Origin of the sequence: Streptococcus sp. cx1, assembly GCF_052384325.1 — a bacterium.
Lineage (GTDB): Bacteria > Bacillota > Bacilli > Lactobacillales > Streptococcaceae > Streptococcus > Streptococcus salivarius_G.
The window spans coordinates 230687-288357 of sequence record NZ_JBQSUN010000001.1 but is presented as its reverse complement, the minus strand read 5'-3'; the positions used below and the strand labels follow the sequence as shown (position 1 = coordinate 288357).

The window sequence follows — 57671 nt, the reverse complement described above, 5'->3', positions numbered from 1 at the left end:
CCAACTTCTTGAAAAAATCGCTGAAAACGACGTCTTTAAGATCGGCGTACCTGCTGAGTTTGATGGCCTAGGTGGTGGTCCTACTCAAGTTGTTGATGTGCTTAATGAATTGGCACAACATTCTTTGACGGCTTCCTTTATTTCTTGGGGACACCGTACTTTCATCGAGTATATCCTAGCTAGCGACAATGCTTACCCTCGTGAAACATGGTTGAAAGAATTGTATACTGGTGAGCGTGCTGGTGGAACTGGCTTGTCTAATGCAGTCAAATTCTTGTCTGATATTGAAGAATTGAATGTTACTATCAGCCAAGAAGGTGATGACTACTATCTCGATGGTCGTTTGCCTTGGGTGACTAACCTTCGTTCTGATAAATTCGCTGCTCTCTTTGCTGCTGACTTTAAAGACGGTAGCCAACCTTGGATTATCACCATTCCATCTGAAGCTGAGGGCCTCAGCCGTTCTGAAGATTTGGAATTTGTTTCCCTTCAAGGTGCTAACACTGCCTCTCTTACTTTTGATCACGTTAAGTTAGATCCTAATTGGGTCCTTTCAAAAGAGGGTACAGACTATATTGCCAAAACACGTCCGAACTTCCTTGGCTTCCAGTTTGGTCTCGCCTTTGGTTTGGCACAACGTTCTCTTGATGAGGTTGAAGCTAGTCTAAACAGTAACCGTAGCGTTCTTCGTGAGGAATTTGAAGCAACACGTAGAAATCTTCTTGCTATTCAAGACCAACTCTTTGCGGGTCTTAATGATGCTAATTATTTCATTGAAAAACCACGTGAACTTTTCCAATTGCGTATCGATATTGTCGACGTCGTAGCCAACAGCCTACTCCTAGAACTTCAGGCTAGTGGTGGTCGTGGCTATTTGAAAGAATCAGAGTCAAGCTTTATCCGTCGTTGGAATGAAGGCGTCTTCCTTCCAATTGTATCTCCGAGTGCGGTACAGCTTCGTCACATTCTTGCAGCTAGCTAGAAAGGCCGGTAGACCAATGAAGGTATTTTTTAAGAAAATTCCCTTGGCCCTATCTAGTCTGGTTCTTGCCCTCTTTAGTTTATCCAATCAAATAAGCCACTATACCCTGATTGCTCAGGGTATTTGGTGTTTAGCCAGTATAGGTTTTATACTTATACTGGGACGCTTGATTCTTGGCTTTGAACAAGTAAGGGAAGATTTGCACAATCCAGTCATTGCTTCGGCCTTTGCTAGCTACTTTATGGCTGCCTTTCTCTTTGCCAGCCGCCTTCCACTAGCTCAAATAGGTTTAAGTGTGACTTGGGTTGGGATCCTTGGACTTTATATTACCTATATTATTTTTTTCAGTCTGCGTTTTATGCGCCCACTATCTTTGAACCAAGTCTTTCCAAGCTGGTTCGTGATCTACGTTGGACCTGCTATCAGTCTTGTGACAGTACCAGCTAGTGTTCCAACTAGCATCAAGGGACTTATTCTGGGAGTAACGGCATTAGCGACTCTAGCCCTCTTTCCACTTGTTTTGTGGAGAATGAGACAGATAGTCATCCCTCACCTCTATCGACCTATACTTGCTATTTTAGCAGCACCTCTGGCCCTTCTCATCACCAGCTCAATCAAGAGTAATCAAAGACCCGCAACTATTATTTTACTTGCCCTACTTCTATTCTCACAAGCATTCTTTTTCTACGCTCTTAATCTCTTTGTAAAACTGGTTAGAAAAGGCTTTATGCCACTTTTTGCAGCTTTTAGCTTTCCCTTGGTCAATAGTGTCAATGCTTTTAAGGCAGCTACCACCAGTCTGGGTTTAGTCAATCCAGCTACCCAATTGATTTATAAGGTAGAGTTCGTCATTATTCTTCTTATCATGACCTATTTGCTCTATCATTTTCTAAAACTCTTATACATGGCGCTTATACAAGCTCTTCATACCAAAAAAGAAGCAGGTTCAGTGTGAATCTGCTTCTTTTCTTATCTAAATCCTAGTTCCTTTAATTTATCCTGATAAGTGTCAAAATCAATTTCAATTCCTTGACCGCCATACAAATCATAGCTGTCAATCCAATCACCATCCGAAGGAATGGTTTGCGAATTGATACCTTTTTTGAAACTACCGGCATTTGAAAGCCCCAAGTCCAACATGTCCGTCATACTCATATTGGTTGAGGTCAGTGAGTAAACCTTCCCCAAAGCCTCAGGCCCTTTGAAAAGGCTAAGTGGATTCTTAAGCTGCTTCATGACAGCCTGCATCACTTGTTGCTGGCGCTTGGTACGGCCATAGTCACCCTCGTCATCCTTACGAAAACGGGCATAATTCAGAAGGGTGCGGCCATCCATATCTTGCTTACCAACTTTAATGGTTTGATTTGGCACGTGACCGTTCTTGTCCATCTTCAAATCATCTGGAACTTGGACCGAAGACACTTTTTTACCATCAATGGTCGCAAACTTCGCATTGATTTCTACACCATTTGGGAAGAGGGTATCAACCCCTGTCGCAAAGGTTTCAAAGTCAACCATGGCATAGTACTTGATATCAATATCAAAATTTCGTTTGAGCGTCTCCCGCATGAGCTCTGCCCCTTGATGATTATTTTGCTCACCAATATTGAAGGCCGTATTGAGTTTCAAGTCCTGAGAATAGTCGGTTTCTGAAGCCCCCTTGATATTGACCAAGGTGTCTCGCATAAAGCTAACCATCTTAACCTTACCTTCTTTATTGCCCACATTGACCACCATAATGGAGTCTGTTCTGGCATCGGTAGATTCTTGGCTAACGCGTTGGTCAGAACCTAGAATAAGGATATTGACCCCATCCTTGGTATCCTTGCCATTAAAGGTCTCAACTATGGCAGGCTGGTAGGATTTACCATTATTACCCGCAGCAGAAAGGTCTGTTCCCTTGTAAAATTGATAAGCCATGGCTATCACTAGGAACACAACTCCAAGGCTTAAGCAACTAAGTACTAGCTTGACAACTTTCTTGAGCCTTCTCTTTTTCTTTGGCCGCTTCTTCTGGGCTACTTGCGACTTGGACTTTGGAGCCGACGTTGTTGAAGGGGCTGCTTGTCTTTGAACCTTTTTTCGTTTAGGTTTACTTTGAGCAACTTCCTCTCGATAGATGGGAAGCCCTTCCTCTGTCAGCTGATTGGCAGCCTCATAATCACGCTCTTGATAGTAGTCATAACGATTGTCATAAGGCTGGCGCCATGCTGCTTGATAGTCCTCTCTTTGCGCTTGATACCTCCGCTCAGCTTCATAGGCATCTAACTTTCCTTGTAGATAATTGAATTCTGAAGCCTGCTGTCCATTCAGGTGAGCAAGATTTTTTAAAAGATAGCTGTAACGTAACCGTTCATGATGCGTAAACGGCCCATTGTTAGATTTGGTCATAAGATTTCCCTTTAAATTTCATAGACTTGGTAAGCACCCAAGATTTTATATCCAATTCCAACTGCAGTTAGCTCTTCAAGAGCGAACTGAGCCAACTTTTCCTTTGTATAATCACAATCAATAATGAAGAAATACTCGCCAAGCACCGTCTTCAACGGACGGCTTTCAATCTTGGTCAAGTCAATGCCTCGCCAGGCAAAGGTCGATAGGGCCTTGTAAAGTGCCCCTGGCATATTATCAGGCAGGGTCAAGGCCAGCGTTAATTTACAATCAATCTGATTGAGCGGAATCTCAGGAACAGTGTTTCCTAGCACCCAAAAGCGGGTATAATTCTTTTCAATCTCTTGGATATCCTTAGCCAATATTTGAAGACTGTATTCCTTAGCCGCTGCATGCGGAGCGATTGCCGCATAAGGCTGATCTGGATTATCAGCGACAAAACGAGCCGCAAAGGCTGTACTTGCTGTTGTCTCAATCTTGGCATGTGGAAAATGCTGTTTAATATACTTTTTCCCTTGAGCAATGGCCTGTGGGTGTGAGAAGATTTTCTCAATCTTCTCATGATGTTTAGTCGCCATCAACTGCTGCTTGATGGGCTGAACAATCTCTGCCACAGCACGAATATCGGCCTGATGGAAGAGATAGTCTAAACTCTCATGGACAGAGCCCTCAATGGAATTTTCCACCGGAATGACTGCATAATCCACACGTCCCTCTTCATAAGACTTGATAACCTCGGTAATGGTACCTAATGAAACCAATTCTGCCTCAGGAAAAGCCTTTAAGGCTGCATTATGTGTAAACGACCCACTTGGGCCCAAATAACCTACATACATTTGATAAACCTTGCTACTTCTTCTGGCGTTCGGTTATCAACTGTGACAACCAAATCTGCTAAATCTTGATAGAGTGCCATTCGACCGTCATAAATAGCCTTAAAATCCTCTTTTGAATGATTGAGAAAGAGTGGGCGTTGATTCTCGGTATCCTTCTTAATGCGATCATAGACCACATCAAAAGAAGCATGGAGCCAAACGTTATGCTTACGATTCTTGGCCAAGAGCTGACGATTACGCTCCGTTACAACGACACCACCTCCAGTAGAGATGATGACATCATCTCCCTCTTGGAGAAGTTCTTCCAAAGTCTCAGACTCAATCTGACGAAAGGCTGCCTCACCTTCTTTTGCAAAAAAATCAGCAATGGACATGCCGATTTTCTCCTCGATGACCTGATCCATATCCACGAAACGACCATCCAGGTATGGGGCGACGGAACTCTTACCAACTCCCATAAAGCCCAATAAAACTTTAGCCATTGAGCAATCCTTCCAAGTCACTAAAGAAGCTTGGATAACTTGTATTGATAGCTTCTGCACGTTGCAAGTCAACCTCACCATCTTGAACCAAGAGGGCAGCAATAGCTGTCATCATACCAATACGATGGTCACCAAAGGTATTGACCTCTGCTCCATGAAGAGCGGTCTTACCAGTGATAATCATACCATCCTCTGTTGGAACAATATCAGCCCCCATAGCATTCAAGGCATCTGCCACCACCTGAATACGGTCGGTCTCTTTGACCTTGAGTTCTTCAGCATCACGAATCACTGTCTTACCTTGGGCTTGTGTCGCCAAGAGTGTGATAATCGGAAGTTCATCAATCAAACGTGGAATGATATCGCCACCAATTTCAGTTCCTTTAAGTTCTGAAGTTTCAACCGTAATGGTCGCAGATTTGGCAACTTGGTCAATATCTGAAAGGGTAATTTTACCACCCATATCTTTGATCACATCAATGATACCCGTACGCGTCTCATTGATGCCGACATTTTCCAAGACAATCTTAGAGTTAGGCACCACGAGTCCCGCTACCAACCAAAAGGCCGCTGAAGAAATATCACCTGGAACCACGACTTCTTGAGCAGTAAAGCTTTGGCCACCAGAAATACGAATTTCCTTACCATCTACTTGAAGCTGACCACCAAACTGCTGAATCATATCTTCCGTATGATTACGTGTTTTTTCCTTTTCAATGATGACAGATTCGCCATCAGCTTGAAGCGCTGCAAAAATAAGAGCAGATTTTACCTGAGCAGAGGCCACAGGCAATTGGTAATGAATAGGTTTAAGGGACTTGCTACCGTGCATTTTCAATGGTGGCAAATCACGGTCTGTTTGACCAGAAACCTCTACACCCATCTGACGCAATGGAATGGTCACACGGTCCATTGGACGTTTTGAAAGGGAATCATCTCCAAACATCTCTACATCGAAATCTTGACCTGCAAGCACACCTGAAATCAAGCGAATAGATGTCCCAGAGTTACCCATATCCAATTTGTTTTGAGGAGCCTTGAGACCATCAAAACCAACACCGTGAATGCGTACCACATCACCATCATCCTCGATAGTCACACCCAAATCACGGAAGACCTGCATAGTTGAGAGGACATCCTCACCTCGTAAAATATCACGAACAGTTGTCACACCTTTGGCAAGACTTCCGAACATGATAGAACGGTGACTGATTGACTTGTCACCAGGGATGCGCAAGCTGCCATGAAGACCTTGAGCCTTGGTTTCTAGTTTCATAGGTTACTCCTAAAAATTTTATAGTTATTCCCATTATACCATATTTGAAAGCCTAACCATAGACTGAATTGTCAAAATATTCACTCGCTTGTATTGCCATACTTTTCTTTCAAGAAGGCAACCGCCTCTTGAACACGGTTCCGAATCAAGTTAGCAGACTCCTGCAAAAGATTTTTTTCCTCAGCCGACAAAGACAAGCGAACTAGAGCAGCCACCCCATGACGCCCTAGGATGACTGGATAGCCAAGATAGGTTTGATAGGCTTCTTGATAGCTTGATACTGCCACTTCTTCTTGAGCATCCGAAAGGATAATAGACACCAAACGAAGAGCCGCACTGGCAATGCCGTAAGACGTATAGCCCTTACCATAAAAGACTTTGTGGCCACCCTTCATGGATGCCATAAACAAATTTTGTCGCTCTTCTTCACTGGTCAATTCTGTAATGTCTTGCCCTTTAACCTTGACTTGACTCCAAGCTGTAAATTGGGAATTCCCATGTTCGCCAAGATTGTAGCCAGATACTGATTTAGGATTTACTGACAAATCATCTCCTACCGCTGCCTTCATTCTCGCCGTATCGAGTAGAGTCCCTGTCCCAATCACACGTTCTCTTGGCCAGCCTGTGAATTCCTGATAGAGGGCTGATACGGCATCTACAGGATTCGAGATAACCAAAAGTATGCCTTTAAAATCCAATTTTTTAAGTTCCTGAGAAACCTGATAAACGGCTTCTCGAGTAAATGGAAATTCAGCAAAGCGATCCTCACCAGCATTATGCTGTAACTGAATATTTCCAAGAGATGAAATAATCACATCAGCATCTTCAAGTGCTGCATAATCATTGACAACAATGTTTGCATAGCTAGGTAGATTTGCCATAGCATCCTTAAAGTCCTGGGCATCTGCCTCGGCCTTCTTCTCATTGATATCTATAAAGACATAGCTATCAGCCAAGCCTTGGGCAATTGCTCCATGAGCAACCGCAGCTCCAACATTTCCCATACCAATAATTCCAATCTTACGACTCATCATTTTCCTCCTTAATATTTCTAGCTTCTTCCTTAGACAATCTCTTTTGAATGCAGAAAAGGGCCTGTCAATTGACACACCCTCTCTGATCAACTATTCAATTCTTGCAAAGGTTTGAAGATGATACGTTCAATATCATTCAAATAAACAGACAAACCTTGTTGTGCAGCCAAGTATTCTTTCAAAAGTGCATTAGCTTCTACCTTTTGACCCAATTCTTGAACAGCTGCTTGTTCTTCTGCTGTTGGCATTGTACCAGCTTGCATTTTAGCATAGAAATCCTCTTGGAAATCAGTAAACTCTTTGAAAAGAGCGCTAGCTTCAGCATCAGCTGCAATCGCTTCTTTTTTCTCTACCAAAGTTTTGTACTCAGGAAGGGCACGAATGCCACGTTCCAACTCATTTGCTAAATCATAAATATTTGTCATTTTATTCTCCTAGGCGATCACCACATGATAATCCGTATTGGCTTCAATAACAGTCTTAGCATGTGTGCGATCTTTTTCATTTTTAAAAGTAATTTGGAGGATACCGTGAATATCCTCACGATTTTCCTCATTAATACGAAGGTTAACCAAAGACGTTCCTCGTAACAATTCCATAATGCTAAGGATAACGTCTTCTCGGTCAGGCACATCCACGAAAATATCGAAGGCACTTTCCACGCCACCTTTTTTGTGGATCTCCATCTCTTTACGTTTCTTACGACCGTTGTCAAAGAACTCCCAAATGGCATTCTCATCTTCAGCCTTAATCAAGTCGGCCACATGGTCCAAACGTTTTTTGAAATCTTCAATACGATCCAAAACAGCTGGCCCATTGGTCATGAGAATGGAAGCCCACATGCCAGGTTCACTTTCTGCAATACGGGTCATATCTCGGAAACCCCCAGCCGCAAAGTGATTGGTCATCTCGTGAGCCTGAGCATAATCAGCTGCCTGCTCCATAAGTCCAGAAGCCAAAAGATGTGGAAAATGACTGATTTGACTGGTTACACGGTCATGTTCAGCCGCATCAAGCTCCACAAATCGTGACTTAAGCCCTGACAAGATGTCCTTAAGTTCAGGGATAGTTGTCTCTCTTGTTAGACTCGTCGGTGTGAAAATATAATAAGCATTTTCGAAAAGTGTCACGTCAGCTGCAATAGCCCCTGATTTATGAGAACCAGCCATAGGGTGGGAACCAACAAACTGAACATTTTTACCTGCTAGGTAATGCTCAGCTGCCTCAACGATTTCACGTTTAGTAGAGCCAGCGTCTGTAATGATGACATTATCTTTGAGGTCCAAGTCAACCAATTCCTGCAAGTAGGCTATCGTCTGCTTGATAGGTACAGCCAAGATAATCACATCAGCAAGTGGAGCAAACTCCTTGAAATCACTCGTTGCACGGTCAACGATACCACGCTCAAGTGCAATATTTCGAGAATAGTCAGAGCGATTATATCCAAGAATCTCATAATCAGGGTGGTCCCTTTTAATCCCTAAGGCCAAGGAGCCACCAATCAAGCCCAATCCTGCGATATAAATTGTTTTCTTACTCATTACTACTCCCATCTATTGTCTGATGCTGCTTAAAAGTTTTTCACGTAGTCACGATGACGTGCTACCGCTTCTTTCAATTCTTCCATGTTATCGGAAGAGAATTTGTCCAAGATTTCATTGGCTACGACTGTAGCGACTACGGATTCCATAACGACACCCGCTGCAGGCAAGGCCGTTGGATCTGAACGCTCGACTGTTGCCTTGTATGGTTCATGTGTTTCGATATCTACTGACATCAATGGCTTGTATAGGGTTGGAATAGGTTTCATAACCCCACGGACCACAATCGGTTGCCCGTTGGTCATACCACCTTCAAAACCACCAAGGTTGTTAGTGCGACGCGTATAGCCGTCCTCTTCATTCCAGAGAATCTCGTCCATCACTTGAGAGCCCTTGAGGTAGCCATCCTTAAAACCAAGACCAAATTCTACACCCTTGAAGGCATTGATGGAAACCACTGCTTGAGCAATCTTAGCATCAAGTTTGGTATCCCATTGGACATAAGAACCAAGGCCAACAGGGACGCCGCCAACAACAGTTTCAACGACACCACCGATTGTGTCTCCCTCTTTTTTAATTTGGTCAATGTAATCTTTAATTTCTTGTTCACGTTCTTGGTTAACAACTGAAATCTCTGATTGTTGAGCCAATTCCTTGATTTGAGCTACTGTCAAATTCTCAGGCACATCAATTTCCTTACCACCAAAGACAACAACATGGTTAGCAATTTCAATATCAAGCTCAGCCAAGATACGTTTAGCGACAGCACCTACTGCCACACGCATAGTTGTCTCACGCGCACTAGAACGTTCCAAAGAGTTACGCAAATCATCGAAACGGTATTTCATTCCACCAACTAAGTCAGCATGGCCTGGACGTGGGTGAGTGATTTTACGTTTGGTTTTCAAACGGTCCTCAATATCTTCCACAGCCATGATGTCCAACCATTTTTGATGGTCCTTATTGATAACATGAAGGGTGATTGGAGCTCCTGTTGTTTTCCCATGACGAACACCAGAAGTGATTTCAACCTTATCAGACTCAATTTTCATACGGCCACCACGACCATAGCCACCTTGACGACGTTTCAAATCGCCATTGATATCTTCAGCCGTCAAGGGAAGACCTGCTGGAACACCTTCGATAATTGCTGTTAAACGTGGGCCGTGAGACTCACCTGCTGTTAAATATCTCATTTATTTCTCCAAGTACTCTTTCATTTCAACTAAAGGAATTTGATTGATAGCTGCCTTACCAATCTCTGGAACGATAACTGTCTTAATGCTATTACCACGGGCTTTTTTGTCATGTGTGAGAGCTGTATAAAGCTCCTCAACACGCCATGGCTCATAGTCTACTGGCAAGCCAAACTTAACACACATCTCAGCAATTTGACGTGTGATTCCCTTAGGCATCAGACCTTTTTCCTCAGCAACACGTGAAATCTGAACCATTCCGATAGCCACCGCTTCACCGTGCATGACTTTACCGTAACCAGCTGTTTGTTCAACGGCATGCCCAATCGTATGACCAAAGTTTAGGTACATACGGACACCACCTTCAAACTCATCTTCAACCACAATTTTACGCTTCACATTACATGAACGGTAAATAATGGTTTCTGAGTTTTCTAGGATACTGTGAACCGAACCATCAATGCTTTCAAGGAGGTGCCAAAGTTCAGGATCGTCAATCAAACCGTATTTGACAACCTCACCCATACCTTCGATCAATTCACGTTTACCAAGTGACTCAAGGACATTAGGGTCAATCAAAACCCCATCAGGCTGAGCAAAAGTTCCCACGATATTTTTAGCAAATGGTGTGTTCACACCCGTCTTACCACCAATAGATGAATCCACTTGGGCAGTGAGACTAGTTGGAACCTGAACGAAGTGAATGCCACGCATATAAGTTGAAGCAACAAAGCCTGCCAAGTCACCAACAACACCGCCACCAAGAGCAAGAATACCATCACTACGAGTCATGCCATTCTTAATCAAAAACTCATAAGCCTTGTTAACAGTTTTTAGATTTTTACTCGCTTCACCTTCTAGAAAATCAAAAACGACAACCTCAAAACCTTCGTGCTCCAAGCTAAGCTTAACTCTTTCAGCGTATAAGCCACCCACATGGTTGTCTGTAATAAGGGCAATCTTTTGTGGTTCCCAAAGTGACTTCACCCATTGACCGACAGTCTTAAGGGCTCCTTTTTCAATAATAATGTCATAAGGGTTATGTGTTAAATTTACCTCTAGTTTCATAGTCGTCCCCTCCTAGCTATTGTAAATATTTTCTAATTCCTGCCAGATGGCGTCTGTTGGCATGTCCTTGCCTGTCCACAATTTAAAGGCACCTGCTGCTTGATGAAGCAACATGCCAAGGCCGTTCACAGCCTCTATTCCCTGTTTCCTAGCCAAGGCCAAGAAAGGTGTTTCAAAAGGCTGATAAATGATATCAGCAACCAAGAGTCCCTCAGGAAATTTTGTATCTGTGGGAATAGGCAAGGATTCGCCATCCATCCCAACACTCGTCGCATTCACCAATAAATCAGCCTGGCCTAGTTCCTCTTGAAAATACTCAAGATCATTTAAAGCATGAAACTCCAAGTGGCAAGTTGCCTGTTCAAGTAAGGACTTAAAGCTCTCTTTTGCCTTATCTAATGACTGAGGGCGAACATAGACACTGACTTTTTTTGCACCATCAAGAACTGCCTGCGTCACAATAGCTTTAGCAGCACCACCAGCACCCAAAATCATCAGATGAGCGTCTCTAGGGCTAAAGTCCTTTAGACTAGCAAAGAAGCCAAAACCGTCCGTATTATGACCAATCAAATGACCATCACGATTAACAACTGTATTGACGGCACCAATCAGTTGAGCTGCAGGACTAATCTCATCCAAAAAAGGAATGACTGCTTCCTTATATGGCATCGACAAGTTGATACCGAACATGTTGTAACGTCTAATATTTTCAACTGTCTCGGCTAGGTCTGACTCTGGAATCTCCCAGGCCACATAAACACCATTAACTTGTGTCTTTTCGAAGGCCGAATTATGAATGAATGGTGAAATAGAATGCTTGATAGGATTGGCAACAACAGCCGCTAGGCGTGTGTGTCCATCAATCTGCATCCAAAACCTCCCTGATTCTACGCATATCTGCAAGACCAACTTGTCCCGGAGCACTAGCATTATCAAGACTAGCAAAGGTCCATGATGACCCCACCAAATCTCCCGCAAAACGTGACAAACGACCTAGTTTACCCATTGACATAGTTACAAACTCTTGTTCAGGATTATAGGCCTTGAAACCACGTGTGAAGTTCATAAGGTCAAGAACATCCTGCTCATGCTTAGGCATAACCGCCACCTTAACCACTCTCGGCGTTAAGTTTGTCATCTCAGACAAAAGCTCCATAAGGTTTTCAGGGGTCTCCTCAAAGTTATGATAGGACAAAACCAAGTTTGAAAATTCGAGCATTTGGTCAAAGACAGCCTTACGTGTGAAATACTCAAAATCAATATAATCTGGCGAATAGATAGCAGCTACATCCTTAATTAGTGCGATGTATTCCGCATCCGTTAACTCAAGCTTGCCACCCTCACGCGTCGTACGGATGGTAAAGACAATCTCAAAGCCTGCGAATTTCTCGAAAATAGCTGGAGCAACCGTTAAGATACTATCCTTATCTAAAAAATCTGCACGCCATTCTATAATGTCTGCCCCCTCAAAACGAGACAGTTCAAGCTCTTGTGCCTCCTCTAAACTAGTTGGCATAATCGGAACTACAATTTTCATTTATTTACCCTTATTGTGTATACTTTCAAATAATTTGATGTTGGATCATTAGGATTGACGGTAAAATCCGCTGGTAATTGTTGCAGGTTAACGAAGTCCGCTGTAACATCTCCCAAACCCTTACGCAGTTGTTTTTTAAACTGTTGCACGGTCATATTAGCAGCATTGGTACTTGCAATGATTGTCCCATGCTCTGATAAAATATCAAGACTCTGTGCAATTAACTTGTGGTAATCCTTATTTGCTGAGAAAGTGCGTTTCTTATTTCTGGCAAAGCTTGGCGGATCGATGACGATAAGGTCATAAGATAAGCCTTTTTTCTTTGCATATTTGAAATAATCAAAGACATCCATCACGACCAAGCGATGATTGTCCATACTGAAACCATTAGCTTCAAAATGAGCCGTCGATAATTCACGTGAACGCTTAGCCAAATCAACTGATGTCGTTTCAATCGCTCCACCCATAGCCGCAGCAACTGAAAAAGCTGCCGTATAGGAGAACATATTCAAAACTGATTTACCCAAAGCTAGGCCATTAACTAAACCATCACGCACTTCATGCTGATCAAGGAAAATTCCCGTCATTAGCCCATCATTGAGGAAAACTTCATAAGTGACCCCATTTTCTAAAATGGTGAAGGTATCAGCCGCCTCTTGCCCAAAAAGATGGTCTGATTCGAAATCAAGACCCTTGAAGCGGATTTTCTCATAGCCTCCCAAGACCTCAGGAAAGACCGTTTGGAAAGCCTCTACAATAACATCCTTCAAGGAATAAACAAAGGCATTGTACCATGAAAAGAGGGCATAATCCCCATATAAATCAATTGTGAGACCACCAAAATCGTCACCATCTTGGTTGAAAAGACGAAAAGCTGTCGTCAATTCATTATCATAATAGGATTGACGTTTGGCCTTAGCCCTTTCAAAAAGTCCTTGAAAATAAGTCACTGTCAATTGTTGTTTTTTAGGGGACAGAAACCATCCTATCCCCTTATTTTGACTTGACAAATAGCCCGTTCCTAAAAAATCTTTGGACTGGCTATAAAGGTAAACCAACTGATTATTTTCAGTTATATTTGGAAAATCTTCGGCTAAAAGAAGCTGTTTTCCTTGTTTGATTTTTTTCTCCGCAAAGGGACTTACCGTCAATATACTCATGTTACTATTATACCAAAAAAATGCTATTATTTCTGTTTCGTAACTAGATTTTATCAATTATATGTCAAGGAATATCACACTCAATGGCAGTAAATTTTTGAGAGTCATTATCTTATTTGGTATAATGATTAAGATAATATAGAATCAAAGGAAGTATTACTTTGAAAAAAATTACTGAAGCCTTTTGGAAAGGAGTTTCATCAAGACTTGGATTTATCCTCTTGTTACTCTTCTTTTACTGGCTAAAAACCATATTCGCTTATTACGTCAACATTAATCTTGAGTTGGAAAGCAGATATCAGGTTATGCTTTCGCTGATTAACCCTATTCCACTAGGATTAATGCTTCTAGGTTTAGGACTATACTTCAAGAAACGACGTTTCTTTTATAGCATTACCATTGCTATCTATGTCATCCTTAACCTCTTACTTATCGCTAATGTGATTTACTTTGGGGAGTTTACAGACTTCATCACTGTAAATACCATCCTAGCAAGTTCTAGTTCGGCAGCAGGACTAGGAGACTCCGCCAAGAACCTTCTTGAGCCAAGCTATCTCTTCTACCTGATTGATGTACCTTTCTTCATCTATGCTGGTTTCAGGAAAAAGCTTAAAATGGACAGCAAGCCATTTAACAAACGAGCTAGTTTTGCCGTCACTGCACTGTCGACACTCCTTCTCTCAGTTAACCTCTTCTTAGCAGAAGTTAACCGTGGCGAGTTGTTGACACGTGGTTTCTCAAATAACTATATTGTTCGTGCTATGGGGCTTCCCTTCTTCACAGCCTATTCTGGTAACTTAACTTATCAAGCTTCACAGGCTCGGTCATCTGCAACAGCTGAGGATATGAAAAAGGTTGAGGCTTACGTTAAAGAGCACTATGCGGCACCTGATCCTAAGTACTACGGAATTGCTAAAGGAAGAAACGTCATCGTTATTCACCTGGAAAGCTTCCAACAGTTCCTCATTGATTACAAGCTCAAAGTAGACGGTCAAGACTATGAGGTTACACCATTCATCAATTCCATTTATCACTCAAATGAAACTCTAGCCTTTTCAAACTTCTTCCACCAAGTTAAATCAGGGAAAACTTCTGATGCTGAAACCTTGATGGAAACATCTCTCTTTGGACTAAGTACAGGGTCATACATGGTAAACTATGGGGGTACCAATACAGCCTATGCGGCGCCATCTATCCTAGCTCAAACAGGCGACTATACGTCAGCTGTTTTCCACGGAAACACTGGATCCTTCTGGAATCGTAATAATACCTATAAACAATGGGGTTATAATTACTTCTTTGACTCATCAGCCTTCACTGAAAAAACTGATGAAAACTCCTTCCAGTATGGTCTAAATGACAAGTACATGTTCCCAGATTCCATCAAATATCTGGAACAAATGCAACAACCTTTCTACGTTAAATACCTTACAGTATCTAACCACTACCCATACACTTCACTCTCAGGCGATGAAAAGGAACAAGGTTTCCCACTTGCCGAAACAAAAGACGAAACAGTCAACGGATATTTTGCAACAGCTAACTATCTTGACTCAGCAATCAAAGACTTCTTTGATTACCTCAAGGAAACCGGTCTTTACGATAACTCGATTATTGTCATGTACGGTGACCACTATGGTATCTCTGATACACGAAGCAGCAATCTTGCTGAACTTCTCGGTAAGAACCCTGAAACTTGGTCAAACTATGATAAAGCCATGCTTCAACGTGTTCCTTACATGATTCATATTCCAGGCTATACTGGTGGTGGTATCTCTAACACCTTTGGTGGTGAGGTTGATGCCCTTCCAACACTCCTTCACGTTCTTGGCGTTGATACTAGCTCTTATATCCAGATGGGACAAGACCTCCTATCTCCTGATAATAAGCAAACCGTCGCATTTAGAACCTCAGGTCAATATGTTACTCCTCAATACACCAGCTACTCTGGTCGACTTTATAACACTCAAACAGGGGAAGAAATTACCAACCCTGATGAGACAACTAAAAAAGATAACGAAGCTATTCGTAAGGCAGTAGCAACTCAGCTTTCGATGAGTGACGCTGTTCAAACAGGTGACCTTCTTCGTTTCTATACGCCAAACGGTTTGAAGCATGTTGATTCTAGCAAGATTTCCTACACTAAACAGATGGATCAACTAAAAGAAATCAATAAAAAGCTGAAAGATAAATCAACCAGCCTCTACAAACAAAAAGGCAATAAATCAACAGCTAATCTATTCAAGACCCCATCTTACAAGGAACTACATCCTGCAGAATCTGAATCAAGCTCAAGTTCAAGTGAATCAGAGCCAAGTAGCTCTTCAACGGAACAGCAATAAACCTTAAAAGCAGTCCTGTTTGGACTGCCTTTTTAGATTAAACAATTATCAATCGTACTTAACTGGAAAATCATAATCCTCATAGCACTCGCCTCAAACATATTTCTTGCTAGTTTACTATAAGCGTGATTAAATAGAGTTTGTAAGAAAACTTATAAAGGAGAACAGATATGAATCCAATGGACCTATTTAACCAAGTAAAAGAAATGATTGAAAAGAAAGATTTCGAAGCTGCTAAAAAGTTTGTCGATGACAATAAAGATGATTTGGGCGAATACTTTGACCAAGCTAAGTCACTTGTTTCAGGTAACGAAATGGTTAGTGGAGCTTTAGACAAGATTAAAGGTCTATTCTAAGACGAAGTCCTCTCAATCAATAGGATTGAGGGGACTTTTTATGTTTAGAGTTTCTATTTAGAGACAATGCATAACACAATCTAAGATTCTTTAGAAACACAAAAAAGAGATTCCTAAGGAACCTCTTTTTATTCTATATGACTATAGAATTATTTTTTCAAGTTGTAGAATGATTTCAAACCACGGTATTCTGCAACTTCACCAAGTTGGTCTTCGATACGAAGCAATTGGTTGTATTTAGCGATACGGTCAGTACGTGACAATGAACCTGTCTTGATTTGACCAGCGTTAGTTGCAACTGCGATATCAGCGATTGTTGAATCTTCAGTTTCACCTGAACGGTGTGATACTACTGCTGTGTATCCAGCTTCTTTCGCCATTTCGATAGCGTCGAAAGTTTCAGTCAAAGTACCGATTTGGTTAACTTTGATAAGGATTGAGTTAGCAGCGTGTTCTGCAATACCTTTTTCAAGGTAAGCTGTGTTAGTTACGAAGAAGTCGTCACCAACCAATTGAACTTTACCACCAAGACGTTCAGTAAGAGCTTTCCAACCGTCCCAGTCGTTTTCGTCCATACCATCTTCGATAGTGATGATTGGGTATTTGTTAACCAATTCTTCAAGGTAGTCGATTTGTTCTGCAGCAGTACGAACAGCAGCGCCTTCACCTTCAAATTTAGTGTAGTCGTAAACTTTACGTTCTGCATCGTAGAATTCAGATGATGCACAGTCAAATCCGATAAATACGTCTTTACCTGGTACATATCCAGCAGCTTCGATAGCTTTGATGATAGTTTCAACACCATCTTCAGTTCCGTCGAAACGAGGTGCGAAACCACCTTCGTCACCTACGGCTGTTTCAAGTCCACGTTCTTTAAGGATTTTCTTAAGTGCGTGGAAGATTTCAGCACCCCAACGAAGAGCTTCTTTGAATGTTGGTGCACCAGCAGGTACAATCATGAATTCTTGGAAAGCGATTGGAGCATCTGAGTGAGAACCACCGTTGATGATGTTCATCATTGGAGTTGGAAGAACTTTAGTGTTGAATCCGCCAAGGTAGCTGTAAAGTGGAACTTCAAGGTAGTCAGCAGCTGCGCGTGCTACAGCGATAGACACACCAAGAATAGCGTTGGCACCAAGTTTACCTTTGTTTGGAGTACCGTCAAGAGCGATCATTGCGCGGTCAATACCTTGTTGATCACGTACGTCGAATCCGATGATGTGTTCAGCAATAACGTTGTTTACATTATCAACTGCTTTTTGAGTACCAAGACCACCGTAACGAGCTTTGTCACCATCACGAAGTTCTACTGCTTCGTGTTCACCAGTTGAAGCTCCTGAAGGAACCATACCGCGACCGAATGCACCAGATTCAGTGTAAACTTCTACTTCAAGTGTTGGGTTACCGCGTGAGTCAAGGACTTCGCGTGCGTAAACATCAGTAATAATTGACATTACAATACTCTCCTTATGAGTTAAAATTTTTTACACCTATATATTACCATAATATCAAGGCTTAAGCAAATTAAAACCAGAATTTTCTAGCGATTTTCTATTTTTTAATATTTTCAATTGTTTTTGAAAATCTCAGAAAGCAACTCAAATGAAAAGGAATTCAAAATATTGTATAATACAAGTAGAAAACTAAGAGGAGATTCCTATGACTTCACTTGAAAACAAAGTGCTCCAATGCGCTAGTGGCGAAAAACGCCTAAATCCCGATGAACTTCGTCAGTATTTTGGAACCTATGCGGAACGTGTAGTCCTAGCTGTTCTATTGGAAAACACCGAAAAGAAAACTGTAATTGACAATTTTCCGCAAATATTAAAAGACTTATTAGCCGTTTACCCTAATCTTAGTCTCAAACTTTCGCCAAAATTAGCCGACCAGACACAATTTACCTATATCAAGACCGCTCAAGCACTAAATATTTCTGCAACTATTGTTGACGAGGCCAAGGCCCATTCACCATACGGTCTTATCGTACATAGTAATCAAGCAGAGAATCTTGATAAAGTATTATTTTCAGAACTCTATCCTGATATCCTTGCTCCTAGTGAAACTGAACCTATCCTTGAAAAAAAGGGATTTTTTGCTAAACTATTCGGAAAATAAAAGCTGACGCTACGTCAGCTTTTTCTTATATCACAATTATCACAATGTTTTATTGAGCTTGATGAGATTTCCAATATTGAGTCCTGTTCGATAGAGATTCTCCTTAGCAGCAGCTAAAACTTGGTCTAAGTCTGCTACTTGACCAATAATGGGAAAAGCAGCTGAAATGCCTGCTACTGGAAAATCAGGCAAGTCATCCTTCAGACTACCACAGATTGCAATGACAGGAATAGCTGATGGTGTCCGCCTAGCTACCCCGACCGGTGCCTTACCAGACAAGGACTGGCTATCCATACGTCCTTCTCCTACTATAACCAAATCAGCAGACTTCACACGTTGGTCAAAATCAACACAATCAAGTACAAAGCTAATCCCTGATTTAATTTCTGCACCTGCAAAGGCCACCAGGCCTGCAGCCATGCCTCCCCCTGCTCCTGAACCAGCCAGTTTTAAAACTTCTGGAGCAACGTCAGTGTAGAATTGAGACATATCTTGGTCGACTTTTTTAAATTGTGAAGGAGACAAGCCTTTTTGTCCACCAAAAATATAGGTTGCTCCATGTTGGCCACACAAGGGGTTGTCTACATCAGTAATCAGACGAATGGTGACACCAGACAAATCAAGCTTATTTTTAGAGGATACCTTCTTAATGAGACCAAGATTAGCACCTATTGGCTCAAGCTCCTGTCCCTCAGAATCATAAAAACGATACCCCAATCCATATGCCATACCAATACCACCATCATTGGTAGCAGATCCACCTACGCCTATAATAAACTCTCGGATGCCAGATTGAACCAAATGAACAATTAGTTCACCTACGCCTTGTGTCGTTAGAGCTAGAGGATTTCGTTTCTCCTTAGGAATATGCTCCAAGCCACAAATCGCAGCCATTTCAAAAATGGCAGTCTGGCCATTGCTGGCAAAAGAAACACTTCCGTCACTTGTATAGGCATGAGGAATCTTGATACTTTTCTTCTCAAGATTTAGATTTTCAGCAAGAGCATCTAAGGTGCCCTCGCCACCATCACCTATTGGCATGAGGTCAAAATCAGCGTCGGGTAAGGCATTTTCAAAACCTGATTTAAGAGCTAAGGCGACCTCTTTTGCAGATAAACTTTCCTTAAATGAATCAGGTGCAATCAAAATTCGCATGATGTCCTCCTTCTATTTTTCTTTTAGGTAAGGGGATAAAGCCTGAACTAACTCTTCCGTCATATGTCGAGGACCTCGAACAGTTTTAATACCTAAACTCTTTAGTCTATCACTATCAAAGTCAGTGTCATTAAAAGTGTATAAGGGCTTAATCCGCATCAACTCTTTAATACTCTCCTCTTCACGATAACCTTGATTAGGGATATTTGCCTCTAAAACCTGACAGACGTAACGGATGGCCTTGGTAGGTGCCGTAATATAGATAGCCACAAAATCTCCCTTTTGCATACTAGCTTTCTGTGTCCAAAGAATCTCCTCATTTGCGGAAAACTCATCCCCAATATCGTAGTATTTCAAATTTACCGGGATAATCCAATAATGAGGCTCCGAAGCCTTTCTAAGATGTTTGGGAGCCACTAGGGAACGACTTTCACTAAGAAGCTCAAAAACAGTCTGGTCTGGCAAGGTCTCATCTAAAACAAGACTAACCCAGGTCTTCTTGGACATATGGTAGCTAGGAAAAACGCCATCCATTTTCAAGAGCTTATCCATTTGCGTCGGATTAACCTTGAGGTTAACCACATCATATGTTAATTCTGCCTTTTCTCCATCAAGCCCTAGTTTTTCTCCCTTAAGAGGAAAAAACAAGGCATACCATTTACCATCAACTCTAAAAGATAGATAGCTTGGTTCTTTCTCGAAAGGATGGTCTGCTTGGTCTGAAAATTCTTGAGCTAAAAATTTAGCCAGGCGATTAGCTTGTGGAGATGAGAATAATTGATCTTCATAACAAGAATCAGCTACCTGTGACAGAAGTTCTCCATAAGCCTCTCTGACTTGACCAACGTAAGTTCCAGTAGCCTGAGGACTCCTGAAGATATCATAAGGCTCATCAAGATCACTATCGACAACCTGTCCCGTCAACTTACCTTCTAAATCAATAAACAATCGAGCTTCAAGTTCTTCAGCTATCAGTGTTTTTCTGAACTCATAGCCTTGCTCAGTAGCTGTAAAACCAAAAGGTTCTAGGCTATCAGGTTTTATGACTTTCTTTTTAAAATAAGCATCCTCAAAAGTCATTGGTTCTCCCTTTTTCTAAAAAAGAGAAGTTGAGACAAACTTATGTCCCAACTCCTTTTTTATTTTGTTGACTGACGTAAGGTAATACCGTGATTAAGAATAACATCTTTTTCTTCAAGTTCTTCCTTATTCATGATTTTAGTCAACATACGCATGCTAACTGCCCCTAAATCATAGAGAGGATGATTAATACTAGAAAGGTTTGGACGTGTATAGCTTGTAATTGGTGAGTCATTGCTTGTGATGATTTCGAAGTCTTCTGGAACTGATTTACCTGCAGCAAAGAGGCCATTCAAGAGACCTGCAGCCAATTCATCTTCTCCAACATAGGCAGCAGTGGCACCAGAGTTCAAGACACGTTGTGCTAGATCAAAGCCATCTTTATAGCTATATTTAGCTTCAAAGACTAGTCCTTCATTGTAGCGCAAATTATTCTTTTCAAGTCCAGCCTTATAACCAGCTAGACGGAGCTTGCCATTAATATCATCAATTAGTGGCCCTGATACAAAGGCAACCTTTTCATTATTCTTGGCAAGCTGTGTTATAGAATCCTCAACGGCAGCTTTATAGTCGATGTTAACACTCGGTAATTGGTGTTCGAGGTCCACTGTTCCTGCTAGGACAATCGGCGTACGAGTACGGGAAAATTCTGCACGAATTTTTTCCGTCAAGTGGTAACCCATGAAGATGATACCGTCTACTTGTTTGGCAAATAGAGAGTTAATCACGGTAACTTCGTGATCGTCATTTTCATCACTAGATGCAAGAACAATATTATACTTGTACATGGTTGCAATATCATCAATCCCCCTTGCTAAAGTAGCAAAATAACTATTAGCAATATTTGGGATGACAACTCCTACAGTAGTGGTTTTCTTACTCGCCAAGCCACGCGCAACCGCATTTGGACGGTAATCCAAACGATCAATGACCTCAAGCACTTTTTTTCGGGTGTTTTCTTTTACATTTTTATTTCCATTTACCACACGAGACACAGTCGCCATCGAAACACCTGCTTCACGCGCAACGTCGTATATAGTAATTGTTTCATCAGTATTCATAAAAACACTTCCTTTCTCATTTTACGCTCACTTATTCATTCTAATTGTATCAGATTCTGAAAACACTTTCAATTATTTTGACTGATTTTTTACAAAAAAATGAAAGGGATTCCTTCTTTATGGTTACGAGGAAGAAAGCCATTTCAGAAAAAGGCCTCTCATTTCGTGTTTCCAAGACTATCCATCGCTTACAAAACTAGCCTAAAAAAGTCTCAATGAAAGTAAATGATTTAATGAAAAGCCAAAAAACAACTTGCATTTTCCCTATAAAAGTGACAGAATGAGTGTAAGAAATACAAAGGAGTTTTTTCTATGTCTAAACTTGATCGCATTCGTCATTTTTTGAATGAAAATAAAGCAGGGCTAGCTATTGTTTCAGATCCTGTAACTGTCAATTATCTTACTGGTTTTGATTGTGACCCACATGAACGCCAAATGTTCCTCTTCGTCTACGAAAATCGTGAACCTGCCCTCTTTGTTCCTGCTCTTGAGGTTGCACGTGCCTCTGCTGTACTCGACTTCCCAGTCTTTGGTTATGTGGATTCTGAAAATCCATGGCAAAAAATCAAAGCTGGTCTAGCAAGTACAGACAGCTCTATTATTTATGCAGAGTTTGACAATCTCAATGTGACTAAGTTCCAAGGATTGCAAACAGTCTTTGAAGGTCGCTTTGAAAACTTGACACCATTCATTCAAAAAATGCGCGTTATCAAGTCAGCTGATGAAATTCAAAAAATGATTGTTGCCGGTGATTATGCTGATAAAGCTGTTAATATCGGTTTCGACAATATCTCTCTTGACGTTACTGAAACAGACATCATTGCTCAAATCGAATTTGGCATCAAACGCTTGGGCTATGAAATGAGCTTTGAAACTATGGTCTTGACTGGTAACAATGCAGCCAACCCACACGGCATTCCTGGAAGCAACAAAATTGAAAAAGATGCTCTTCTTCTCTTCGACTTGGGCTGTATGGTGAATGGCTATGCTTCAGATATGACGCGAACAGTCGCTGTTGGAAAACCCGATGATTTCAAAAAAGAAATCTACCACTTGACTTTAGAAGCTCAACAGGCTGCCCTAGATATGATTAAACCAGGTGTAACTGCCAGCGAAGTCGATGCTGCAGCACGTAATGTTATTGAAAAAGCTGGTTATGGTGAATACTTCAACCACCGCCTCGGACACGGTATCGGAATGGATGTGCATGAATTCCCTTCAATCATGGAAGGAAATGACTTGGTAATCGAAGAAGGAATGTGCTTCTCTGTTGAACCAGGTATTTACATTCCTGAAAAAGTTGGTGTTCGTATCGAGGACTGTGGTTATGTGACAAAAGATGGCTTTGAAGTCTTCACACACACACCAAAAGAATTGCTCTATTTTGATGTCTAATTAATAAACATGGGTCTTCAATTAAATTGAAGATCTTTTTGTTTGTAGCCAAATCGAAAACACCAAAAAAGCTGACTCATCGAGAGTCAGCTTTTACTATTTTTCCTCATGCTCTTGTCTAAGATAGTCAAGTCCTTCTTCAATCCATCCTGGCATTGCTTCTGCCAAGGGTTTAAAGCCATAGTTCAAACGACTATCAGAGAAACGATGACGATGAGGGATTTTATTTTTTTCTTCCTCAAGGGTTCTCAAAGAAAGACTAGCCTTTTGTGTAAATTCATCAAAATCAACAACTTGAACCAAGACCTCCTGGTCTACCTTGAGGGTATTGTAGATGTTGTCGATATAACCTGTCTTAATCTCCGAGATGTGAATCAAGCCTGTGGTACCATTTTCCAATGAAACAAAGGCACCGTAAGGCTTGATGCCTGTGATAACACCCCTAAGCTTGTCTCCAATTTTCATCTTAGTCTGCTACCTCAACTGTTTCAATCACAACATCCTCAAGTGGCTTATCTTGAGCCCCAACCTCAACATTGGCAATCTCATCAAGCACCTTGTAAGAGTCTTCATCCACCAATTGACCAAAGACTGTATGGCGACGGTCTAGGTGAGGTGTTCCCCCATTTTCAGCATAAGCTTCTGCGATTGGTGCTGGCCATCCACCACGTTCGAGTTCCTTTTTAGCATAAGGAATTTCAGGCGTTTGAACGATGAAGAATTGGCTACCATTTGTATCTGGTCCAGCATTAGCCATAGAAAGCGCACCACGGAGGTTATAGAGCTCTTCAGAAAATTCATCCTGGAAGCTACCACCAAAGCTTGACTCACCACCCATTCCAGTACCAGTTGGGTCACCACCTTGAATCATAAAGTCCTTGATAATACGGTGGAAAATCACACCGTCATAGTAGCCACTCTTGGCCAAATTGACAAAGTTAGTAACTGTTAACGGTGCATGGTCAGGGAAAAGCTTGATGACCAAATCACCATGGTTTGTTTTAATTGTTGCGACTGGACCTTCTACTGCATCCAAGTCAAGTTGTGGGAAATGAAGTTCTTTTTCTACCAATCCGAGTTCCTCCAAGGCATTGAAAATGCCATCTTCTTCTACTGTTCCTGTAACGTAATCTGCTTTTTCTTTCAGTTCTGGTGTGGCATTACCCATGGCAACCTTAAGTCCAACATAGTCAAAAATCTCCATATCGTTTGGACCATCCCCAAACATCATAGCATTGACCGGTTTAAGGTTTTCATGCTCCAAGACATGCTCGACACCAGATGCTTTTGAGATACCATTTGCTACGACGTCAGATGAGTGTTCGTGCCAAGGTACCATACGAACATGTGTCGCAAGTTCTTCTGGTAACTCAAGCTCACCATCATTTTCCGCAAAAGTCCACATATGGTAAACATCGTTCGACAAATGGAAGTCTGGCTCCACATCACAAAGACCATAGACTGGTTTCATAGCATCATCAATCAAATCTGAACGCTCTGAGACAACTGGCTTATCCTTACCGGCAAAGCCCCAAGCAATCCCAATCTCCTTGCACCAAGCAACAAAGGCTTCTGTAACTTCACGAGCTAGGGGCTGGTTATAAATTTCTTCCCCTTTTCGATTAATCACATAAGTTCCATTGATGGTTACAAAATAATCGGGCTCTAGGTCTCGAATGTCCTCAACGACACCATAGTAGCCACGTCCTGTGGCAATCCCCGTCAAAATTCCTTTTTCTTTAAGCCCTTTGAAAACAGCCTTAATAGACTCAGGAATGTAGCCTGTCTTTTTGACACGAAGGGTGTCGTCAATGTCGAAGAAAACAATCTTTGTCTTCTTGGCCTTGTATTTTGTTTTAGCATCTACTGGCATCGCTAATCTCCTTTACAGTATCACGACCAGAGTTAGGTATACCTGCTATCCTAACTAAAGACCGTATGGTACTCCCATTATATCATGTCTTAAAGCCAAAAACAAAAAATCATCTAGGACTATAGCAGTCTTAGATGATAGGCGTTTTAACGGTTAACACTCTTGATAATACGTTTGATATCACGTTCTTGTTCACGACGTTTGATAGATTCACGTTTATCATAATCATGTTTCCCTTTGACAATACCAAGCAATACCTTGGCAAAACCGTTTTTTAGGTATACCTTCAAAGGAACCAAGGTCATTCCTGTTCCCTTAAGGTCATTTTGAAGTTTGGTGATTTGCTTCTTCTTGAGCAATAATTTTCTCGTACGGTCTGGATCCTGATTCCAAATATTACCTTGCTCAAAAGGAGCAATATGAACATTGATTAACCAGGCTTCACCATTCTTGATTTGGGCATAGCCATCTTTTAGTTGGATGCGTGCCGCACGAACGGATTTAATCTCCGTCCCTGTTAGCACGATACCTGCTTCAATAGTATCAACGATACTATAATCATGTCTAGCCTTTTTATTCTGAGCAACAACATTGCCTTCACCCTTTGGCATAGCAGTCCCTCCATTCTCATCCTATTTTCGTTTTTTAGCAGCGTCCTTGTAGAAAGGTTTGTTCCCTTTCTTCTTACGACGGCCACTCTCACGTCCCTTGTTATCATTATGAGGACGGTTTTGATTCTTACGCTTGTCGGGTTTCTTAGATGACTTACGTTTTTCGTCATAAGAACCTTTACGACCATTACCGTCTTGACGGTTACGGTTATCCCCACGTTTACCACGACGTTCGAAGTCTCCATTTTGACGGTCACGACGTGGACCTCTATTGCGGAAGGCTTTTGCCTTTTCTTCACGTTCCTGACGAGCCTTGTGATCTACTTTTTCAGTGACATCATACTCGCTTGGAAGGTATTGGAAGTCAATGTCTCCGGTTTCCTTATCCGCACGTGTTAATTTGACACGGATAGGCTGACCAACTCGGAAAGTCTTACCAGTTTTCTCACCCTGAAGTGTCATGGTACGTTCATTGTAATTGTAAAATTCTGGAAGGGTCGTGATGTGAACCAAACCTTCGATAGTATTTGGCAATTCCACAAACATACCAAATTTAACCACACTTCCGACAATACCATCGAATTCTTGGCCAACAAACTCTTCCATGTATTCCGCTTTTTTCATAGCTTCAACGACACGTTCGGCATCAATGGCACGACGTTCAAGAGTTGAAGATGATGTCGCTAACTCAGGAATAACCTCTTCAAAATGTTCACGCGTCTCTTGAGACATATTGTTAGTGTACTCACGAATCATTCGGTGAACCAAGAGATCTGGGTAACGACGGATTGGACTAGTAAAGTGGGTATAGTACTGAGCCGCAAGTCCGTAGTGTCCATGATTGTGTTCTGAATAGCGGGCTTGTTGCATTGAACGAAGCAGCATCATGTTCATGACTTCTGCTCCAGGTTTTCCCTGAACTTTGGCCATAAACTCTTGCAAGTCTAGCTGATCCATCTTATTGGCAGTTCCTTTGATTTGAACACCAAAGATAGAGGCATAATCCATGAAGCGTTGCAATTTCTCAGCTTTTGGCTCTTCGTGGATACGGTAGATAAATGGCAACTTAGCCTTAGCAAAGTGCTCTGCCACACATTCATTGGCAGCCAACATGAAGGATTCAATCATTCGCTCGGCTGTTCCACGTTCACGCACCACGATATCCACTGGCATTCCCTTCTCATTAACCAAGATACGAGCTTCAGATGTATCAAAGTTAAGGGCACCTCGACGCTCACGCATGTCTTCTAAAATCTTATGCAATTCTGCCATAGCTGATACAGAATCCATGATTGGCTTAAACTGCTCAATCTTTTCTGGATTTCCAGCCAACATCTCATTGACATCACTGTAGGTCATACGGAAGGTTGTATTAATCACAGATTGGCAAATCTTATGATTAACCACCTTACCTTTTGGAGTAATCTCCATGATGGCTGACTGCGTCAAGCGATCAACATTGGGATTTAGGGAACAAATACCATTTGAAAGACGCTCAGGCAACATTGGCACTACGCGGTCTGTCACATAAACAGATGTCCCACGTGCTACGGCCTCACGGTTAAGTGCAGATCCTTCAGTAACATAGTAAGACACATCAGCAATATGAACACCAAGCTCAAAGTTACCATTTGGCAAACGTTTGATATGGACCGCATCGTCCAAGTCCTTAGCATCGGCTCCGTCAATAGTAAAGGTTACTTCTTGACGAAGGTCAACACGACCAAGGAGGTCTTCCTGACTCGGTGCATCTGGGACAGCTTCTGCTTCCGCCATGACATCCTCTGGGAATTCTGAAACAATATCCATTGATTCCAAGACTTCCAAGACATCAATACCAGCATCCCCCTGATGACCAATAATGTCACGAACACTTCCTACGAAATAATCATAGTGACGGTTAGGGTATTTTTCGATATCAACCTTAATAATTTCAGTACCATCTAGGGCAACTGGTTCTTTCTTGATATAAATTGGCTGCTGAATTTTTTGGTTTTTAGACTTAATGTAACCCGCATAGGGTTCTTTCTCGTCGCTAAGGATAAATTTCCCTACAACAGTCTTAAGCGAACGTTCTACAATTTCAACAACACGTGCTTCTGCTGCTGTCCCTCGTAAACGATCTGCTGGCTTCTTGATGACAACGGCAACAGTATCACCATCAATAGCATGGCCAACATCATTACGACCGATGAACATATCATCTTCACTGTCATCGACATGCAAAAAACCAAAGCCGTTCTTATTGGCACGGAAGACACCTTCAACAGTCACCTGATTAGGATTTTCTTTCTTAGGACGCAAGGATACAGAGCCATCTCGGTTAAAACGCAACTGCCCCTTACTTTCCATGGCTGATATGGCCTTGATGAGCTGAGGGAACTTTTCACCCCCAGCATGATTAAGAGCCTGGGCAATGTCGTTTACACTGGATTTCCCATGCTCCTTCAAATAATTTATAATAGTTTCTTTCATGATTTCCTTTTCTTTTATTTATTGACTATAACGCAAAAAATGAGCCAACCTCAGTCAGCTCATTACTTACTTGAGAGAATGGAAAGGACGATTGCATCTACAATCCATAGAAAAACCATGATTCCTGTAAAGCGTTGCATAAAGGCTTCAAAACCACGTGGTTTACTACGTTCAAATAGTGCTTCTGACCCACCACCATCAAAGACATTGCTACTTGGATTTTTTTGTGGTTGCATGAATACCGCAATCACAATAATAGCTGACATCACCAAGAGCAGCGTTAATAATAAGTCGTACATAGTTATTCCTCCGAAAAAGTCCTTTTTATTCTACCATAGAACCCTTTAAGATTCAACATGTAAGGTTACTTTTCTATCCTTAGGGCAGAATTTGGGTACCTGAATTTTCTCAGGATGATTCTGTTTATTTTTACTTGTGAGATAGTTGATGCTCCCACATTCACTACACTTTAAATTGATTTTAACTCTCACCTATATTCTTGACTCCTAGCGATTTTCTAAAGATGATTAAGGACCAGACAAAATTTCCAAAGACGATCATTGCAGTCACAAAGAAGACCCAGCGATAACCTAGACCTGTCGCAACTGCTGACCCAACAAAGGGACCTAAAACCTGTCCAATATATGAAAAGCTTTGATTAAAGCTAAATATTCTTGAGATTCCTTCTTTGGGTGTCATTTTGGTCAATAAAGAATTGACACTAGGCATAAGGGCACCCACACCAAAGCCATAGGCAAAACGTAAGATACCCAGTTGCAAGGCTGAACCGGCAAAACCACAGAGGAAATACAAGAGAAAGCTATAAAATAGCCCCATTAAAAGCAAGCGATGATTCCCAATACGGTCTCCCAATTTTCCCAGAAAAGGGGTACTTAAGAGACTAGAAAAGCCCATAGCAGAAACAATTAACCCTGAGTAAAAAAGGATATTTTCCCTCTGACCTAAATAACGAATGTAAAGGGCCAACATAGGTGCAATCGATTGGGCAGAAATCTGAATAATCATACTGGTCACAAAAAGGCCAATCAACATAGATTTGCTGGGAATTCTTGCAAAAACCTGAGAAAGGGTCATCATCTCTCCCTTTTCGACAGGCTGGAAATCCTCTCGCAAGCCAAAAATAGTTAAGAGGCAGCAGATAAATAGAATGAGTCCAACCAATAAAAAGGTACCCCTCATACCAAACGCCTCAGATAAGGTACCACCTAACAAAGGGCCAATCAGAACACCTGCCGTTAGACCCGTAGACAAGGTCCCCAAGGCATAGCCAGAACGATTCTGAGGAACCTGACTAGCAATTAAAGCTGTGGCATTTGGGACATAGCCTGCAAACAAACCATTCAGCGTTCTTAAGAAAAGCAGCCAGAAAACATTTGGGACTAAGGCAAGCCCTCCCATTGTAAAAGTCATCACCATGCTGGCCCTAATCATCATAGGCTTTCGACCATAACGGTCAGCCAGGCGTCCCCAAATAGGAGAAACCAAGGCAGAGGCTAAGGCAGAGATGGCAACAGACAAGCCAGCATACCATTCGACCATGTCTCCTTTAACACCTAGTTCCTCAATGTAGAGGGCCATGAAAGGCATAACAATGGAGAAACTAGCTCCAGTAAAAAAGGTTCCTATCCATGCAATTTTAAGGTTACGTTGCCAATCAGTACTTTTAAGCTCTTTTTGGCGCAAATAATCATCTTCTTTCTAAAATTCACTATCCATTATATCACAATGACTAGCTATGAGGAGCTAGGTAAATCAATTATTGCGCTCTTCACCTTCTCCTTCAAATCATCGAGACTACCGTTATTATCAAGAACCAAGCTGGCATAAGGCTTTTTCTCTTCTAAAGACATCTGGCTAGCGATACGCATACTAGCTTCCTTTGAACTTAAGTGATTACGTTTCATCAAGCGTTGGCGCTGGACCTCAGGTAACACTGCCACCAACCAAATCTGGTCAAACCAGTCCTGATACCCATTCTCAATAAGTAAGGGAATATCCATGAAAAAAACATCTTCTTTCTTGGCCAAACAATCCCTTTGAGTTGCTAGTTCCTCTCGAATAATTGTCCCTTGAATCTCAGCAGACCGATGTCTCATCTCCTCATTCGAAAAAATCAGATGCCCTAGTTTAGGACGATTCAATTCTCCATTAGGAAGGAGAATCTCCTCTCCCAACCAATCAAGCAAGGCACTATACAAACGGCCTCCTTTGGCCTGCATATCGTGGACAAGCTGATCAGCATCAATGACCTTGTAACCTGCCTCTTTAATCATTTCAACAACCGTTGATTTTCCTGAAGCAATACCACCTGTTAACCCAATAATCATCGTTTCTGACAATGAGGACACAAATATGTCCCTCTCCCTCCTAACTTGATTTTTTCAATTGTGCTTGCGCAGCGTGGACAAGGCTGTCCCGTCTTTCCGTAAACCTGCAAATAGTTCTGCATGGTTCCGTCCTCACCAAGGGCATTACGATAGGTCCTTATGGTTGAGCCGCCTTTTTCAATGCCAAGCTGTAAAATGGCAATCGTTTGATCATGGACTCGCTTCATGGCTGCCTTGCTGAGTTCCTTTGCTGGCATTTCAGGATGAACCTTGGCCGCCCAAAGCACCTCATCAACATAGATATTTCCTAGACCAGCCACCAATTTTTGCTCCAAGAGGAGACTTTTAATGGGCTTTGCAGAACTCAACAAGGCTCTCTCAAACGAGGCGTATTTGAAGGCCTTCTTAGTAGGCTCAGGACCAAGTTTTTTCCTTGTAAAATAAGTCTCCTCTTGACTTTTAGCCAATAAATCAAAGGTTCCAAACTTGCGGACATCTTGATAGACGAGGGTGGAGCCATCATCTAACTTAAAAAATAAGTGAAAATGCTTGTTGGTAGGAACTTGATCTGTAAACAGCAGGTATTTTCCCTCCATACGCAAGTGGGAAATCATAATCAACTGTCCAAAGTCAAAAATCAAGTACTTGCCTCTTCGTCGCAGGGCTTGAATGGTTTGACCAGGTAAATCAGTCAAAAAACTATCGTAGGAAGTCTTAATCATTTTGGGAACCTTGACCTCAAGCGACAAAATAGTCCGACCTACTACTAACCGTTCTAAACCTCGTCTAACAGTTTCTACCTCAGGTAACTCAGGCATCTGCTCCTCCTTCTAGCAAGAAAGCCGAGCAAGTGCCCAGCTTTTTAATATTCTTTTTCATTGTAACCAAAATCGGCCAAATCAAGTTTTTTATCACGCCAATTTTTCTTAACCTTAACCCAGGTTTCAAGGAAGACCTTGTCCCCAAGCATAACTTCAATATCTTTACGAGCAAGGGTACCAATTTTCTTGAGCATGGAACCTTGTTTACCAATAACAATACCTTTTTGGCTGTCACGCTCAACCATGATTGTCGCACGAATATGAATCTTATCCGTGTCTTCATCACGCTTCATCTCATCAATGACAACCGCAACGGAGTGTGGAATTTCTTCACGTGTCAACTGAAGGACTTTTTCACGAATCATCTCTGATACCAAGAAACGCTCAGGGTGATCGGTGATTTGGTCCGCTGGGAAATATTGGAACCCTTCCTCAAGGTTATCACTCAAGACATCCACAAGGTGGGAAACATTGTTCCCTTGGAGGGCAGATATCGGAATAATCTCCTTGAAATCCATTTGTGTACGGAAATCGTCAATCTGCTCTAGGAGCTGATCTGGATGGACCTTGTCAATCTTATTGATTACCAAGATAACTGGAACTTTAGCTTGTTTGAGGCGTTCGATAATCATATTATCACCCTTACCACGGGGCTCATCCGCTGGTACCATAAAGAGGACTGTATCAACCTCACGAAGGGTTGAATAAGCAGATTCCACCATAAAATCCCCAAGAGCCGTCTTAGGCTTGTGAATCCCTGGGGTATCGATAAAGACAATCTGTTCCTTATCGGTTGTGTAAATTCCCATAATTTTATTGCGGGTTGTTTGAGCCTTATCACTCATGATAGCAATCTTTTGCCCCATAACATGGTTCAAAAACGTTGATTTTCCTACATTAGGACGGCCGAGAATAGCCACAAATCCTGATTTAAATGTCATATAACTTCTTTCCTATTTCGTTTTAATTGAAAATTAAGTGCCAAATTTTAGGTATGAAAACAATCATCCCCGTAATGACTGCATAACAAGAAACCACTAAAACAGCTCCAGCGGCCATATCCTTGGCATTTTTGGCTAGCATCGAAAAGTGATAATTACTAGCTAAATCGACAACATTTTCAATGGCAGAATTAACAATCTCTAGGGCAATTACGAGAAAAACTGCCATCAAAAGAAAGAGCCATTCTGTCGCAGACACACGGAAAATCAAGCCAGCCAATACCACCAAGATAGCTGAAACCAAGTGCTTGCGCATATTGCGTTCTTCTTTAAAAGCCGTTAATATTCCTGTCAGAGCAAACTCAAAACTAGCTGTAAATTCTCTATTTTTCCACTTTTTTTGTGGATTATTGTCGCGTAAGTCCATAAGCAGTCAAAATTTCTTCCTGTAATCCAAACATTTCCGCTTCTTCTTCTGGTGTGTAATGGTCATAGCCATTGATATGGAGAAAACCGTGAACAGCCAAGAAACCCATCTCACGTTCAAAACTATGTCCATAATCCTCAGCTTGTTCATGAGCCTTATCAACGGAAATAAAGAGTTCACCGATATAACTATCAAACTCTCCCATCATTTCAGCTAATTCAGGATTTTCAGCCAACTCTTCCTCATCAAAGCTAATATCTAACTCAGGCTTATATTCCAAACTAATGACATCCGTTGGACGGTCTGTATCACGATATTCCAAGTTTAGTTCGTGGCTGCGTTCGTTGGTTACAAATGTAACAGCCATTTCCTTGTCTTCCTTGCCAAGTTTTTCTGCTGCAAAATCTAGCAACTCCAAGGTTTGTTCTTTTAATTTCTCAGAGACTTGTCCAGTCTCGTCAATCATTTCAATATACATAAGATTCTTTAGGAACGGCTATGCTCACTTCAAGCACAGAACCGCTCGCTTCCTTTCACTAACTCATTAGCTTTTTATAGAAATACTCAAATACATAGAATCCTAACTTTGAGTATTTTTAGTTTAATATTAATCACCTCATTATACCATAAGGACACAGAAAAAGCAGACTTAAGCCTAATTGTCTGCTTTTTGTACGGCCTCTCCGTGAATCGCTTACTTATCCAAACTATCCTTAAGACGTTGAATATGAATGGTTAAATAGACCTGTTCGTCCAAACTCAATTCAAATGTATAACCCGCCTTAATATAGTTAGCAATCTTTTGGGTACAGATAAAGGATTCTGGATAATTTACCCTAACCTGCTCGTAAAGAAAAGCATCATTTTTACCACCACTAACCCCACTCACAATCCGTTGCGCTAGATAGCGAAGATGTGTAATAAATCGGTTATAAGAGAAACTATCCTCCTCCAAATCACAACCAAAATGAAGACGGACAATGTCACTAATTCCAACCACAATTTGAGTCATCTGTCGGTCTTTTTCATGGAGACCCGCATCCTTTTGTGCATTGACAAAATGTAAAGCGACAGAGGCAGCCTCATCATCTGCCAATTTAACTTCTAAATCCTTGGCAATCAAACGAAGAGCTTGTTTTCCAATCTCATACTCCCGAGGGTAAAATTTTCGAACCTCCCAAGCCAAGGGATTCTGCAGAGAAATACCTTCTCCACTTCTTTCAATGGCGTAATGTAGGTGGTCAGCTAGGGCAATGAAAAAAGAGGGATCAAACTTGGTTTGTAAGACAGCTTCAGCAAAAGTAAGGATATTCAAAAAGACCTGCATTTCACCTTCAGGCAAATTGACATAAACACGAGACCATTCATCTACTGCCTCTGTATTTTCCAAAACAAAAGTCTTTTCAATCTTTTCCTTATCAACAAAGTCTCCGACCTTCTTTTGAAAGCCCAGTCCCTTGCCCATGACAATGTATTCCACATTAATATCCAAAGCCTGAACAACATTGTTGTTTAAAATCTTTTCAATCTGCATCATGATCCCTCGTCATTAAAGCGCTTACTTTATTTTACCAAATTTTTAATGAGAAACCTACTTACTGCAAACAAAAAGCGCTGGACCTACCAACACTTTTCCTAAAGTTCTGTTCGATTTTCGATAGCTCTTAGCAAGGTCACTTCATCAGCATACTCAATGTCAGAACCGACAGCCAAACCACGCGCTAAACGAGTCACCTTGATTCCTGCAGGTTTAAGGACACGTGAAATATACATAGAGGTTGCCTCACCATCTGCTGTTGCATTAGTGGCAATAATAACCTCGTCAACCTCGCTATCCATAAGACGGGTAATCAAACTTTTCAGGTTAATATCGTCTGGTCCAACACCATTCATAGGGGAAATTAGCCCTTGAAGCACATGGTAGAGACCACGATATTCCTGAATCTTTTCCATAGCTGAAACATCTTTGGAGTCTTCAACAACCAAAATCTTAGTACGGTCTCTAGTTTCATCGGTACAAATATTACATGGATCATCATCTGTCAAACGACCACAGACCGAACAATAAGTCAATTCACGTTTTGCTGCCAAGAGGTTTTTTGCGAAATCATTGACATCTTCATCAGACATGCTAATGGTATAAAAAGCTAGGCGTGTCGCTGTTTTAGCCCCAATTCCAGGGAGTTTTGAAAAACTATCAATCAGCTTCGCAATTGGAGTAGGATAAAGCATGAAGGCCTCCTGTTCTTTATATTTTTTTATTCATCGCTTATCTTTTGTCACTGTCATGGATATGTCTTTACCCAAGAATAAACACTCAAACACTATATCACAGAAAAATCCCTCGTGCAAGGCACAAGAGACTTTAGATGTTTAGTGGGTATTTTGGTAAAGCTCCATAATAGCTTTGACTGCATTTTGATGGGCCTTACTCTTCACATCTATAGCATGTGGGTACATAATCCCAACTGCCAACCTCGTACCATCTTTGGCAGTCGCATAGGCCACGGCATTAAGGTTAACCGTTGTTACAGAGTTACCAGAAGCATCCGTCGCATAGGTTTCGCCTGTCCCTGTTTTACCACTGATTGGAATGATAGAACTTGCCATAGCTTTACCAGTCGCAAGGCTAGATCCTGAATTAACAACATCATTAAAGCCTTGTTGGATAATACCCATCTGCTCAGAGTCGAGAGGTAAGGTATTTAATACACGTGTATCTACCGTTGAGGCTAGAGTTCCTAGACTACCATTAGATCCTGCATCGTAGATACCTCCAACGATATGAGGTGCCACACGTTTACCACCATTGGCAATTGAAGCAACATACTGAGCCAGCTGAATGGTTGTATAAGAGTCGTACTGACCAAAGGCCTCTGTCAAGACGTTGGCTACATTGTAATTCTTAGAAATGTAACCTTCTGATTCGCCAGGTAAATCAAGTCCTGTAGACACCCCCATACCAAAATCAGCATAGGTGTCACGAAGTGTCGTCATGGCCTTATCCATATTATCAGTCGACAAGGCCATACCTGGAACATACTGTTGACCAAGTAGTTTGATTGCAATCTGCACCATATAGGTATTTGATGAGTATTCTAGAGCCTGTGTCGCGGTAATAGCACGGCTACCTTGGTCTGTAAACCAAGATGTGATAGGGGCCGAACCGGCAATGTTGATTGGTTGGTCAGTCAAGACTTGGTTCCCATAGATAGCACCTGAACGCCAACCAGCAGTTAAGGTTGCTCCCTTAACAACAGATCCTGGAATGAAGACATCAGTGATTGTTCCTAAAGCATTTGCTTTAAAATCTTGTGCTCCTTGTTCATGTTTTTGCCCCGCCATGGCAAGTACAGCACCAGTGTCAGCATTCATAACAACGGCATACATTCCTTCAGAATAGGTAGCTTTGTTCTCTGAAATCTCTGAAGAAAGCTGTTGACCTAAGATATCTTCAACTCCCTTTTGGAAATCAAGGTCGATGGTCAACTGCAGATTGTTACCCTTACTTCCCTTTTGAGTGATTTTATCACTAGCAACTTCGCCTTCCTTGTCTACTGTAATCTCACGAACAGTATGTTTCCCTTGTAGTTTCTCCTCGTATTCTTTTTCTAGATAAGAAGTTCCTACACGGTCATTAAGGGCATAACCTTTTTTGAGGTATTCCTTGGCATCTTCTTGTGGCAAACCTGCTTCTGAACTTGAGACTTTCCCGATGAGAGGAGACAAGGCTGAATCAACCGTATGACGCTCCCAATCCTTAGCAACCGTAATACCATTAAGTTCCTTCTGTTTAGCTGCTACAATCGCAATTTGTTCAGGCGTCAAGTCTCCTGTTTTCAATGTGACTGTTGAGAAATTAGAAACAGCATTCATCTGTGAGTAAATGTAGACAATCTTAAGCTCGTCCTCAGAGTAATCCACTGCTTCATCAGGAACTGCATCAACAGCATTGTTGTAAATAGTAGCTTCAGCTAATTTATTACCAAATTTATCTGTTTTCTTGTCGTTTGGAAGATCATTAACAACACGCTTATAAGTAGCAGAATCCGCTAGATAGAAATCCCGTTTTTGACGTGCTGTTACCTTCGTTTCCGTCAGAGTCACCATGGTCGCCAACTTTTCAGCGACCTTCTTCATCGTATCTGATGACACCAAATTGCTACGTGTGAAGGTGATAACATCCTTACTCTGGTTGGTCGTGAGGGCAACCCCTTTAGCATCAAAGATTTGCCCACGTTCGCTTGCAATCCTAACTGTATACTTAGAATTATCCTCTAATTTCTTCGTATAAAACGATTTGTTATAAACCTGCATATAGGTCAAACGTGCAAAAAGCAACAAAAAAAGGACAAAGACTACACCAAAAAGCAAGTAAACACGACGGGAGATGTTTACTGGCTTTCTAGGTTTATTCGCTCGTTTTTCTTTTCGTTTTTGGCGCCGTTTTTCCCATTTTTGACTGAGTTTTTTCGAAAATGATGTCACTTTTTTTCCTCTATGTTCTCATAAAAATTCTCTTTTATTTTATCACAAATAAGCTTTAGCAAACTTAAAAAAATGTCGAAATCTAAAAAAACTTGCCTCAATATGAGACATGTTTTTTAGATTATAATGACAACTTTTTCATCCAACTAGGAATGGCTTTACTGATATGAGTCGGTAAAACCACATAGGCGTTTTTAGCCAGATCATCTGCGATAGCTGAGTGAAGCCAGACAGCAACTGTAACTACTTTATAGGAGTCAATTGAAGCGAATTGGGCCAGAAAACCAGTAATCATACCAGCCAAGGTATCTCCCATACCTCCTGTAGCTTGATAGGGCCCACCAACTTCTAAATGAGCTACTGTTTCACCTTGATAGACAGCGGTCTTGTGACTCTTGGCAACTAGGATTGTCCCAGCTTGGAAGTCTCTCAGGGCTTTCTGAGTGTTTGAAACTGTCTGCTCCGGAATCCTTAAACCAGACAAGCGTTCCCATTCTTTTTGATGCGGGGTGAGAGTAAGGTGACAATCTGGTAAGTCCTTCTTATTTTTCTTAGCCAAAAGATTGAGAGCTGAACCATCAACAACCAAGTTCTGATCTGCCCTAATATTTGCTAGAACCAAATCCATAGCTTGACTAGCTACACCATCCTCACCTAGGCCAGAACCGATTAATACCACATCAGCTGCCCTAAGATTATCAAGAAATCTTTCAGTCTCCCTAAGGTCAAAAGCCATGGCTTCAGGGAGATGGGCATGAAGGGCTGTGATATTGTCACGATCCGTAGCCACTGTGACCAGACCCGCCCCACTATTGACACAAGCTAAGGCAGCCATAATGATGGCACCACCATAAGGGTAAAGCCCACCAACTAAAAGCACTCGACCGTAAGAACCCTTATGGGACTCTCTCAAGCGAGGTGTTATCACTTGCCTAGCTAAATCGTCATCAACTTTCATAAACTATCCTTTCGCACTACGAAGAGCAGCTTGATAGGTCTGTTCCATAAGCATGGTAATGGTCATAGGGCCTACACCACCTGGAACAGGCGTGATCATGCCAACCTTATCTTTCACTTGATCAAAATCAACGTCACCACAAAGTTTGCCTTCTTCATCACGGTTGATTCCCACATCAATGACAACGGCACCCTCTTTGACATAGTCTTCTGTTACAAATTTTGCACGTCCAATGGCTACAATCAAGACATCTGCCTTGCTGCAAACCTTAGCCAAATGCGGTGTTCGTGAGTGGGTCAAGGTAACTGTCGCATTTTTTTCCAAAAGAAGCTGAGCCATAGGTTTACCAACAATGTTACTACGTCCGATAATAACCGCTGTCTTACCTTCCAATTCAACATTGTACTCACGAAGGATTTCCATAATCCCAGCAGGTGTACAAGGTACCATTTGACGACGACCATTCCAAAGATTACCAGTATTCATAGGATGGAAACCATCGACATCTTTTTTAGGATCAATAGCCAAAAGAATACGCATTTCATTAATATGATTCGGCAGTGGCAACTGAACCAAAATACCATGGAAAAGCGGATCCTGATTATATTGCTCAATGACTTCAATCAACTCTTCCTCGCTGATACTCTCAGAAAGATTGACCGTCTGACTATGGAAGCCAGCCTTTTTAGCAGCACGTTCCTTGTTGCGCACATAAACCTGACTAGCTGGGTTGTCACCAACCATGATTACTACTAGTCCTGGCACAATCCATTCCTTTTCTTTAAGGCGCTCTACCTTTTCATGCAAATGATCCTGCATTTTAGCAGCTAGGGCCTTACCATCCATTATTATCGCCATGGGTGTTCTCCAATACATACTTTTTTTCAATTATACCATAGTGAGAGCTCTTTGTGACTAAATTTTCTAAATTTTCAAAAAGACATCTTAAATACGAAACTAAAAAAGCCGGAAGCACCTTCCAACTTTTTTCTGATTATGCTTTCGTGACTAGTCCACAAAACCATTTTGCTGACTCCAACCCTTAATAACCTTCAAGGTCTTCTGCTGGAATTTGCCACTTTCATACATGTGATCTGCACCCGTTAAGGAGACAAGAACGGAATCACGGTAGTTCTTAGCCGTTCTTCTGGCAATATTAGGATGAGTCATCTTATCCTTAGTCCCAGAAATGACAAGAACAGGACATGAAATCTGACTAAAGTCTACGTAAGCTGCTTTTGTCTTATCAAACCAATGGAGGGCCATTTGAGTATAAACTTTTCCTGATTCAGGAACCAGATCAGCAAAAACTTCTTCTTTCAATGATTCCTCTTGTTCATTCATGCAATACTTGAAAAACTCCTTTTTATACGGAGGCATGGCTTTTTTCCAAAATCCCCAGCGTAAAAAGTGTTTGCCAAAACAAGCTAACATGGTTGGATAAAAGGCAAAAATATCTGCTGTTGGTGCTGGTCCCATGAGAATCATACCAGCTACTTCTGTCTTTTCAGCAACCATTTGAGCCACCAGACAACCTAAAGAGTGTCCCAAAATAAGTGGTGGTTGGTCAAGACTTTCAATCAAGGCCACTAAATCATCTCTATAGTCCTGCAGGGTAACAGTCCAAACCTTAGCTAGACACTCTTGATAAGGTAGGTCATGGTAACGAAAGCTAGGTGTATGAACCTTATATCCCATTTGACGTAGACCTGTCGCAAATTCTCCCCAAACATTGCCATCACACCAGGTCCCATGAATTAGGACAATCTCTTTGTTCAAAACCATTCCTTATACATCTCCCTTTTTTGTTAAAAATTTAGATTATTTATCTATCTTATAGTATCACACTTCCAACCTAGATACCTTTATACATTTCTTACAATCGTAAGAAAATGGTCTCTTATTCATTTAAGAGACCATTTTTTCTATATATTATTAGCGATTAGTCTTATGCATTTCTTCCTTAACCGGACAAGAACACTCGCAATCGCCACAAGATCCTTTGCCTTTGATATAGTGACGGATGCCAAGACCAGCCAAAGCAAAAATAATGAAAGCAATGATAAAGGTAGACATAACAATTCCTCCTAAACCTAAATATGAGCTTCTTGAAGATTATCCAAGCTAATGATTTGATCCTTAATCTGACGTGGTTTACGAACAACAAAGTAAATCATCGTTACTAAAAGTAAGAAAGCAACAAAAGTCCAAATTGTCATTGACTTACCGTACAGGATGACTTGACCAAACTGGTAAAGAATTAAACTCACACAATAAGCTAGGCCTGTTTGGAAACCGATAGCCCCAACCGTCCATTTAAGATTGGCCATTTCACGCTTAATAGCTCCAATAGCCGCAAAACATGGTGCACAAAGTAGGTTAAAAATCAAGAAGGAATAGGCAGCTAAGGAAGAATAATCTCCTCGTAGAGCCTCAGCCAGACCCGCTTCACTGCTATTATGATAGAGAATACCAAAGGTGGCAACAACGGTTTCCTTGGCAGCTAAACCTGTAAGAGCCGCAACTGTTGCCTTCCAATTCCCAAATCCAAGTGGATCAAAAATCCAAGACAAGCCCTTCCCTAAAGTCGCCAAAATGCTAACTTCTGTATCTACAGTATGTAGGGTAAAGTTGTAGTGAGACATAAACCAGATAAGAACCGTCAAACTGAAAATGATGGTTCCCGCACGTTTGACAAAACTCAAAGCCTTACCAAAGGCATAACGCAAGACCGACATGGCTTTAGGCCAGTGGTAGGCAGGCAATTCCATAATAAACGGACTGGTTAGACCACCCAAAAAACTCGTCTTTTTGAGGGCAATACCTGATAGGATAATAGCAGCCATCCCAATAAAATAGGTACTTGGTGCTACTAAAGAATTACTAGGGAAGAAAGCTCCAGCAATCAAGGCAATAATTTCCAACTTGGCCGAACAAGGCATGAAGGTTGCTGTCATAATGGTAATGCGACGGTCCCTTTCATTTTCAATGGTTCGACTAGACATAACCGCTGGCACCCCACAACCTGTAGAAATCAACATAGGAATGAAGGATTTTCCAGAAAGTCCAAAACGACGGAAAATACGGTCCATAACAAAGGCAATACGACTCATATATCCAATGTCCTCAAGCACACCCAAACAGATAAAGAGCACAAATATTTGAGGTAGGAATCCTAGTACTGTCCCAATCCCAGCGACAATCCCATCAACAATCAAAGACTTAAGCCAGTCCTGAACTTGAAGATAGTCAAGACCAGAAGTTACCAAATCTGGAACATACTTACCAAAAAGCACATCGTTAGCCCAGTCTGTCCACATGGTTCCAACAGTCTGAATAGATAAGAAATAAACCAAATACATAACCACTGCGAAAATTGGTAAGGCCAAAATACGGTTGGTGACAATCCTATCAATTTTGTCCGACAAGGTCAGGGCAAAATCTTCTGTATGACTTTGAGCCATCTGACAGACACGTTCGATAAAGGCATAACGCTCATTAATGACAATTGACTCCGCATCTTCGGTGAAAACTTCTTCAGTGATTCGAATGATATCTTTGATTTCTTTTCGTTGGAATGGGGACAAGTCTAGCTCAGCCTCAACTAAAGCATCGTGTTCAAAGAGTTTAATGGCATAAAAACGCGCAGACCTTTGCGGCACCGAATTTCCCAAGACTTCCAAAATTTGTGAGATAGCAGCTTCTAATTTATCGTCATAAATTGGAAAGGCAATATCAGCAACTGTAGAGGTTGTCGTATGAGCTGCCTTCTTCACTACCTGATCAATACCAGTTTGCTTGAGAGCACTAGTGGCTACTACTGGGACGCCTAGATGATAAGATAATTTATCAACATTAATCTGTTTTCCCTGAGCCTCTAAAACATCACTCATGTTAAGCGCTAAAGTGACTGGAATACCTGTCTCAATCAACTGCGTTGTCAGATAAAGATTACGCTCCAAATTGGTCGCATCGACTACATTTAAAATGCTGTCGGCCCTTTGGCTCAACAAATAGTCACGCGCCACCTTTTCTTCAGGGCTATAGGGTGACATTGAGTAAATCCCTGGTAAATCCTGAATTTCTAAATCCTTATTCTTTTTGACCAGACCACTTTTTCGTTCTACAGTAACACCTGGCCAGTTACCAACACGCTGATTGTTCCCTGTTATCAGGTTGAATAAACTGGTTTTACCACTATTAGGATTACCTATTAATGCAATTTCTGTCATTTTTCCTCTCCCTCATCCAGCATGACCACACTAATCATTTGCGCTTCCGACTTGCGTAGGGTTAATTCATACCCTCTCAAACTAATTTCTAAAGGATCTCCCAAAGGGGCTACCTTACGCAACAACACCCGAGTACGCTTTGTAATTCCCATATCCATAAGACGTCGTTTGGTTTCATTTGCTGAAAAAATATCAGTAACGATAGCCGAACGTCCAACCGGTAATTCAGAAAGAGGTATCTTTTCCTGATTTTCCTCCGCAGGTGCCAAATCAATCTTATCTAGAATCGAAGCATCAAAGGCTAAGCGACTCCCTTTAACGATAATAATAGCACTGTTTTTGGTCTTAATTACCACCTCAATCGTTTCACCGGCAGCCAACCCTAGGTTAGATAAGTGCAAAAGACTATCCTTAGGGAGGTTAATGCCAAGAATCCGGTAAGGCGTTTTTAAGGCCGCATCATATATGAGCATATTTCTTGACCTTCTTTATTATTTTTGATATGGCATCATTATAGCATATTTATCCATCTTTTCCGCAATATTATCCTAAACAAGAATGATTCTAGAAAAGCAGAACACAAAAAGAAAAGGCCGGAAAAGTTCCAGCCTTCACAAACAACGTATACATACTTAATGAATATCTTACAAAACCTTACTCAAGAAATCCTTGGTACGATCTTCCTTAGTATTGTCGAAGATCTCTTGTGGTGTGCCTTCTTCAACAATGACACCGCCATCCATAAAGATGACACGATCTGCCACTTCATAAGCAAAGCCCATTTCGTGGGTAACAATTGCCATTGTCATCCCTGATTTAGCAAGGTCCTGCATAACTGCAAGAACTTCACCAACCATTTCTGGGTCAAGGGCTGATGTTGGTTCGTCAAACAAGAGAACGTCTGGATCCATAGCCAAACCACGTGCGATAGCAATACGTTGTTGCTGACCACCTGATAGACTTGTTGGGTAGGCATCTGCCTTATCTTTCAAGCCAACCTTTTCTAAAAGTTCCATGGCTTTTGCTTCTGCATCAGCTTTAGAAACACCCTTGGTCTTAATTGGTGACAAGGTGATATTTTCTTTAACTGTCATATTAGGGAAGAGGTTGAACTGTTGGAAAACCATTCCCATCTTCTCACGCATTTTGAAAATGTCGTTATTTTTATCTGTAATATCCACACCTTCAAAGGAAATAACACCTTTTGTAGGTTTCTCAAGCAAGTTCATTGAGCGTAGGAAGGTTGATTTCCCTGATCCTGAAGGACCGATGATAACCACTACTTCACCCTTTTTAATATCTAGATCAATCCCTTTGAGAACTTCGTTCTTACCAAAATACTTGTGAAGATTTTTAATCTCAATAATTGTTTCTGCCATTATTTACGTCCCTCCCCAAGTCGTTTTTCCATTTGTTTCAAGAGTGCCGTCATAGCCGTTGTCACAATCAAATAATAGAAGGCTGCGAACAAGAGCGGTGTCAAGGTCAAGTAGGTTGTTGTTGCAACAGTTTGTGCACCATTCCACAATTCCATAACTCCGATGGTTTGCAAGAGCGAACTATCCTTGATAATAGTAACAAACTCGTTACCCAAGGCAGGCAAGATATTTTTAATAGCTTGAGGCAAGACCACATAACGCATGGTATTCCATGGACGGATACCAAGTGAGTAGGCAGCTTCAACCTGACCTTTAGGAATAGACTCGATACCTGCACGCACACTCTCAGAAATATAAGCACCACTGTTCAAAGAAAGGACGATAATACCTGGAACGATACGTGACAAATCAAGGTTCAAAATGCCAAACTGAACAGTTGGAAGATTCATGTGGATGAGGTTAAAAGCAATCATAATCTGTACAACCATAGGAGTCCCACGGAAAACCCAAACATAAAGGCTTACCAACCACTCCAAAGGTTTGATTCCAGAACGCTTGGCCAAGGATACCAAAACCCCAAGGATGGTTCCGAAGAAGACCACGCAGACCGAAATCATAATTGTTACTAAGACACCATAGTTAAAGTAAGACCAAAACTGTGGTAGAAATGAAAAATTCATCTAGATACTCCTTACTAATATTCTTCAATATTATATCAGAAGACTGTATAATAATAAAGTATTTTCTTATAAATGCGATATTTCAGTATAAAAACTAAGTTATAGACCTAGCTAGCAAAACTCTTAAGCAATACACCTCATGTATTTCCAAGACGACACCACGCCAAAAGCTTTGCCAAGAATTTGAAGTACTGCCTGTTTTGACAAGCCATACAAGCATCACCCCATGCTTTCATCCTGATAAAAATGCCTGAAACTCGATAGTTTCAGGCATTCTGATTTTTGGAACCTTGTAAAGTTCCAAAATAATATATTAGTAAAGCAAATCGTAGATTTCCATTGCAATCAAGTCGATACTATCAAATGAATAAGATTCACGTGCTTCAACGTCACGCAATGTGAAAACTGGACCATTTTCAGGATCGTTGCTAAATGATACTTCGGCAACAACCACTCCTTCACGTTCAAAATTACGTTTCAAATTACCACCATCAGCCGCCATCATTTCAAGACGGTTAATGATTCTCACCAAATGTGATTCCATGTTATTTCTCCTATTAATTGTGTATTTCTTACTTATTTTATCACACTTATGGGAAAAATGGGGGAATTTTAAATATTTTTCAAGGAATTGTACATAATGGCCTTGATAGAATGCATACGATTCTCAGCTTCTTGGAAGATGATATCACTGTATTTTTGGAAGACTTGATCGGTGATTTCTAACTCTGCCAAACCGTATTTGTCATAGATTTCTTGCCCAATTTGAGTATTGAGATCATGAAAAGCTGGGAGACAGTGCATAACGATGACATCTGGATTTTCCGTCTTGGCAAGTAGGTCTGCATTAATTTGATAAGGCAGGAGTAAATCAATACGAGATTTAAAGTCTACTTCTTCACCCATAGATACCCAGACATCCGTATAAAGCATATCCACTCCCTTGACCTCTGAAATATCATCTGTAATGGTTAAATCGGCACCATTATTATGTTTCTGAGCTAGGGCTACAATCTCATCTTCGGGTTGCAGCACCTCTGGGGCAATAATCTTGACATTAACGCCTAAAATAGCCGAAGTGACCAAAAGTGAGTTGGCCATATTATTTCTACCATCTCCAATATAGGCGATGGTCAAACCTTCCAAACTACCAAAACGCTCCTTCAAAGTCATGAAATCCGCAATCATTTGCGTTGGATGCCAGGTATCCGTCAAACCATTCCAGACCGGAACACCTGAGTACTTAGCCAACTCTTCGACATCTTCTTGCTTAAAACCACGGTATTCGATTCCATCAAACATAGAACCAAGCACCTTGGCTGTATCAACTACAGATTCTTTTTTACCTAACTGAATGTCTCCAGCACCAAGGTAGGTCACATTCATACCTAGGTCCTGACCAGCCACTGTAAAAGCTGAGCGAGTTCTTGTAGATGTTTTTTCAAAAATCAGGGCAATATTTAAGCCATCTAAATATTTATGCGGAATTCTTTCCTTCTTTAGCTGTTTAAATTTTATAGATAAATCGATTAACTCCTCAAGTTCCTGCTTGGTAAAGTCGATTTCTTTCAAAAATGATTTAGCTTGTGTCATAGGTATCTCTCTTTCGTTCTGAATAATATAAAAACATTATATAATATTTATACATTTTAAACAAGCGTTTTTGAATTAAAATTCAATGTTAGCACTCTTATTAATAGAGTGCCAAACCTAGATGCTTTTTACTTGCAATCTACCTTCCGCATGCTATAATGGAGTCATAGATTTGACCTTTTTTGACCAAGATTGTTTTCAATAAAGGTCTTTCCCAATTCAGATAGAAAAGAGGTACTGATATGCTCTGTCAAAACTGTAACCTTAATGAAGCTAGTATTCATTTGTATACCAATGTAAACGGTAATCAGCAACAAGTTGACCTCTGTCAAAATTGTTATAAAATCATGAAATCTGACCCAGAGAACCCCCTCAATCAATTCAATCAAACAGGAGGTTCAAACTTCTTCGATGATTTCTTCAGCGACCTAAATAACTTCCGTTCTTCTAACGGCGATCTTCCCAATACACCTCCAACACAAGAAGGTGGTAACCGAGGAAACGGTGGCAATACACAAGGGCCAGGCCGTCCAGGAGGACCACGCCAACAAGCTCCTCAACAGCCACAAGGTCTTCTTGAAGAGTTCGGCATTAACATCACTGACATCGCTCGTCGTGGAGACATTGATCCTGTTATTGGTCGTGACGAGGAAATCATTCGTGTCATCGAAATTCTTAACCGCCGTACCAAGAACAACCCCGTCCTCATCGGTGAACCCGGTGTCGGTAAGACTGCTGTTGTTGAAGGCCTAGCTCAAAAAATCGTTGACGGTAGCGTGCCACAAAAACTCCAAGGCAAACAAGTCATCCGTCTTGATGTGGTCAGCCTGGTTCAAGGGACTGGTATTCGTGGCCAATTTGAAGAACGCATGCAAAAACTCATGGAAGAAATTCGTCAACGTCAGGATGTTATCCTATTTATTGATGAAATCCATGAAATCGTAGGAGCTGGTAATGCTGGTGATGGCAATATGGATGCTGGAAACATCCTAAAACCTGCTCTTGCTCGTGGAGAACTTCAACTGGTCGGAGCAACAACACTCAACGAATACCGCATCATCGAAAAAGATGCCGCCCTAGAGCGTCGTATGCAACCAGTTAAGGTTGACGAACCAACGGTTGAGGAAACCATCACTATTTTGCGTGGTATTCAACCTAAATATCAGGACTACCACCACGTCAAATATACAGACGAAGCGATTACTGCAGCTGCAGAATTGTCCAACCGCTACATTCAAGACCGCTTCTTGCCAGACAAGGCCATCGACCTCCTCGATGAAGCTGGTTCGAAGATGAATTTGACCCTCAATTTTGTTGATCCTAAAGATATCGACAAACGTTTGATTGAGGCTGAAAACCTCAAGGCTCAAGCTACTCGTGACGAAGACTTTGAAAAAGCTGCCTATTTCCGTGATCAAATTGCCAAATACAAGGAAATGCAAAAACAAACCATCAAAGACCAAGATATGCCTGTCATCACAGAAAAACATATCGAAGCCATTGTGGAACAAAAAACCAATATTCCTGTCGGTGATTTGAAAGAAAAAGAACAATCACAACTTCTTAGTCTTGCTGATGATCTTAAATCACATGTTATTGGACAAGATGCCGCAGTTGATAAGATTGCCAAAGCCATCCGCCGTAATCGTGTTGGATTGGGTGCACCAAATCGCCCAATTGGTAGCTTCCTCTTCGTAGGTCCTACAGGAGTCGGTAAAACTGAACTCTCTAAACAATTGGCGATTGAACTCTTTGGTTCAGCTGACAGTATGATTCGTTTCGACATGTCAGAATACATGGAAAAACACGCCGTTGCCAAATTAGTCGGTGCCCCTCCAGGATATGTCGGTTACGACGAAGCTGGTCAGTTAACTGAAAAAGTCCGCCGTAATCCTTATTCACTCATTCTTCTAGATGAGGTTGAAAAAGCTCACCCAGACGTTCTTCACATGTTCCTCCAAGTTCTTGACGACGGTCGCTTGACTGATGGTCAAGGGCGAACTGTAAGTTTCAAGGATACCATCATCATCATGACTTCAAATGCTGGTACAGGTAAAGTTGAAGCTAGCGTCGGCTTTGGAGCTGCCCGTGAAAATCGTACCAATTCTGTTCTTAACCAGCTTGGAGATTTCTTCAGCCCTGAATTCATGAACCGTTTTGACGGTATTATCGAATTCTCTGCCCTTAGCAAGGAAAATCTCCTCACTATCGTGGACCTCATGCTTGATAATGTCAACCAACGCTTGGCTAATAACGGTATCCACCTCAGTGTAACTGAGAAAGTTAAGGAAAAATTGGTTGACCTTGGTTACGATCCTAAGATGGGTGCTCGACCACTACGTCGTACCATCCAAGATCATATTGAAGACGCTATTACTGACTTCTACCTTGAAAATCCAAATGAAAAAGATCTCAAGGCAGTCATGACTTCAAAAGGCCACATCACCATTAAGTCTGCTAAAAAAGCCGAAAAAGCTACTCAGAAAGCTGAAACACCAAAAGAAACTGATTAAACAAAGAACCCAAGTCATTACGTCTTGGGTTCTTTATCTTTTCATTTCCTATTTTCAAATTTATCCCTAATTCTGCCTAAATCAATAGGAAAATGAGCAAAATTTTAGTATAATATAGGCAAATAAACGTAAGGAGCAACTCATGAATCCAACATTTGGTGACAAGGTTGAGGGAGCTCATTATCAAACACGTTACGGTGTTTATGCTGTGATTCCTAACCAAGAAAAGACAAAGATTATTTTAGTCCAGGCTCCTAACGGAGCTTGGTTTCTCCCAGGTGGAGAAATCGAAGCAGGCGAGGATCACTATAGCGCATTAGAACGCGAGTTAATTGAAGAACTTGGGTTTACAGCCACTTTAGGCCAGTACTATGGCCAGGCTGATGAATACTTCTATTCGAGCCACCGTGACACTTACTATTACAATCCAGCCTATATTTATGAAGTTGTAGATTTTTCAAAAATTGGTAAACCTCTCGAAGATTTCAATAACCTAGCCTGGTTTCCAATTGATGAAGCCATTGCTAAACTTAAACGTGGCAGTCATAAATGGGGAATCGAACAATGGAAAGAAACTAACACAATAACTGACAAATCCTAGGAGGAAACTATGAAACTCATTAATACGACCCGTACACACCAAGAACTCGTTCAAAACCAACTAGACAATACGGATGCCTTTCTCGTAGAGACCTACTCTGCTGGGAATACTGATGTTGTCTTTACACAAGCACCTAAGCATTATGAACTCTTGATTTCAAATAAACACCGTGCTGTTAAAGACAATGAATTAGAAGTTATCCGTGAATTCTTCCTCAAACGAAAAATCGACAAGGATATTGTTTTGATGGACAAACTCAGAACAGTACACACTGACAAATTGATTGAGATTTCATTCCCAACAACTGTATAAGACAAAACAAGCAATGGCTAATACCACTGCTTGTTTTTTTGTACGTTACAAAGCTTTCGAAGCTTGATCCAGAACTTCCATAACCTGACGACTATGTTCCAACTGCTTGGCAACACTGTCAAAATCCTTGGTAGCCACCATCTTTTCAAAAGCCACAAATTCATCATGCATACGATGTTGTAGACTATTGAGATTGACGATTCTCTCTTTCTGACCATTGAGAGTGACTCCAATCTCAGGAAGAGTATTGGTTGCACCAAAAATGGTAATAGCGCCCTTATCACCTTGTATAGTTGAACGAATCTCCGCAATACAGTCTTTAGCTCCAATGGCAACAGCCTTAAAGTGACCATAGTCCAAAACTAAAATCCCAGACGTATCTACTCCTCGCTCCACATTAGGGAGATATTCCACACGATTAGGCTTACCAAAAAGGCCAACCAGGAGATGAATATTATAGATATTCAGATCTCTAAGTGCTCCCCCACCCATTTCAGGGTTGAAGGCAGGAGCAATCTCCCCTCGTTTGAAGGCATCGTAACGTGACGAATATTGGGAAAAATTGATATTCACAATCTTGATATCCCCAACCTCTGACAAGGCTTCCTTAATCACTGTAAAATTGGCCAAATATTGATTGGTAATAGCCTCCATCAAGAGAAGCTCTTTTTCTTGAGCAAGCTTAGCTAGCTCTTCAAATTCTTCTAAATGAAGGGTGAAGGGTTTCTCACAGATAACATGCTTGCCAGCCAAAAGTGCTTTCTTAGCATAATCATAGTGGGTATGGTTGGGCGTTCCCACATAAATCGTATCAACTTCTGGATTGGACAAAATTGCCTCATAATCACTAGTCGCCTGAGACAAACCATATTGCTTAGCTAGGGCTTCTGCCTTATCAAGTGAGCGTGGTGTCGACAAGATAGCTTCAAGCTCAATGCCCTCAATAGTCGTTAATACAGGAAGAACCTCTGTCACAATCATCCCTGTACCCAATAGTGCAAGTTTCATCAACTTACCTCCCTAATTTCTAATCTCTCTTTACAATGGTCTAAGTCCATATAGAGACTTATAATGAAAGAGGACTCAAATCGAAGCCCTCTAAAATTTAAGAACGTCCAAGCAGTTTCTTAACTCCTTGAATCGCTTTGTATTTAAGCGGTTGTGGATAATAGCGGAAGGTTCCCATCTTGCGAACAATGTAACCATTAAAGTTTTGTTTAAATCGCAGAACTCCGTCTGAACCATCAAAGATTCCCATAATACCAAGGAAGTTATAGAACGTAATGCCACGTTTAATGGCTTGTGTCATCACATACTCTTGTAAGAGTGCTGGCGCATAAAACTTATTAAACTCTGGATAAGACCCGCTAAAAAGATAAACAGCTTCTTGAGGTGTATAGACAAAGAGACTTCCAGCCAGAACAATATCTTCCTGACCATACTTGTCAATAAAGGCAGTCGCTTCTCCCTTTCGAACATCAAAGGTCTCAAACTGACTTGATAACTCTCTTAATTGGTTTTGTTTTTTCTCAGATTTTGGATTAGCTTCTAAATCAGCTTGTAATTTGACAATTCTAGCCCCCAACTTCGCCTGATCACTTTCCAAATGGTCATAGTAATCCTGAAAATTCAAGGTAGCCACCATAAAATCAGCATTGTCACCAAAAGCATCATAAAAATCTTGATAATAATCTAGAGATTTGTCACTATACTCACGACGGTCAGAGGTCGCTGAAGTGATTTCTTTGAAAATAGATAACTCATCACGTTTCAGTTTTTTCAACTTAATCCCAAAGGTTTTGGCTTTTTTAACCAGAGGTTTCCCTTTTTTACTGAAAGACTTGATAAGATCTTTTTCTTCAATCCCAGATAAATCCTTCACATAGTGCCAGTCAGGCTCACCACCAGGATAGCCCGTCTGTAAACCATCAAAGCTATAACCTAAATCAGTCAATTGACTAATCAGCTGCTTCTGCTCATCACTAGTTGGTTCACCATTACTGTCAAAAGTTTGATAAGTATCATAAGGTTTGATTAACAGTTCAAGAGCACCATTTTCCTTAGCATAATCCTTCAAACCTTGGTAAAAGTCGCTCAGATGAGCTGCGTTTGAGTGAATCGGTCCACAATTCACCTCCATACGAAGCCCACCAGTCATAGGCATGCTGTAGACAATTGCTGAGACTTCTAGCTGGTCCCCTTCTTTCCAAGCGACATAGCTAATGCTAAATCCACGTTTTTCAAGAAGCTTAGCCATTTCCTCAGTTTGCATAAAAGAACGCTCAGACACTTGTTGAGCATGTGTGTTAAATTCTTCTTTAGTTACTTGAATGAAGCTCATTTTTTTCCTTTCTAAAATGAATAAAGTAAATGACGAGTGAGATAAAAAGCAAGATGGCAAGTACTGCCACTAATGGTATTCGAATCGGACGGACATTAAGCAACAAATCTCCACTAACTGCATAAACAATCGATACTGGCGCCACTCCAATAAGTGTCGCCAAAAACCTCATCCTTGTGGGTAAATTGATTTGAACACAAGCATAATTGACCAGAGCTGAAGGTATAAAAGGAATAGAGAAGGCCAGTGAAATCCCAATAAAGCGATGCTTAAAGTTCTCAATATAGTTTAGAAGTTTCTCCATGCGTTTGGACTTCTCTGGCTTTTCAAGTCTTCTCAGAATTTCAAAACTAGTCAAATTCCCAAAAGTATTCCCAATAATATTCATCGGAATCGCAAGCAAGGGGTCATAGAGTAGGCCAACAAAAATACAAAAAATAGAACTTGAAACTCCAGGAATAGCTGATGACAGAATCATGAGACTAAGAAGGATCAGTGCATTTTGGAAATTAGCCTGCTTAAAAACTTCTCTTAAAAAGGCTTGATCATGCTTAGCGTTGGTCCATTCCTTGATTAAGGGGATGAAGTTATTTAAAAGAGGCCATAAGAATACCAGAATTAAACCTGCTATCCCTATAAAAAATAGTCTTTTTTTGGTCATTACATCTCCATAATTTTAATAGCTCCTTTTATTATAACAAAAAAATGCCTTCATTGATTTAGAAAGGCATCTTTTACTGCGATTACTTATTAATCAAATTCGCTTGTGACTTGTTTTCCAAGGCACCATTTTTAAAGTTAAGGGTAAGGCTACCTGTTTCACCCTTCTTAGCGACAAGGTTCGAAGACCAAAGTGCTTGTGTCATTGTTGCATCTGAAGAAACAGCAATCGAATAAACATCCGGTGTACCAAGCGTTTTGACAGCATCGTCATAGCTAGTTCCATTTTTGAGATTTTCGTACATCTTCAGTGTGATTTTAGGATCACGGACGTAAGAAAAGTTTGAAATTGACTTAACCACAGTGCTATTGTTAAAGAGTTTCGCTGTAACAACAACATTGTCATACTGCCAATTATAAACATCAAGCTTAGCATCTCCTGCCTGCTCCTGACTCGTTGATGAAGGTTCACCAAACCAGCCCTTCAAGCTATCAAGATTTGAGCCTCCTGAAAATTCCTGAGAAGCATTTGCCATGGTAATCTTATCAAAGTTCTGGCGAACATTCCCATGCTTAACAGTTAAAATCTTTGAGGCTTCATTATCCAAAGATCCCTTCGTCTCTGTCTTGGACGAAGATTTTCCACAAGCAGCTAGAGTAAAAAGTGAGAGACCTAAAACGGTCAAAGACAAAAGTTTTTTCATAATAAATTCCTATATATACAAATAAAAGGCTGACGCCTCTGGTTTTTATGGAGCCGGTGGGAGTCGAACCCACGTCCAAACACCTGCCAACATATTCGTCTACAACCATAGGTTATGTCTTTCATTTAACAGATAGACGACACATAACTCAAGCCTTCTATCTGCGAGCCTATAAATCTCTTTTCAACCAGCTAGGCAATAGTCAAACGTAGCTTATAAATCAATAAAACCTCTAAACAAACATAAGCAATCTGCTAGAAGTCACGCGAGCAGGTGTTTAGGCTGCTACAGCGTAAGAATTAGTATTTTTTGCAGTTATATTTAACTGAGCGTTTACGTCGCCACACGAGTCGCAGAATATGCCTCATAATGCCTGTCGAATCCGTAACGACCCCAATATGAGATACTGTGTATTATAGCAAATTTTTTAATAAATTGCAAAAGATTAGCCAAACTGTCTCCCCGGTTTTAGGATAAGCTAATAGCTTTTCTTCTATATGTTTGCTTTTTTTCCTTTTCAAGGCTAAAAGATTTTATGAAATACTTTCACTAAAACTTACCGACTAAAAAACGTTGAGAGAACAAATCTTTCAACGCTTTTCTTTTTGCACCCTAAGGGAATCGAACCCCTATCTCAAGAACCGGAATCTTACGTGATATCCATTACACTAAGGGTGCTAACAGTATACTATTATAGCATACTCTAAAATAGAAAAAAAGACATGTTTCCATGCCTCTTTTTTATCTTACAATTCGATATCTCCGAAAAGATCCGCCATTGAGAATCCAGATTGAGTTTCTGGAAGTTCGTAGTCACGTTTTTCTTGACGTTTTGGACGACGTGGACGTGATTGACGTTTTTCGTTGTTTTCGCCTTCAGCGTTAGCTGGACGTTCTTCAAGAGCTTTGATTGAAAGTGATACACGTTCTGCATCAGCGTTTACTTCAAGAACTTTAACAGTAACGTCTTGACCTACTGAAAGAACATCTTTTGGATTTTCAACACGTTTGTGTGAAATTTGTGAGATGTGAACAAGTCCATCGATACCTGGCAATACTTCAACGAAAGCACCGAAGTCAGTCAAGCGTTTAACTTTACCTTCGATAACATCACCAGCAGCAAGCTTTTGTTCAACACCATCCCATGGTCCAGGTGTTGTTGCTTTAAGTGAAAGTGATACACGTCCTGCTTCTTCGTCGATAGCAAGAACTTTAACTTCAACTTCATCACCTACAGATACAACTGATTTAGGTGAAACGTTACGTTCGTGAGACAATTCAGTCACGTGAACAAGTCCGTCAACACCACCAAGGTCGATGAAAGCACCGAAGCTTGTCAAACGAGCAACTTTCCCAGTTACGATTGAACCAACTTCAAGTTTAGAGAAGACTTCTTTACGAGCTTCTGCAGCTTCTGCTTCAACAACTTCACGACGTGAAAGGATGAAACGGTTTTCAGCTGGATCAACTTCTTTAATTTTAGCGTCAAATTCTTGACCTACAAATTGTTCAGTGTTACGAACAAAACGAGTATCGATCATTGAAGCTGGAATAAATCCACGAAGACCTTCAAATTCAACTGAAAGTCCACCTTTAACAGCGCGTGTTCCTTTAACAGTAACAACTTCTTCTTCACGACCAACAAGTTTATCCCAAGCTTTGCGAGCTTCCAAGCGTTTTTTAGATACAAGGTAAGTTACAGTATCAGTATCTTTACCAACAACTTGACGAAGAACAAGCACTTCAAGTGTTTCACCAACTTTAACAAGGTCTGCAACGTTTGCGTCACGGTCGTTTGTCAATTCACGACGTGTCAAAACACCTTCGATACCAGTTCCTTCGATAACAACATTTGCTTGATCATTATCTACTGAGATAACTTCAGCTGTTACAACGTCACCTGTGTTAACTTCGCTAACACTGTTTAGCAATTCTTCAAATTCGTTCATTCTAAAAAGATCCTCCAACAAGAGCCAGCCAATTCTGACCCTTGATAACAATATATTTTTAAAGGTACCCGCAAAGACAATGGTTAACATAGACGGTGCCAATGCACCCGATACCTTTTACTGGGGTAGCTGGATTCGAACCAACGCATGAGGGAGTCAAAGTCCCTTGCCTTACCGCTTGGCTATACCCCAATAGCAAAATGCTATAAAAAAACATCTAAGTACTTGATATCGACTATCCCGATTCAGTTTCTTAGACATGGAGAGAGAGGGATTCGAACCCCCGAACCCGAAGGAGCGGATTTACAGTCCGCCGCGTTTAGCCTCTTCGCTATCTCTCCTTAAGAACAAGAAATAGTATATCACAGTTTCTTGACCAAAGCAAGCCTTTACTTTGGATTTTAATGATTAAGATTGTATGATTCAATAATGGCAGCTACTGCATCATCCATTTTTTTGTGGAAACCTACAACATTTTCCTTGTCAACAACGGCAAACTTACCATCAATCTCCACAATTTGTCCGATGACTTTCTTACCAACAAGAAGTTCAAAACCTTCGATAGTTGCTTTGTTGACAACTACTTTAGCATCATTAATTTGGATTTCAATTTTTTTATCTTTTTTACTCATAGATTTATACCCGATACTTGGCTCGAGCCATCCTTTCTTAATGTATCTTCTTAATTCTACCGAAAAAGAAAAAAGCTTGCAAGAGCAAGCCTTAAAATAATCGTTTATCTCTTAAGAATTAGTCAACTTTGAAAATCCATCCTTCTGGTGCTTCAACATCACCAAATTGGATACCTGTCAACTCATCATAAAGTTTACGTGTTACAGGACCTACTTCTGTTTCTGAATAGAAGACATGGAAGTCATCACCATGTTGTACCCCACCAATTGGTGAGATAACGGCAGCTGTACCACAGGCACCTGCTTCGACAAATTTATCCAATTCGGAAATCTTAACATCACCTTGGATAGCTTTCATGCCAAAGCGATTTTCAGCCAAGTAAAGCAATGAGAACTTAGTGATAGATGGCAAGATAGATGGGCTGAGTGGTGTAACGAATTCGTTATCAGCTGTGATACCAAAGAAGTTTGCAGAACCCACTTCTTCAATCTTAGTGTGAGTTGCTGGATCAAGGTAGATTACATCAGAGAAGTTACGGTCATGTGCAATCTTACCTGGCAACATACTTGCCGCGTAGTTACCACCAACTTTAGCAGCACCTGTACCATGTGGCGCAGCACGGTCATAATCATCTTGGATAAGGAAGTTTGTTGGAGCCAAACCACCTTTGAAGTAGTTACCTACTGGCATAGCAAAAATGGTAAAGATATACTCATCTGCTGGATGCACACCAATAATATCTCCAACCCCAATCAAAAGTGGACGGAGATAAAGTGTTGCACCTGTACCATATGGTGGAACGTATTCTTCATTTGCACGTACAACTTGTTTACATGCATCTACAAATTTGTCAACGGGAACTTGTGGCATCAAAAGACGATCCGCAGTACGTTGCAAACGTTTAGCATTTTCATCTGGACGGAACAATTGAATAGAGCCATCTTTAGTACGGTAAGCCTTGAGGCCTTCAAAAGCTTCTTGACCATAGTGAAGGGCTGGAGATGCTTCTGAAATATGCAAAGTCGCATCCTCAGTCAATTGCCCCTCGTCCCATTTACCGTCTTTGTAATATGAGATATAACGGAATGGAAGTTTACGGTAATTAAATCCTAGATTTTCCCAGTCTAAATCAACTGTCATGTGTATGTCCTCTTTTCTGTTACTATGTGCTTTCTAGTATAGTCCTTTTCATTGAAAATTTCAAGGTTATGTTGCAAAATTCTGACAATTCTTTTTAAAACACTTATTTTGCCCATCAAAGAAAAAAACTCTGCCCTCTAATAAGAGAACAAAGCTTTCTTATCTTTATCTTTCAATAATCTTGGCAGAAAAGACTTCTTTGTCTGCTAATCCTTCAATGAAACTACCGTTGCTAGTACGGTCTGAAAGATTTAGAAGGGACAAGTCAACCTCTGCCGTTTCGCCTGTTGTTGCTGTTACAAGCAAGGTCTGTGGAGTCTCTTCCACTGGTGTTGCTAGAAGATCTATTTCGCCACCAGCATTTTCCGTAAAGACTGGACCCGCAGTAAAGACACGATGTGGTTTAGTCTTAAGCTCACGAAGAACTTGGAGACCTCGACCAGCTCGCTTAGCCTGTGGAATATCTGCTGTAGCCACACGTTTGAGACTAGCTCTTTGTGTCAGAAGGTAGAAACTTTGAGTATTTGCTACAAAGACAGCCTGAACGGTATCATCATCCTTAAGATTGATTGCCTTAACACCTGCTGCCTTGGCACCAACTACTGGCACTTCGTCAGCATTAAAGCGAAGGGCATAACCCTTTTGAGTGATAATCATGATATCATCCAATTGAATCGGCGTAACCGTAACAATAAAATCACTATCATCCTTGAGTTTAGCGTATTTAACCGACTTAGACTTGTAGGTACGCCATGGCGTAAATTCCTTGCGTTCGAAACGTTTAATCTGACCAAGCTTAGTGGCTGCTAAGTAAGTACCAGCTTCAAAATCATCCAGGATTTCTGCGTAAAGCACTTCTTCATCCTTAGATAAATTGGTGATGGTTTGTGATAGATGTTCACCCAAATCCTTCCAACGAATGTCTGGTAACTCATGAATTGGGCGATAAATCACATTGGCCTGGTTAGTGAACATCAAGAGGTGT

The 57671-nt window shown here is 41.1% G+C and carries 57 protein-coding genes, 3 tRNA genes, 1 other RNA gene and 1 pseudogene (2 of these 62 running past the window's edge); 9 read left to right on the top strand and 53 right to left on the bottom strand.

Annotation, left to right across the window (positions count from 1 at the left end):
- On the top strand, positions 1 to 982 hold the 3' portion of the coding sequence (locus ACT170_RS01380) for an acyl-CoA dehydrogenase family protein (protein WP_444817938.1). Its footprint begins 83 nt before the window's first position; the window shows 982 of its 1065 coding nt (coding positions 84-1065); its start codon lies beyond the left edge, outside the window; the stop codon is at positions 980 to 982.
- 16 nt (positions 983 to 998) lie between these two features.
- Positions 999 to 1937, top strand: coding sequence for an ethanolamine utilization protein EutJ (locus ACT170_RS01375; protein ID WP_444817937.1), 939 nt, complete (start codon positions 999 to 1001; stop codon positions 1935 to 1937).
- A gap of 14 nt (positions 1938 to 1951) precedes the next feature.
- Here the strand turns inward: ACT170_RS01375 and ACT170_RS01370 are convergent, their stop codons facing one another.
- The 12 genes from ACT170_RS01370 to ACT170_RS01315 form a co-directional block, all read right to left on the bottom strand.
- Positions 1952 to 3373, bottom strand: coding sequence for an LCP family protein (locus tag ACT170_RS01370; protein WP_175063640.1), 1422 nt, complete (start codon positions 3371 to 3373; stop codon positions 1952 to 1954).
- A gap of 11 nt (positions 3374 to 3384) precedes the next feature.
- A complete protein-coding gene (pheA, locus tag ACT170_RS01365) occupies positions 3385 to 4209 on the bottom strand; it encodes a prephenate dehydratase (RefSeq protein ID WP_195950498.1) in 825 nt (274 codons plus the stop codon).
- Positions 4200 to 4691, bottom strand: a complete 492-nt coding sequence (locus ACT170_RS01360; protein ID WP_183136256.1) for a shikimate kinase — start codon at positions 4689 to 4691, stop codon at positions 4200 to 4202. The genes pheA and ACT170_RS01360 overlap by 10 nt, the downstream gene beginning before the upstream one ends.
- A complete protein-coding gene (gene aroA / locus ACT170_RS01355; protein ID WP_003093644.1) occupies positions 4684 to 5967 on the bottom strand; it encodes a 3-phosphoshikimate 1-carboxyvinyltransferase in 1284 nt (427 codons plus the stop codon). Before aroA ends, ACT170_RS01360 begins: the two co-directional genes overlap by 8 nt.
- 80 nt (positions 5968 to 6047) lie before the next feature.
- Complete coding sequence (locus ACT170_RS01350; RefSeq protein ID WP_139724024.1) at positions 6048 to 6998, bottom strand: L-lactate dehydrogenase; 951 nt, start codon at positions 6996 to 6998, stop codon at positions 6048 to 6050.
- 89 nt (positions 6999 to 7087) lie between these two features.
- The gene (locus tag ACT170_RS01345) at positions 7088 to 7426 is read right to left on the bottom strand and encodes a YlbF/YmcA family competence regulator (RefSeq protein WP_002890462.1); all 339 of its coding nucleotides are present in this window, start codon (positions 7424 to 7426) and stop codon (positions 7088 to 7090) included.
- A gap of 9 nt (positions 7427 to 7435) precedes the next feature.
- Positions 7436 to 8542 carry a prephenate dehydrogenase gene (locus tag ACT170_RS01340; protein WP_444817936.1) on the bottom strand — a complete coding sequence of 369 codons (1107 nt, stop codon included), beginning with the start codon at positions 8540 to 8542 and terminating at the stop codon, positions 7436 to 7438.
- A gap of 29 nt (positions 8543 to 8571) precedes the next feature.
- A complete protein-coding gene (gene aroC / locus ACT170_RS01335) occupies positions 8572 to 9738 on the bottom strand; it encodes a chorismate synthase (protein WP_003094323.1) in 1167 nt (388 codons plus the stop codon).
- Positions 9739 to 10806 carry a 3-dehydroquinate synthase gene (gene aroB, locus ACT170_RS01330; RefSeq protein WP_003094132.1) on the bottom strand — a complete coding sequence of 356 codons (1068 nt, stop codon included), beginning with the start codon at positions 10804 to 10806 and terminating at the stop codon, positions 9739 to 9741.
- A 12-nt stretch (positions 10807 to 10818) separates the two neighbouring features.
- The gene (locus ACT170_RS01325; RefSeq protein WP_014634144.1) at positions 10819 to 11676 is read right to left on the bottom strand and encodes a shikimate dehydrogenase; all 858 of its coding nucleotides are present in this window, start codon (positions 11674 to 11676) and stop codon (positions 10819 to 10821) included.
- Positions 11666 to 12343 carry a type I 3-dehydroquinate dehydratase gene (gene aroD, locus ACT170_RS01320; protein ID WP_049528987.1) on the bottom strand — a complete coding sequence of 226 codons (678 nt, stop codon included), beginning with the start codon at positions 12341 to 12343 and terminating at the stop codon, positions 11666 to 11668. The genes ACT170_RS01325 and aroD overlap by 11 nt, the downstream gene beginning before the upstream one ends.
- Positions 12340 to 13503, bottom strand: coding sequence for a class I SAM-dependent rRNA methyltransferase (locus ACT170_RS01315; protein ID WP_175057483.1), 1164 nt, complete (start codon positions 13501 to 13503; stop codon positions 12340 to 12342). The genes aroD and ACT170_RS01315 overlap by 4 nt, the downstream gene beginning before the upstream one ends.
- 161 nt (positions 13504 to 13664) lie before the next feature.
- Here ACT170_RS01315 and ACT170_RS01310 point away from each other — a divergent pair, with 161 nt between their 5' ends.
- Complete coding sequence (locus ACT170_RS01310) at positions 13665 to 15845, top strand: LTA synthase family protein (protein WP_070476485.1); 2181 nt, start codon at positions 13665 to 13667, stop codon at positions 15843 to 15845.
- Positions 15846 to 16015: 170 nt separating this feature from the next.
- Positions 16016 to 16201, top strand: coding sequence for a hypothetical protein (locus ACT170_RS01305; RefSeq protein ID WP_002890454.1), 186 nt, complete (start codon positions 16016 to 16018; stop codon positions 16199 to 16201).
- Positions 16202 to 16350: 149 nt separating this feature from the next.
- Here ACT170_RS01305 and eno read toward each other — a convergent pair whose 3' ends face one another.
- Positions 16351 to 17655, bottom strand: coding sequence for a surface-displayed alpha-enolase (gene eno, locus ACT170_RS01300; RefSeq protein WP_002886048.1), 1305 nt, complete (start codon positions 17653 to 17655; stop codon positions 16351 to 16353).
- 205 nt (positions 17656 to 17860) lie between these two features.
- Here eno and ACT170_RS01295 point away from each other — a divergent pair, with 205 nt between their 5' ends.
- Positions 17861 to 18316: a YueI family protein gene (locus ACT170_RS01295; RefSeq protein ID WP_021144479.1), complete on the top strand. Its 456-nt coding sequence runs from the start codon at positions 17861 to 17863 to the stop codon at positions 18314 to 18316.
- Positions 18317 to 18355: 39 nt separating this feature from the next.
- Here ACT170_RS01295 and ACT170_RS01290 read toward each other — a convergent pair whose 3' ends face one another.
- Genes ACT170_RS01290 through ccpA form a run of 3 tightly spaced genes read right to left on the bottom strand, consistent with a single transcriptional unit; the run spans position 18356 to position 21612 of the window.
- A complete protein-coding gene (locus ACT170_RS01290; protein WP_004182927.1) occupies positions 18356 to 19471 on the bottom strand; it encodes a glycerate kinase in 1116 nt (371 codons plus the stop codon).
- Between the two features lie 12 nt (positions 19472 to 19483).
- Positions 19484 to 20551: an MmcQ/YjbR family DNA-binding protein gene (locus tag ACT170_RS01285; protein ID WP_444817935.1), complete on the bottom strand. Its 1068-nt coding sequence runs from the start codon at positions 20549 to 20551 to the stop codon at positions 19484 to 19486.
- 59 nt (positions 20552 to 20610) lie between these two features.
- Complete coding sequence (gene ccpA / locus ACT170_RS01280) at positions 20611 to 21612, bottom strand: catabolite control protein A (RefSeq protein WP_002886078.1); 1002 nt, start codon at positions 21610 to 21612, stop codon at positions 20611 to 20613.
- Positions 21613 to 21924: 312 nt separating this feature from the next.
- Between ccpA and ACT170_RS01275 the strand changes: the two genes are divergently transcribed.
- Entirely contained in the window at positions 21925 to 23007 is a 1083-nt protein-coding gene (locus ACT170_RS01275) for a M24 family metallopeptidase (protein ID WP_014634135.1), read from the top strand.
- Between the two features lie 96 nt (positions 23008 to 23103).
- Here the strand turns inward: ACT170_RS01275 and ACT170_RS01270 are convergent, their stop codons facing one another.
- The 25 genes from ACT170_RS01270 to argF form a co-directional block, all read right to left on the bottom strand.
- A complete protein-coding gene (locus ACT170_RS01270) occupies positions 23104 to 23472 on the bottom strand; it encodes a S1 RNA-binding domain-containing protein (RefSeq protein ID WP_002886108.1) in 369 nt (122 codons plus the stop codon).
- A gap of 1 nt (position 23473) precedes the next feature.
- Positions 23474 to 24880, bottom strand: a complete 1407-nt coding sequence (locus ACT170_RS01265) for a Cof-type HAD-IIB family hydrolase (protein WP_014634134.1) — start codon at positions 24878 to 24880, stop codon at positions 23474 to 23476.
- Between the two features lie 146 nt (positions 24881 to 25026).
- Positions 25027 to 25491 (bottom strand): SsrA-binding protein SmpB, encoded by a 465-nt coding sequence (gene smpB, locus ACT170_RS01260; RefSeq protein ID WP_014634133.1) that lies wholly within the window; start codon positions 25489 to 25491, stop codon positions 25027 to 25029.
- Between the two features lie 21 nt (positions 25492 to 25512).
- On the bottom strand, positions 25513 to 27966 hold the full coding sequence (gene rnr / locus ACT170_RS01255) for a ribonuclease R (protein ID WP_175063638.1): 2454 nt from the start codon (positions 27964 to 27966) through the stop codon (positions 25513 to 25515).
- 62 nt (positions 27967 to 28028) lie between these two features.
- On the bottom strand, positions 28029 to 28265 hold the full coding sequence (gene secG / locus ACT170_RS01250) for a preprotein translocase subunit SecG (protein WP_002886135.1): 237 nt from the start codon (positions 28263 to 28265) through the stop codon (positions 28029 to 28031).
- A gap of 45 nt (positions 28266 to 28310) precedes the next feature.
- Positions 28311 to 28457 (bottom strand): 50S ribosomal protein L33, encoded by a 147-nt coding sequence (rpmG, locus tag ACT170_RS01245; RefSeq protein WP_002890443.1) that lies wholly within the window; start codon positions 28455 to 28457, stop codon positions 28311 to 28313.
- Complete coding sequence (locus ACT170_RS01240; protein WP_014634131.1) at positions 28447 to 29670, bottom strand: multidrug efflux MFS transporter; 1224 nt, start codon at positions 29668 to 29670, stop codon at positions 28447 to 28449. Before ACT170_RS01240 ends, rpmG begins: the two co-directional genes overlap by 11 nt.
- A gap of 50 nt (positions 29671 to 29720) precedes the next feature.
- Positions 29721 to 30314, bottom strand: coding sequence for a dephospho-CoA kinase (coaE, locus tag ACT170_RS01235; RefSeq protein ID WP_198463981.1), 594 nt, complete (start codon positions 30312 to 30314; stop codon positions 29721 to 29723).
- On the bottom strand, positions 30311 to 31132 hold the full coding sequence (gene mutM, locus ACT170_RS01230; protein ID WP_444817934.1) for a DNA-formamidopyrimidine glycosylase: 822 nt from the start codon (positions 31130 to 31132) through the stop codon (positions 30311 to 30313). Before mutM ends, coaE begins: the two co-directional genes overlap by 4 nt.
- A gap of 44 nt (positions 31133 to 31176) precedes the next feature.
- The gene (gene era / locus ACT170_RS01225) at positions 31177 to 32076 is read right to left on the bottom strand and encodes a GTPase Era (protein WP_013990908.1); all 900 of its coding nucleotides are present in this window, start codon (positions 32074 to 32076) and stop codon (positions 31177 to 31179) included.
- A 22-nt stretch (positions 32077 to 32098) separates the two neighbouring features.
- Entirely contained in the window at positions 32099 to 32503 is a 405-nt protein-coding gene (locus ACT170_RS01220; RefSeq protein WP_410541151.1) for a diacylglycerol kinase family protein, read from the bottom strand.
- A complete protein-coding gene (ybeY, locus tag ACT170_RS01215) occupies positions 32484 to 32981 on the bottom strand; it encodes an rRNA maturation RNase YbeY (protein WP_037599238.1) in 498 nt (165 codons plus the stop codon). The genes ACT170_RS01220 and ybeY overlap by 20 nt, the downstream gene beginning before the upstream one ends.
- Positions 32982 to 33197: 216 nt before the next feature.
- Positions 33198 to 34037: a BglG family transcription antiterminator LicT gene (gene licT, locus ACT170_RS01210; RefSeq protein ID WP_410541535.1), complete on the bottom strand. Its 840-nt coding sequence runs from the start codon at positions 34035 to 34037 to the stop codon at positions 33198 to 33200.
- 101 nt (positions 34038 to 34138) lie between these two features.
- Positions 34139 to 34735 (bottom strand): recombination mediator RecR, encoded by a 597-nt coding sequence (recR, locus tag ACT170_RS01205; RefSeq protein WP_002889030.1) that lies wholly within the window; start codon positions 34733 to 34735, stop codon positions 34139 to 34141.
- A gap of 141 nt (positions 34736 to 34876) precedes the next feature.
- Positions 34877 to 36991 carry a penicillin-binding protein PBP2B gene (gene pbp2b, locus ACT170_RS01200; protein ID WP_444817933.1) on the bottom strand — a complete coding sequence of 705 codons (2115 nt, stop codon included), beginning with the start codon at positions 36989 to 36991 and terminating at the stop codon, positions 34877 to 34879.
- A 121-nt stretch (positions 36992 to 37112) separates the two neighbouring features.
- Positions 37113 to 37949 (bottom strand): NAD(P)H-hydrate dehydratase, encoded by an 837-nt coding sequence (locus ACT170_RS01195; protein WP_444817932.1) that lies wholly within the window; start codon positions 37947 to 37949, stop codon positions 37113 to 37115.
- Between the two features lie 3 nt (positions 37950 to 37952).
- Positions 37953 to 38807, bottom strand: a complete 855-nt coding sequence (locus ACT170_RS01190) for a bifunctional methylenetetrahydrofolate dehydrogenase/methenyltetrahydrofolate cyclohydrolase (RefSeq protein ID WP_002889033.1) — start codon at positions 38805 to 38807, stop codon at positions 37953 to 37955.
- Positions 38808 to 38957: 150 nt separating this feature from the next.
- Complete coding sequence (locus ACT170_RS01185; RefSeq protein WP_064520755.1) at positions 38958 to 39734, bottom strand: alpha/beta fold hydrolase; 777 nt, start codon at positions 39732 to 39734, stop codon at positions 38958 to 38960.
- A 150-nt stretch (positions 39735 to 39884) separates the two neighbouring features.
- Positions 39885 to 40025, bottom strand: a complete 141-nt coding sequence (locus tag ACT170_RS01180) for a FeoB-associated Cys-rich membrane protein (RefSeq protein WP_081259174.1) — start codon at positions 40023 to 40025, stop codon at positions 39885 to 39887.
- Between the two features lie 17 nt (positions 40026 to 40042).
- A complete protein-coding gene (feoB, locus tag ACT170_RS01175; protein WP_070476498.1) occupies positions 40043 to 42181 on the bottom strand; it encodes a ferrous iron transport protein B in 2139 nt (712 codons plus the stop codon).
- Positions 42178 to 42654, bottom strand: a complete 477-nt coding sequence (locus tag ACT170_RS01170; protein ID WP_014634123.1) for a ferrous iron transport protein A — start codon at positions 42652 to 42654, stop codon at positions 42178 to 42180. The genes feoB and ACT170_RS01170 overlap by 4 nt, the downstream gene beginning before the upstream one ends.
- A 171-nt stretch (positions 42655 to 42825) precedes the next feature.
- Positions 42826 to 43560, bottom strand: a complete 735-nt coding sequence (locus ACT170_RS01165) for an amino acid ABC transporter ATP-binding protein (RefSeq protein ID WP_002886191.1) — start codon at positions 43558 to 43560, stop codon at positions 42826 to 42828.
- Positions 43560 to 44240: an amino acid ABC transporter permease gene (locus tag ACT170_RS01160; protein WP_002886081.1), complete on the bottom strand. Its 681-nt coding sequence runs from the start codon at positions 44238 to 44240 to the stop codon at positions 43560 to 43562. The genes ACT170_RS01165 and ACT170_RS01160 overlap by 1 nt, the downstream gene beginning before the upstream one ends.
- 313 nt (positions 44241 to 44553) lie before the next feature.
- Positions 44554 to 44784, bottom strand: coding sequence for a DUF1797 family protein (locus tag ACT170_RS01155; protein ID WP_002885970.1), 231 nt, complete (start codon positions 44782 to 44784; stop codon positions 44554 to 44556).
- Positions 44785 to 44852: 68 nt separating this feature from the next.
- Positions 44853 to 45833, bottom strand: a complete 981-nt coding sequence (gene argF, locus ACT170_RS01150) for an ornithine carbamoyltransferase (RefSeq protein WP_038675579.1) — start codon at positions 45831 to 45833, stop codon at positions 44853 to 44855.
- A 242-nt stretch (positions 45834 to 46075) separates the two neighbouring features.
- Here argF and ACT170_RS01145 point away from each other — a divergent pair, with 242 nt between their 5' ends.
- The 3 genes from ACT170_RS01145 to ACT170_RS01135 all read left to right on the top strand — a co-directional run bounded on the left by ACT170_RS01145 (position 46076) and on the right by ACT170_RS01135 (position 49259).
- Positions 46076 to 48346, top strand: coding sequence for an ATP-dependent Clp protease ATP-binding subunit (locus tag ACT170_RS01145; RefSeq protein WP_045001866.1), 2271 nt, complete (start codon positions 46076 to 46078; stop codon positions 48344 to 48346).
- A 142-nt stretch (positions 48347 to 48488) separates the two neighbouring features.
- Positions 48489 to 48947: an NUDIX hydrolase gene (locus ACT170_RS01140; RefSeq protein WP_151404407.1), complete on the top strand. Its 459-nt coding sequence runs from the start codon at positions 48489 to 48491 to the stop codon at positions 48945 to 48947.
- Positions 48948 to 48956: 9 nt separating this feature from the next.
- Entirely contained in the window at positions 48957 to 49259 is a 303-nt protein-coding gene (locus ACT170_RS01135) for a DUF1827 family protein (RefSeq protein WP_002885967.1), read from the top strand.
- A 45-nt stretch (positions 49260 to 49304) separates the two neighbouring features.
- On the opposite strand, the gene ACT170_RS01130 is transcribed toward ACT170_RS01135, so the two are convergent.
- The 12 genes and pseudogenes from ACT170_RS01130 to parC all read right to left on the bottom strand — a co-directional run.
- Positions 49305 to 50267 (bottom strand): Gfo/Idh/MocA family protein, encoded by a 963-nt coding sequence (locus ACT170_RS01130; protein ID WP_444817931.1) that lies wholly within the window; start codon positions 50265 to 50267, stop codon positions 49305 to 49307.
- A 97-nt stretch (positions 50268 to 50364) separates the two neighbouring features.
- Positions 50365 to 51600 (bottom strand): aminoacyltransferase, encoded by a 1236-nt coding sequence (locus ACT170_RS01125; RefSeq protein WP_084914837.1) that lies wholly within the window; start codon positions 51598 to 51600, stop codon positions 50365 to 50367.
- On the bottom strand, positions 51578 to 52261 hold the full coding sequence (locus tag ACT170_RS01120; protein ID WP_444817930.1) for a TVP38/TMEM64 family protein: 684 nt from the start codon (positions 52259 to 52261) through the stop codon (positions 51578 to 51580). Before ACT170_RS01120 ends, ACT170_RS01125 begins: the two co-directional genes overlap by 23 nt.
- An 82-nt stretch (positions 52262 to 52343) precedes the next feature.
- A complete protein-coding gene (locus ACT170_RS01115) occupies positions 52344 to 52964 on the bottom strand; it encodes a DUF3862 domain-containing protein (protein ID WP_002885892.1) in 621 nt (206 codons plus the stop codon).
- Positions 52965 to 53009: 45 nt separating this feature from the next.
- Positions 53010 to 53359: a transfer-messenger RNA gene (gene ssrA / locus ACT170_RS01110) on the bottom strand.
- A gap of 211 nt (positions 53360 to 53570) precedes the next feature.
- Positions 53571 to 53642 (bottom strand) — tRNA-Arg (locus ACT170_RS01105).
- A gap of 68 nt (positions 53643 to 53710) precedes the next feature.
- Complete coding sequence (rpsA, locus tag ACT170_RS01100) at positions 53711 to 54913, bottom strand: 30S ribosomal protein S1 (RefSeq protein ID WP_003094841.1); 1203 nt, start codon at positions 54911 to 54913, stop codon at positions 53711 to 53713.
- Positions 54914 to 55033: 120 nt separating this feature from the next.
- Positions 55034 to 55105 (bottom strand) — tRNA-Gln (locus ACT170_RS01095).
- A gap of 68 nt (positions 55106 to 55173) precedes the next feature.
- Positions 55174 to 55254 (bottom strand) — tRNA-Tyr (locus ACT170_RS01090).
- 60 nt (positions 55255 to 55314) lie between these two features.
- The gene (locus tag ACT170_RS01085) at positions 55315 to 55545 is read right to left on the bottom strand and encodes a DUF2969 domain-containing protein (protein WP_002886057.1); all 231 of its coding nucleotides are present in this window, start codon (positions 55543 to 55545) and stop codon (positions 55315 to 55317) included.
- Positions 55546 to 55663: 118 nt separating this feature from the next.
- Positions 55664 to 56695: pseudogene (locus tag ACT170_RS01080) on the bottom strand (branched-chain amino acid aminotransferase); the annotation flags it as partial.
- Between the two features lie 156 nt (positions 56696 to 56851).
- On the bottom strand, positions 56852 to 57671 hold the 3' portion of the coding sequence (parC, locus tag ACT170_RS01075; RefSeq protein WP_444817929.1) for a DNA topoisomerase IV subunit A. The gene runs 1637 nt beyond the window's last position; only the last 820 of its 2457 coding nucleotides appear in the window; the start codon falls outside the window, past its right edge; it ends in the stop codon at positions 56852 to 56854.

Bases quoted from the DNA above. Each gene is read 5' to 3' on its own strand.
- ACT170_RS01375 (WP_444817937.1), top strand. From the start codon at position 999: ATGAAGGTATTTTTTAAGAAAATTCCCTTGGCCCTATCTAGTCTGGTT.
- ACT170_RS01370 (WP_175063640.1), bottom strand. From the start codon at position 3,373: ATGACCAAATCTAACAATGGGCCGTTTACGCATCATGAACGGTTACGT.
- pheA (WP_195950498.1), bottom strand. From the start codon at position 4,209: ATGTATGTAGGTTATTTGGGCCCAAGTGGGTCGTTTACACATAATGCA.
- ACT170_RS01360 (WP_183136256.1), bottom strand. From the start codon at position 4,691: ATGGCTAAAGTTTTATTGGGCTTTATGGGAGTTGGTAAGAGTTCCGTC.
- aroA (WP_003093644.1), bottom strand. From the start codon at position 5,967: ATGAAACTAGAAACCAAGGCTCAAGGTCTTCATGGCAGCTTGCGCATC.
- ACT170_RS01350 (WP_139724024.1), bottom strand. From the start codon at position 6,998: ATGAGTCGTAAGATTGGAATTATTGGTATGGGAAATGTTGGAGCTGCG.
- ACT170_RS01345 (WP_002890462.1), bottom strand. From the start codon at position 7,426: ATGACAAATATTTATGATTTAGCAAATGAGTTGGAACGTGGCATTCGT.
- ACT170_RS01340 (WP_444817936.1), bottom strand. From the start codon at position 8,542: ATGAGTAAGAAAACAATTTATATCGCAGGATTGGGCTTGATTGGTGGC.
- aroC (WP_003094323.1), bottom strand. From the start codon at position 9,738: ATGAGATATTTAACAGCAGGTGAGTCTCACGGCCCACGTTTAACAGCA.
- aroB (WP_003094132.1), bottom strand. From the start codon at position 10,806: ATGAAACTAGAGGTAAATTTAACACATAACCCTTATGACATTATTATT.
- ACT170_RS01325 (WP_014634144.1), bottom strand. From the start codon at position 11,676: ATGCAGATTGATGGACACACACGCCTAGCGGCTGTTGTTGCCAATCCT.
- aroD (WP_049528987.1), bottom strand. From the start codon at position 12,343: ATGAAAATTGTAGTTCCGATTATGCCAACTAGTTTAGAGGAGGCACAA.
- ACT170_RS01315 (WP_175057483.1), bottom strand. From the start codon at position 13,503: ATGAGTATATTGACGGTAAGTCCCTTTGCGGAGAAAAAAATCAAACAA.
- ACT170_RS01305 (WP_002890454.1), top strand. From the start codon at position 16,016: ATGAATCCAATGGACCTATTTAACCAAGTAAAAGAAATGATTGAAAAG.
- eno (WP_002886048.1), bottom strand. From the start codon at position 17,655: ATGTCAATTATTACTGATGTTTACGCACGCGAAGTCCTTGACTCACGC.
- ACT170_RS01295 (WP_021144479.1), top strand. From the start codon at position 17,861: ATGACTTCACTTGAAAACAAAGTGCTCCAATGCGCTAGTGGCGAAAAA.
- ACT170_RS01290 (WP_004182927.1), bottom strand. From the start codon at position 19,471: ATGCGAATTTTGATTGCACCTGATTCATTTAAGGAAAGTTTATCTGCA.
- ACT170_RS01285 (WP_444817935.1), bottom strand. From the start codon at position 20,551: ATGACTTTTGAGGATGCTTATTTTAAAAAGAAAGTCATAAAACCTGAT.
- ccpA (WP_002886078.1), bottom strand. From the start codon at position 21,612: ATGAATACTGATGAAACAATTACTATATACGACGTTGCGCGTGAAGCA.
- ACT170_RS01275 (WP_014634135.1), top strand. From the start codon at position 21,925: ATGTCTAAACTTGATCGCATTCGTCATTTTTTGAATGAAAATAAAGCA.
- ACT170_RS01270 (WP_002886108.1), bottom strand. From the start codon at position 23,472: ATGAAAATTGGAGACAAGCTTAGGGGTGTTATCACAGGCATCAAGCCT.
- ACT170_RS01265 (WP_014634134.1), bottom strand. From the start codon at position 24,880: ATGCCAGTAGATGCTAAAACAAAATACAAGGCCAAGAAGACAAAGATT.
- smpB (WP_014634133.1), bottom strand. From the start codon at position 25,491: ATGCCAAAGGGTGAAGGCAATGTTGTTGCTCAGAATAAAAAGGCTAGA.
- rnr (WP_175063638.1), bottom strand. From the start codon at position 27,966: ATGAAAGAAACTATTATAAATTATTTGAAGGAGCATGGGAAATCCAGT.
- secG (WP_002886135.1), bottom strand. From the start codon at position 28,265: ATGTACGACTTATTATTAACGCTGCTCTTGGTGATGTCAGCTATTATT.
- coaE (WP_198463981.1), bottom strand. From the start codon at position 30,314: ATGATTATTGGGTTAACAGGTGGTATTGCTTCAGGAAAATCAACGGTT.
- mutM (WP_444817934.1), bottom strand. From the start codon at position 31,132: ATGCCTGAGTTACCTGAGGTAGAAACTGTTAGACGAGGTTTAGAACGG.
- era (WP_013990908.1), bottom strand. From the start codon at position 32,076: ATGACATTTAAATCAGGATTTGTGGCTATTCTCGGCCGTCCTAATGTA.
- ACT170_RS01220 (WP_410541151.1), bottom strand. From the start codon at position 32,503: ATGGACTTACGCGACAATAATCCACAAAAAAAGTGGAAAAATAGAGAA.
- ybeY (WP_037599238.1), bottom strand. From the start codon at position 32,981: ATGTATATTGAAATGATTGACGAGACTGGACAAGTCTCTGAGAAATTA.
- licT (WP_410541535.1), bottom strand. From the start codon at position 34,037: ATGCAGATTGAAAAGATTTTAAACAACAATGTTGTTCAGGCTTTGGAT.
- recR (WP_002889030.1), bottom strand. From the start codon at position 34,735: ATGCTTTATCCTACTCCAATTGCGAAGCTGATTGATAGTTTTTCAAAA.
- ACT170_RS01195 (WP_444817932.1), bottom strand. From the start codon at position 37,949: ATGAAAGTTGATGACGATTTAGCTAGGCAAGTGATAACACCTCGCTTG.
- ACT170_RS01190 (WP_002889033.1), bottom strand. From the start codon at position 38,807: ATGGCGATAATAATGGATGGTAAGGCCCTAGCTGCTAAAATGCAGGAT.
- ACT170_RS01185 (WP_064520755.1), bottom strand. From the start codon at position 39,734: ATGGTTTTGAACAAAGAGATTGTCCTAATTCATGGGACCTGGTGTGAT.
- ACT170_RS01180 (WP_081259174.1), bottom strand. From the start codon at position 40,025: ATGTCTACCTTTATCATTGCTTTCATTATTTTTGCTTTGGCTGGTCTT.
- feoB (WP_070476498.1), bottom strand. From the start codon at position 42,181: ATGACAGAAATTGCATTAATAGGTAATCCTAATAGTGGTAAAACCAGT.
- ACT170_RS01170 (WP_014634123.1), bottom strand. From the start codon at position 42,654: ATGCTCATATATGATGCGGCCTTAAAAACGCCTTACCGGATTCTTGGC.
- ACT170_RS01165 (WP_002886191.1), bottom strand. From the start codon at position 43,560: ATGGCAGAAACAATTATTGAGATTAAAAATCTTCACAAGTATTTTGGT.
- ACT170_RS01160 (WP_002886081.1), bottom strand. From the start codon at position 44,240: ATGAATTTTTCATTTCTACCACAGTTTTGGTCTTACTTTAACTATGGT.
- ACT170_RS01155 (WP_002885970.1), bottom strand. From the start codon at position 44,784: ATGGAATCACATTTGGTGAGAATCATTAACCGTCTTGAAATGATGGCG.
- argF (WP_038675579.1), bottom strand. From the start codon at position 45,833: ATGACACAAGCTAAATCATTTTTGAAAGAAATCGACTTTACCAAGCAG.
- ACT170_RS01145 (WP_045001866.1), top strand. From the start codon at position 46,076: ATGCTCTGTCAAAACTGTAACCTTAATGAAGCTAGTATTCATTTGTAT.
- ACT170_RS01140 (WP_151404407.1), top strand. From the start codon at position 48,489: ATGAATCCAACATTTGGTGACAAGGTTGAGGGAGCTCATTATCAAACA.
- ACT170_RS01135 (WP_002885967.1), top strand. From the start codon at position 48,957: ATGAAACTCATTAATACGACCCGTACACACCAAGAACTCGTTCAAAAC.
- ACT170_RS01130 (WP_444817931.1), bottom strand. From the start codon at position 50,267: ATGAAACTTGCACTATTGGGTACAGGGATGATTGTGACAGAGGTTCTT.
- ACT170_RS01125 (WP_084914837.1), bottom strand. From the start codon at position 51,600: ATGAGCTTCATTCAAGTAACTAAAGAAGAATTTAACACACATGCTCAA.
- ACT170_RS01120 (WP_444817930.1), bottom strand. From the start codon at position 52,261: ATGACCAAAAAAAGACTATTTTTTATAGGGATAGCAGGTTTAATTCTG.
- ACT170_RS01115 (WP_002885892.1), bottom strand. From the start codon at position 52,964: ATGAAAAAACTTTTGTCTTTGACCGTTTTAGGTCTCTCACTTTTTACT.
- rpsA (WP_003094841.1), bottom strand. From the start codon at position 54,913: ATGAACGAATTTGAAGAATTGCTAAACAGTGTTAGCGAAGTTAACACA.
- ACT170_RS01085 (WP_002886057.1), bottom strand. From the start codon at position 55,545: ATGAGTAAAAAAGATAAAAAAATTGAAATCCAAATTAATGATGCTAAA.